The 57,671-nt window shown below is 40.0% G+C and carries 57 protein-coding genes and 8 tRNA genes (1 of these 65 running past the window's edge); 20 read left to right on the top strand and 45 right to left on the bottom strand.

The features are described 5' to 3' along the window. From WKT11_RS14185 to WKT11_RS14135, 11 genes are all read right to left on the bottom strand, one after another. On the bottom strand, positions 1–298 hold the 5' portion of the coding sequence (locus WKT11_RS14185; RefSeq protein WP_055199736.1) for an L-fucose/L-arabinose isomerase family protein. It extends 1,187 nt beyond the left edge of the window; the window shows 298 of its 1,485 coding nt (coding positions 1–298); it begins with the start codon at positions 296–298; its stop codon lies beyond the left edge, outside the window. A 177-nt stretch (positions 299–475) separates the two neighbouring features. Beyond that, positions 476–1,093, bottom strand: a complete 618-nt coding sequence (locus WKT11_RS14180) for a DUF4867 family protein (protein ID WP_117845233.1) — start codon at positions 1,091–1,093, stop codon at positions 476–478. 140 nt (positions 1,094–1,233) lie between these two features. Then, on the bottom strand, positions 1,234–2,082 hold the full coding sequence (locus WKT11_RS14175) for an AraC family transcriptional regulator (RefSeq protein WP_118137713.1): 849 nt from the start codon (positions 2,080–2,082) through the stop codon (positions 1,234–1,236). A 314-nt stretch (positions 2,083–2,396) separates the two neighbouring features. Then, positions 2,397–2,834: a GatB/YqeY domain-containing protein gene (locus WKT11_RS14170; RefSeq protein ID WP_118411528.1), complete on the bottom strand. Its 438-nt coding sequence runs from the start codon at positions 2,832–2,834 to the stop codon at positions 2,397–2,399. Positions 2,835–2,924: 90 nt separating this feature from the next. Continuing rightward, positions 2,925–4,847 (bottom strand): DUF5107 domain-containing protein, encoded by a 1,923-nt coding sequence (locus tag WKT11_RS14165; RefSeq protein ID WP_340285077.1) that lies wholly within the window; start codon positions 4,845–4,847, stop codon positions 2,925–2,927. A gap of 28 nt (positions 4,848–4,875) precedes the next feature. Beyond that, positions 4,876–6,396: an ATP-binding protein gene (locus WKT11_RS14160; protein ID WP_118591234.1), complete on the bottom strand. Its 1,521-nt coding sequence runs from the start codon at positions 6,394–6,396 to the stop codon at positions 4,876–4,878. A gap of 55 nt (positions 6,397–6,451) precedes the next feature. Next, on the bottom strand, positions 6,452–7,819 hold the full coding sequence (locus WKT11_RS14155) for a vWA domain-containing protein (RefSeq protein ID WP_118591236.1): 1,368 nt from the start codon (positions 7,817–7,819) through the stop codon (positions 6,452–6,454). A 21-nt stretch (positions 7,820–7,840) separates the two neighbouring features. Beyond that, positions 7,841–8,845, bottom strand: a complete 1,005-nt coding sequence (locus tag WKT11_RS14150; RefSeq protein ID WP_118591238.1) for a leucine-rich repeat protein — start codon at positions 8,843–8,845, stop codon at positions 7,841–7,843. A gap of 96 nt (positions 8,846–8,941) precedes the next feature. Beyond that, a complete protein-coding gene (locus WKT11_RS14145; protein ID WP_117845244.1) occupies positions 8,942–9,640 on the bottom strand; it encodes a metallophosphoesterase in 699 nt (232 codons plus the stop codon). Positions 9,641–9,671: 31 nt separating this feature from the next. Then, the gene (locus WKT11_RS14140; RefSeq protein WP_340285070.1) at positions 9,672–10,190 is read right to left on the bottom strand and encodes a GNAT family N-acetyltransferase; all 519 of its coding nucleotides are present in this window, start codon (positions 10,188–10,190) and stop codon (positions 9,672–9,674) included. Between the two features lie 76 nt (positions 10,191–10,266). Next, positions 10,267–10,503: a purine biosynthesis protein PurH gene (locus tag WKT11_RS14135; protein ID WP_118137699.1), complete on the bottom strand. Its 237-nt coding sequence runs from the start codon at positions 10,501–10,503 to the stop codon at positions 10,267–10,269. Between the two features lie 291 nt (positions 10,504–10,794). Between WKT11_RS14135 and WKT11_RS14130 the strand changes: the two genes are divergently transcribed. Continuing rightward, positions 10,795–11,826: a 3-deoxy-7-phosphoheptulonate synthase gene (locus WKT11_RS14130; protein ID WP_118137697.1), complete on the top strand. Its 1,032-nt coding sequence runs from the start codon at positions 10,795–10,797 to the stop codon at positions 11,824–11,826. Positions 11,827–11,933: 107 nt separating this feature from the next. On the opposite strand, the gene WKT11_RS14125 is transcribed toward WKT11_RS14130, so the two are convergent. The 8 genes from WKT11_RS14125 to WKT11_RS14090 all read right to left on the bottom strand — a co-directional run bounded on the left by WKT11_RS14125 (position 11,934) and on the right by WKT11_RS14090 (position 21,123). Beyond that, positions 11,934–13,130: a DVU_1553 family AMP-dependent CoA ligase gene (locus WKT11_RS14125; RefSeq protein ID WP_243098875.1), complete on the bottom strand. Its 1,197-nt coding sequence runs from the start codon at positions 13,128–13,130 to the stop codon at positions 11,934–11,936. After that, positions 13,127–14,452, bottom strand: coding sequence for a radical SAM (seleno)protein TrsS (trsS, locus tag WKT11_RS14120; RefSeq protein ID WP_118247753.1), 1,326 nt, complete (start codon positions 14,450–14,452; stop codon positions 13,127–13,129). Before trsS ends, WKT11_RS14125 begins: the two co-directional genes overlap by 4 nt. Beyond that, positions 14,449–14,859 carry a DVU_1555 family C-GCAxxG-C-C protein gene (locus WKT11_RS14115; RefSeq protein ID WP_243101747.1) on the bottom strand — a complete coding sequence of 137 codons (411 nt, stop codon included), beginning with the start codon at positions 14,857–14,859 and terminating at the stop codon, positions 14,449–14,451. The genes trsS and WKT11_RS14115 overlap by 4 nt, the downstream gene beginning before the upstream one ends. Positions 14,860–14,883: 24 nt before the next feature. Beyond that, positions 14,884–15,417 carry a class I SAM-dependent methyltransferase gene (locus tag WKT11_RS14110; protein WP_118247751.1) on the bottom strand — a complete coding sequence of 178 codons (534 nt, stop codon included), beginning with the start codon at positions 15,415–15,417 and terminating at the stop codon, positions 14,884–14,886. Continuing rightward, complete coding sequence (locus WKT11_RS14105; protein ID WP_019160623.1) at positions 15,418–15,639, bottom strand: DVU_1557 family redox protein; 222 nt, start codon at positions 15,637–15,639, stop codon at positions 15,418–15,420. It abuts the gene before it with no gap. Continuing rightward, the gene (locus tag WKT11_RS14100; RefSeq protein WP_118591244.1) at positions 15,639–17,933 is read right to left on the bottom strand and encodes a pyridine nucleotide-disulfide oxidoreductase/dicluster-binding protein; all 2,295 of its coding nucleotides are present in this window, start codon (positions 17,931–17,933) and stop codon (positions 15,639–15,641) included. Before WKT11_RS14100 ends, WKT11_RS14105 begins: the two co-directional genes overlap by 1 nt. A gap of 83 nt (positions 17,934–18,016) precedes the next feature. Further along, positions 18,017–20,779, bottom strand: coding sequence for a molybdopterin-dependent aldehyde oxidoreductase (locus WKT11_RS14095; protein ID WP_019160621.1), 2,763 nt, complete (start codon positions 20,777–20,779; stop codon positions 18,017–18,019). Positions 20,780–20,862: 83 nt separating this feature from the next. Next, entirely contained in the window at positions 20,863–21,123 is a 261-nt protein-coding gene (locus tag WKT11_RS14090) for a hypothetical protein (protein WP_055199670.1), read from the bottom strand. Positions 21,124–21,333: 210 nt separating this feature from the next. Here WKT11_RS14090 and WKT11_RS14085 point away from each other — a divergent pair, with 210 nt between their 5' ends. From WKT11_RS14085 to WKT11_RS14070, 4 genes are all read left to right on the top strand, one after another. Beyond that, entirely contained in the window at positions 21,334–22,263 is a 930-nt protein-coding gene (locus tag WKT11_RS14085; protein WP_117845252.1) for an NTP transferase domain-containing protein, read from the top strand. After that, entirely contained in the window at positions 22,256–23,329 is a 1,074-nt protein-coding gene (locus WKT11_RS14080; protein WP_117676727.1) for a histidine phosphatase family protein, read from the top strand. The genes WKT11_RS14085 and WKT11_RS14080 overlap by 8 nt, the downstream gene beginning before the upstream one ends. A gap of 65 nt (positions 23,330–23,394) precedes the next feature. Beyond that, positions 23,395–24,420, top strand: a complete 1,026-nt coding sequence (locus tag WKT11_RS14075; protein ID WP_340285059.1) for an XdhC family protein — start codon at positions 23,395–23,397, stop codon at positions 24,418–24,420. Beyond that, positions 24,417–25,277 carry a TylF/MycF/NovP-related O-methyltransferase gene (locus WKT11_RS14070; RefSeq protein ID WP_118575162.1) on the top strand — a complete coding sequence of 287 codons (861 nt, stop codon included), beginning with the start codon at positions 24,417–24,419 and terminating at the stop codon, positions 25,275–25,277. The genes WKT11_RS14075 and WKT11_RS14070 overlap by 4 nt, the downstream gene beginning before the upstream one ends. Before the next feature lie 90 nt (positions 25,278–25,367). Here WKT11_RS14070 and WKT11_RS14065 read toward each other — a convergent pair whose 3' ends face one another. Further along, the gene (locus tag WKT11_RS14065; protein WP_118575160.1) at positions 25,368–26,480 is read right to left on the bottom strand and encodes an ABC transporter substrate-binding protein; all 1,113 of its coding nucleotides are present in this window, start codon (positions 26,478–26,480) and stop codon (positions 25,368–25,370) included. A gap of 169 nt (positions 26,481–26,649) precedes the next feature. Between WKT11_RS14065 and WKT11_RS14060 the strand changes: the two genes are divergently transcribed. The 4 genes from WKT11_RS14060 to WKT11_RS14045 are packed head-to-tail and all read left to right on the top strand — an operon-like array spanning position 26,650 to position 29,934. Then, positions 26,650–27,693 (top strand): FecCD family ABC transporter permease, encoded by a 1,044-nt coding sequence (locus WKT11_RS14060; RefSeq protein WP_118575158.1) that lies wholly within the window; start codon positions 26,650–26,652, stop codon positions 27,691–27,693. A gap of 4 nt (positions 27,694–27,697) precedes the next feature. Further along, positions 27,698–28,504 carry an ABC transporter ATP-binding protein gene (locus WKT11_RS14055; RefSeq protein ID WP_118575156.1) on the top strand — a complete coding sequence of 269 codons (807 nt, stop codon included), beginning with the start codon at positions 27,698–27,700 and terminating at the stop codon, positions 28,502–28,504. 3 nt (positions 28,505–28,507) lie between these two features. After that, on the top strand, positions 28,508–29,392 hold the full coding sequence (locus WKT11_RS14050) for a class I SAM-dependent methyltransferase (protein ID WP_117676722.1): 885 nt from the start codon (positions 28,508–28,510) through the stop codon (positions 29,390–29,392). Beyond that, a complete protein-coding gene (locus WKT11_RS14045) occupies positions 29,389–29,934 on the top strand; it encodes a nucleoside-triphosphatase (protein WP_117676721.1) in 546 nt (181 codons plus the stop codon). The genes WKT11_RS14050 and WKT11_RS14045 overlap by 4 nt, the downstream gene beginning before the upstream one ends. A 31-nt stretch (positions 29,935–29,965) precedes the next feature. Here the strand turns inward: WKT11_RS14045 and WKT11_RS14040 are convergent, their stop codons facing one another. The 8 genes from WKT11_RS14040 to WKT11_RS14005 form a co-directional block, all read right to left on the bottom strand. Further along, positions 29,966–30,187 carry a diguanylate cyclase domain-containing protein gene (locus tag WKT11_RS14040; RefSeq protein WP_055199660.1) on the bottom strand — a complete coding sequence of 74 codons (222 nt, stop codon included), beginning with the start codon at positions 30,185–30,187 and terminating at the stop codon, positions 29,966–29,968. 8 nt (positions 30,188–30,195) lie between these two features. Continuing rightward, complete coding sequence (locus WKT11_RS14035) at positions 30,196–30,438, bottom strand: hypothetical protein (RefSeq protein ID WP_118591248.1); 243 nt, start codon at positions 30,436–30,438, stop codon at positions 30,196–30,198. A 322-nt stretch (positions 30,439–30,760) separates the two neighbouring features. Next, a complete protein-coding gene (locus WKT11_RS14030) occupies positions 30,761–31,279 on the bottom strand; it encodes a type III toxin-antitoxin system ToxN/AbiQ family toxin (RefSeq protein WP_118575154.1) in 519 nt (172 codons plus the stop codon). Positions 31,280–31,711: 432 nt separating this feature from the next. Then, positions 31,712–31,785 (bottom strand) — tRNA-Arg (locus WKT11_RS14025). Positions 31,786–31,920: 135 nt separating this feature from the next. Further along, positions 31,921–33,153 (bottom strand): ABC transporter permease, encoded by a 1,233-nt coding sequence (locus WKT11_RS14020; RefSeq protein WP_118137685.1) that lies wholly within the window; start codon positions 33,151–33,153, stop codon positions 31,921–31,923. Continuing rightward, entirely contained in the window at positions 33,146–34,975 is a 1,830-nt protein-coding gene (locus WKT11_RS14015; protein ID WP_340285040.1) for an efflux RND transporter periplasmic adaptor subunit, read from the bottom strand. The genes WKT11_RS14020 and WKT11_RS14015 overlap by 8 nt, the downstream gene beginning before the upstream one ends. A 140-nt stretch (positions 34,976–35,115) precedes the next feature. Further along, on the bottom strand, positions 35,116–35,847 hold the full coding sequence (locus WKT11_RS14010) for an ABC transporter ATP-binding protein (RefSeq protein WP_055199655.1): 732 nt from the start codon (positions 35,845–35,847) through the stop codon (positions 35,116–35,118). A gap of 313 nt (positions 35,848–36,160) precedes the next feature. After that, positions 36,161–37,552 (bottom strand): aminopeptidase, encoded by a 1,392-nt coding sequence (locus WKT11_RS14005; RefSeq protein WP_118591254.1) that lies wholly within the window; start codon positions 37,550–37,552, stop codon positions 36,161–36,163. Positions 37,553–37,926: 374 nt separating this feature from the next. On the opposite strand from WKT11_RS14005, the gene WKT11_RS14000 reads away from it, so the two are divergent. Next, entirely contained in the window at positions 37,927–39,657 is a 1,731-nt protein-coding gene (locus tag WKT11_RS14000; RefSeq protein ID WP_055199653.1) for an ABC-ATPase domain-containing protein, read from the top strand. A gap of 507 nt (positions 39,658–40,164) precedes the next feature. Then, positions 40,165–40,911: a FadR/GntR family transcriptional regulator gene (locus WKT11_RS13995; protein ID WP_118137675.1), complete on the top strand. Its 747-nt coding sequence runs from the start codon at positions 40,165–40,167 to the stop codon at positions 40,909–40,911. A gap of 203 nt (positions 40,912–41,114) precedes the next feature. Here the strand turns inward: WKT11_RS13995 and WKT11_RS13990 are convergent, their stop codons facing one another. Beyond that, the gene (locus WKT11_RS13990; RefSeq protein WP_118247745.1) at positions 41,115–41,441 is read right to left on the bottom strand and encodes a DUF6809 family protein; all 327 of its coding nucleotides are present in this window, start codon (positions 41,439–41,441) and stop codon (positions 41,115–41,117) included. Between the two features lie 328 nt (positions 41,442–41,769). Here WKT11_RS13990 and WKT11_RS13985 point away from each other — a divergent pair, with 328 nt between their 5' ends. Together WKT11_RS13985 and WKT11_RS13980 are read left to right on the top strand one after the other, a co-directional pair. Next, on the top strand, positions 41,770–41,964 hold the full coding sequence (locus tag WKT11_RS13985) for a ribbon-helix-helix domain-containing protein (RefSeq protein WP_055199643.1): 195 nt from the start codon (positions 41,770–41,772) through the stop codon (positions 41,962–41,964). A 360-nt stretch (positions 41,965–42,324) separates the two neighbouring features. Next, complete coding sequence (locus tag WKT11_RS13980) at positions 42,325–42,537, top strand: FeoA family protein (RefSeq protein ID WP_055199642.1); 213 nt, start codon at positions 42,325–42,327, stop codon at positions 42,535–42,537. 100 nt (positions 42,538–42,637) lie between these two features. Here WKT11_RS13980 and WKT11_RS13975 read toward each other — a convergent pair whose 3' ends face one another. The 5 genes from WKT11_RS13975 to WKT11_RS13955 form a co-directional block, all read right to left on the bottom strand. Then, positions 42,638–43,585: a DMT family transporter gene (locus WKT11_RS13975; protein WP_117676713.1), complete on the bottom strand. Its 948-nt coding sequence runs from the start codon at positions 43,583–43,585 to the stop codon at positions 42,638–42,640. Positions 43,586–43,863: 278 nt separating this feature from the next. Further along, entirely contained in the window at positions 43,864–44,280 is a 417-nt protein-coding gene (locus WKT11_RS13970; RefSeq protein ID WP_025581012.1) for a PIN domain-containing protein, read from the bottom strand. After that, positions 44,264–44,515, bottom strand: a complete 252-nt coding sequence (locus WKT11_RS13965; RefSeq protein WP_025581010.1) for a hypothetical protein — start codon at positions 44,513–44,515, stop codon at positions 44,264–44,266. Before WKT11_RS13965 ends, WKT11_RS13970 begins: the two co-directional genes overlap by 17 nt. 560 nt (positions 44,516–45,075) lie before the next feature. Further along, positions 45,076–45,489 (bottom strand): DUF6075 family protein, encoded by a 414-nt coding sequence (locus WKT11_RS13960; protein ID WP_243009631.1) that lies wholly within the window; start codon positions 45,487–45,489, stop codon positions 45,076–45,078. Positions 45,490–45,516: 27 nt separating this feature from the next. Beyond that, the gene (locus WKT11_RS13955) at positions 45,517–45,690 is read right to left on the bottom strand and encodes a hypothetical protein (RefSeq protein WP_178760851.1); all 174 of its coding nucleotides are present in this window, start codon (positions 45,688–45,690) and stop codon (positions 45,517–45,519) included. Between the two features lie 265 nt (positions 45,691–45,955). Here WKT11_RS13955 and WKT11_RS13950 point away from each other — a divergent pair, with 265 nt between their 5' ends. Beyond that, positions 45,956–46,417: a hypothetical protein gene (locus tag WKT11_RS13950; protein ID WP_117676711.1), complete on the top strand. Its 462-nt coding sequence runs from the start codon at positions 45,956–45,958 to the stop codon at positions 46,415–46,417. 352 nt (positions 46,418–46,769) lie between these two features. Here WKT11_RS13950 and WKT11_RS13945 read toward each other — a convergent pair whose 3' ends face one another. The 3 genes from WKT11_RS13945 to WKT11_RS13935 all read right to left on the bottom strand — a co-directional run bounded on the left by WKT11_RS13945 (position 46,770) and on the right by WKT11_RS13935 (position 49,049). Then, on the bottom strand, positions 46,770–47,660 hold the full coding sequence (locus tag WKT11_RS13945; protein ID WP_118138110.1) for a hypothetical protein: 891 nt from the start codon (positions 47,658–47,660) through the stop codon (positions 46,770–46,772). 66 nt (positions 47,661–47,726) lie between these two features. Next, positions 47,727–48,092 (bottom strand): hypothetical protein, encoded by a 366-nt coding sequence (locus WKT11_RS13940; RefSeq protein ID WP_118138108.1) that lies wholly within the window; start codon positions 48,090–48,092, stop codon positions 47,727–47,729. A gap of 282 nt (positions 48,093–48,374) precedes the next feature. Continuing rightward, complete coding sequence (locus tag WKT11_RS13935) at positions 48,375–49,049, bottom strand: hypothetical protein (RefSeq protein WP_147348966.1); 675 nt, start codon at positions 49,047–49,049, stop codon at positions 48,375–48,377. A gap of 141 nt (positions 49,050–49,190) precedes the next feature. On the opposite strand from WKT11_RS13935, the gene WKT11_RS13930 reads away from it, so the two are divergent. The 5 genes from WKT11_RS13930 to WKT11_RS13910 all read left to right on the top strand — a co-directional run bounded on the left by WKT11_RS13930 (position 49,191) and on the right by WKT11_RS13910 (position 53,482). After that, entirely contained in the window at positions 49,191–49,886 is a 696-nt protein-coding gene (locus tag WKT11_RS13930; RefSeq protein WP_340285023.1) for a hypothetical protein, read from the top strand. A gap of 42 nt (positions 49,887–49,928) precedes the next feature. Then, the gene (locus WKT11_RS13925; protein WP_340285021.1) at positions 49,929–50,324 is read left to right on the top strand and encodes a BlaI/MecI/CopY family transcriptional regulator; all 396 of its coding nucleotides are present in this window, start codon (positions 49,929–49,931) and stop codon (positions 50,322–50,324) included. 27 nt (positions 50,325–50,351) lie between these two features. Continuing rightward, on the top strand, positions 50,352–51,710 hold the full coding sequence (locus tag WKT11_RS13920) for a M56 family metallopeptidase (protein WP_117676706.1): 1,359 nt from the start codon (positions 50,352–50,354) through the stop codon (positions 51,708–51,710). A 438-nt stretch (positions 51,711–52,148) separates the two neighbouring features. Then, complete coding sequence (locus WKT11_RS13915) at positions 52,149–52,697, top strand: RNA polymerase sigma factor (protein WP_025581000.1); 549 nt, start codon at positions 52,149–52,151, stop codon at positions 52,695–52,697. Beyond that, positions 52,694–53,482 (top strand): hypothetical protein, encoded by a 789-nt coding sequence (locus WKT11_RS13910; RefSeq protein ID WP_117845279.1) that lies wholly within the window; start codon positions 52,694–52,696, stop codon positions 53,480–53,482. Before WKT11_RS13915 ends, WKT11_RS13910 begins: the two co-directional genes overlap by 4 nt. A gap of 722 nt (positions 53,483–54,204) precedes the next feature. Here the strand turns inward: WKT11_RS13910 and WKT11_RS13905 are convergent. After that, on the bottom strand, positions 54,205–55,317 hold the full coding sequence (locus WKT11_RS13905; RefSeq protein ID WP_118609775.1) for a hypothetical protein: 1,113 nt from the start codon (positions 55,315–55,317) through the stop codon (positions 54,205–54,207). Between the two features lie 239 nt (positions 55,318–55,556). On the opposite strand from WKT11_RS13905, the gene WKT11_RS13900 reads away from it, so the two are divergent. Beyond that, entirely contained in the window at positions 55,557–56,807 is a 1,251-nt protein-coding gene (locus WKT11_RS13900) for a tyrosine-type recombinase/integrase (RefSeq protein WP_118138100.1), read from the top strand. 126 nt (positions 56,808–56,933) lie between these two features. On the opposite strand, the gene WKT11_RS13895 is transcribed toward WKT11_RS13900, so the two are convergent. The 7 genes from WKT11_RS13895 to WKT11_RS13865 all read right to left on the bottom strand — a co-directional run bounded on the left by WKT11_RS13895 (position 56,934) and on the right by WKT11_RS13865 (position 57,603). Continuing rightward, positions 56,934–57,020 (bottom strand) — tRNA-Leu (locus WKT11_RS13895). Between the two features lie 3 nt (positions 57,021–57,023). Continuing rightward, positions 57,024–57,096, bottom strand: a tRNA-Val gene (locus WKT11_RS13890). Between the two features lie 38 nt (positions 57,097–57,134). Next, positions 57,135–57,208 (bottom strand) — tRNA-Asp (locus WKT11_RS13885). A 15-nt stretch (positions 57,209–57,223) separates the two neighbouring features. Continuing rightward, positions 57,224–57,297: transfer RNA gene (locus tag WKT11_RS13880), tRNA-Ile, on the bottom strand. Positions 57,298–57,301: 4 nt separating this feature from the next. Beyond that, a tRNA-Thr gene (locus tag WKT11_RS13875) sits at positions 57,302–57,374 on the bottom strand. 47 nt (positions 57,375–57,421) lie between these two features. Continuing rightward, positions 57,422–57,493, bottom strand: a tRNA-Glu gene (locus WKT11_RS13870). Positions 57,494–57,530: 37 nt separating this feature from the next. Beyond that, positions 57,531–57,603, bottom strand: a tRNA-Asn gene (locus tag WKT11_RS13865). Between the last annotated feature and the right edge of the window lie 68 nt (positions 57,604–57,671).

Raw genomic sequence — 57,671 nt, 5'->3', positions numbered from 1 at the left:
AGAACATCTTCGGTCCTTCGAAGTGTTTAGCAAGAAGTGTTTCGGAAATTTCCGGTCCGAAGTTTCCAAGATATACGCAAAGTGCGTTACATCCGGCTTTCTTGATATCTTCAAGAGCCTGAACCATATGGATTTCGCTCTCTACGATACAGATTGGACATTCATAAATGTCTTCTGCACCATATTTCTTTGTATAAGCCTCTACAAGTGCTTTTCTTCTGTTTACGGAAAGGCTTTCCGGGAAACAGTCACGGCTTACTGCTACGATTCCGACTTTTACTTTTGGCATGTTATCGATCATGATTAATTCTCCTTTTTTCTTTCTGAAATTCCTTATGTTAAATATTAGGTTTCGTTCTGATTATTATTTTCAAAAACCATATCATTCTGATTCTATTGCCGGTTACTGTTTACAATTGCTCTATATTCGTAACCTGCTCACTCTGTCCACAGAGTTCTGACCGGATTATTGAAATCAGTCAATTGTGATATTCTCTCCGCGAAGTCCGTTTACTGCACCTTCAATCGCTGCATCTTCATGTGCGATGAGCCATTTATTCTTAGCTGTCAGTAAGCTGTCCTCGCCTGTTTTTGCAGTTTCAAATGTGAGATCAGTATTGGTTCCTGCCGGAAGTACAACTACACACTGGAATCCGCCATCCTGTACATTGCATGGTGCATAATGAAGTGTTGTTGCATATACTTCAATACCTGTTCCTGCCGGTACAAGGAATGCTTCGATCTTAGAAGTGTCATATGTAAGCTCATCAGTAATATCCTGCTGGCTTCCAATCAGCAGAACCAGATCTGTCACTGCCACATTGATCTCTGAACTGCGATGATACTCTACCGCATTCAATTTCTTGTTATGTCCGTTGCAATATCCAATCTCAATCGGAATTCCGCCGAAACCTTTATTCTGTAATTCCTTTGCTACATCTAATGCTTCCAGTTCTTCTACAGAAGGAACATAAACGACATCATCCGGAACCGGTGTGTGTTTCATTTCTTTAAGAAGAGCACTGAAATCATACCCCTCAAGCACCTTTCCATATTTACGGAAAGAAGCGTCTGCTACATTCTGAATCTTCACCTGTAGACCTCCTTTTTTCTCTGGTGAACCGACAAGTTGATTCTCGAAATAATCTTATTGGCTCACCAAGGACTTTCACGTTATCTTTACTGTGACTTGAGTATAGCAGACAGGCTATCCCTTTTCGCCATTTTTCTTGACTATTCTATAGCGTTTTTTTGACCTTTTTGATTTTCCTGCTTACGCATCTCACTCGGCAGAATCCCGTATCTCTTCTGAAATTCCCCCGAAAAGCCGCGGCTGCTGCAAAATCCGTTATCCAGTGCAATCTGACTAATCGTACGGTCCGTATTCATCAAATCTCTGTACGCATATGCCATACGAATGTCCTGCAAATAAGTTTTATAGTTAATTTTTGCATATTTTTGAAACATTCGCGACAAATACGCATCAGAATAACCAAATGTAGCCGCCAGATCCGAAAGTTTCAGATCTTCTTTATAATGTTCACGCATATAAGTGGTGATTTTTGACAAAGTATCCAACTTACGGCTATGCCGTATCTCCTTCTCATGCGCCTCCGTCAATCGATAATTCTTGACCAGCATATACATAATCTCATAAAACAAAGACATCGTCCTGAATTCATATCCCGTATCTCTCGCTGTATAAACCTTATACAACTTCTTAATCAGCGAAGCCAGCTTTCCATCCGCATCCGCATCCTGACTGCGAAACCGAATAAAACGCTGCGCCGTAAAATAATTCTCAAACTGCTTCAGAGGAATCTGCAACACCACAGTCTTGTTTCGCTCTGCCGCATGAATCGAATGAATCTCATTAGAATTAATAATAAGTTGCTCCCCGGCCTTTAACGGATACTCCTCCTTATTCATAAAAAACTCCAGATGCCCCTCCATAACCGCAAAAATCTCAATCGAAGTATGCCAATGCTTCTCCCTCACATAATTTCCATTTCCACCCTCAAAAAGAAACACCTTAAACGGCAACCCCTCATTCGGAATAATCAGTTCATGCTGAAACTCCATACCCTTTCACCACCTCACCATTAAATCATTAAAACCACTAAATTTACACATATTAATTTACAATCTCTTTCAGCACCCTTTCATGCTGAATTCCGCCCACTATCACTACTAGTAACCAGTGCGAAAAATAGTTTATTTTGAGTGCATTTGCAGGACACTTAGATATTCTTAGTGTCCGAAACCGCACTCAAAATAAACTATTTTTTCGCACGTCCCATCTGAAACTATAAAAAAGAACCGCAGCATCTGGCACTTCACACGATACTGCGGTAAATCTCATATCTCACTCTGTTCCACTAGGAATCAGCAGCCTCTTATTTGCAAATCTCTGCAACCACCTGATTAATCACCTTACCGTCTGCTTTTCCCTTCAGATCAGCCATAACAGCCTTCATGATCTGTCCCTTATTCTTTGTTGCAAGAACCTCTGCAAACTTCTCTTCCAGATATGCTTTAATCTCTGCAGCATCCATCTGCTTTGGAGCATATTTAGCAATCACATCATATCTGGCCTGATACTCAGCCTTCAGATCCTCACGACTCTCCGGACAGGTATCCAGCTGTTCTTTTACAGTTTTCAGCTCTTTCAGGATTACTCTGTCAACCAGATCACTCTTGATCTCATCACGACATCCCTCATCAATAGCCACTTTCTTTACTGCCGCAATCAGAGAAGACACCGCTTCCTTTGTCACTTTATCCTTTGCTTTCATAGCTGCAACCATATCTTTTCTTAATGCTTCAAGTTCCATTTTATATTCCTCCTCGTTTCCTGTATGATTCTTTATCTCAAATCATCTTTCTATCCATCAGCATACCACTATTTATCTGAAAATCCAATGCTAATTTGCCTGGAAATTAAATTTATGTGGAAGTTTTCCCTCTTTTTTATAGACACTTTTATACAATTCTTTCCAGACTTTCCCCAGGGAATCCTCTCCTTCACGAATATCCTCTGGTATAAGACCGCCTTTACTTTCCAGTAGATCAAGCGCCTTTTTATCTTGTTTCAGCCCATGAAGTGCCTGGACATACCCCAGTTTCAGTCTGCTGTCTTCTTGTTCTTCTTTATCCAATTTCCGATAGAAATGACTTAATTCTTCATATTTCTCTGCCAGCAAAAGAATTCTGAATCCTTCTTTCAGATAGGACAGTTCTTTTCGCTCAAACGCCATTCCCTGAAGGATATATCTGCCAGCCTGATCCTTTTCATTCTGCATCAGTTTTACACAGCTAAGACCATGGAATGCCCATGCACTTTCTCTCAATTTGAGCGAATCCTCAAAAGCTTTCTCTGCCTTCCCGTAGTCTTCTTTTCGATAATATCCCAGCCCAAGCTGATAGTACGCATACCAGTTCTGTGCATTTTCTTCCATATGAGCTTCCAGAAAATCTACATTTGTCTCATCTATCATAAATTCATCTGGTGCTTCCAGTGGTTTCGGACAATGCAAAATTCCTGTTTCAAAAAAATGCTTCCATTTTTCCAAAACTGCCTCTTCTTTTGAATTTTCAGCTTGAGATTCATTTACAGCTTTCATAGAAAATTCCAGATGTTTTGTACTTTCTCCATGCACTGCAAGTGCCCCATATCCGCTTCCTCTATATACTGTCTGCGCTTTTTTTCTTGACATCTCTTTTGATGTTTCCAGTTTCTCTTTCAACTTTTCGTGAAGTCCTGTCTCAAGAATCTTTTCGGTTACCAGAACTGTACGTTCTCTGTATTCTTTCTCCAGCACATCTTCAGAAATCTGAACAGAACCATACTGTTCCATCCACTCCCAGGCTGTGTGAGGTGCCATCGGAATACATCCATACTGTGTCTTTCCAAGTCCTGCCTGAATCTCCAGATAACGTCCTGCCTTATCTGTGAGATACTCCTGCCAGTGATTAGACGCATCCTGATTTCCCCAGGAAAAAAGCTTTCTGCTACGTAAACGTTCTGTCGAAATCTGCAATAAACCATAACCGGTTTCATCTATATTTGCTATATATTTCGGACATCCAGCCGGAATATCAAAGAAATAATCTACGGATTTTTTTATAGCAGTATAATCAGAGATATCGATATTCTCTACCATCGGAAGATCTACCTTCGTAACCTGTGTTCCTCTTGATGTAAATGCCTGTACCGCCGGCACAACAACTCTTCCGTTTTTGTATTCCGGAACCGCCATATTACTCCACCAGTACATTGGTACTACTTCTTTTCCCTCGTTTACAATACGCATCCGGCAATTCAAAAAGCTGCTGTCTTTTTCCAGCCAGAAGTCCATCTGATAAGTCACTTTTCGAATACGCTCATATTCATACATACGCAGAACCGGTTCCCCATCTTCATTAACAATCTGTGCGGTGTAAAGCGGTTCAGTTGTAAAAGGATTATGTCCGATAATACCTATGTTCCATTCCACACCTCCGCTAAACCAGGCGTTACGTACTGCCAGATTACTAAACTGCAGAACATCATTGGTATACAACAGGTTTCTTCCTGTATATTTATCCCAGAGTTCCCATAACCTGCCTCCGAATTCCGGAAGAAATACAGCCTTTAAATATCTGTTCTCAAGAACTGCTGTATGTATTTCCATCTCCTTAAGTTCTCTTGTATAAGTGTTCCTCTGCCGATATGGATAAGCACTTTTTACGCGTCCATATCCTTCATAGATCTCATCTGTCTCGTCCAGATGAAATTCCAGTTGATTCTGCATAGTCAGTTCTCCAAGGAGATCTGGCACGCAGCTCTCCTTTCCCAGATCAGCCATTCTGATTTTTTTTGTCTCAAATCTTAATTCAGACACCATCCGTAATCCCCCGTTTCATTGTACTTTCCAATTCCTCCATCTGCCCCAGGATCAGTTTCTGTCTATCATCAAACAATAGTCCCTTATTATGACGATAATACTGATCTGAGCCATTTTCCCGGATAAACCAGATACTGTAAAAGTTTGCATTCAATTCTGTAATAAATGCTACCATTTCCTGGCTGTCTCCAAAAGCTGCCTCCATAAAATCAAAAACGTTCTGCAATGTCTGATCAACCGTTTCTGTCTGCTTTTCCAAACCATCTGCCTCTCTGGAAAAAGCTTCCTTTACTTTCTCGTAAATATCACATTCGGCCTGCGTTATCCCTTCCATCTTCAGCCAGATATTTTCCAGAAAAGTATTGACTCTGAGAAACGTTTTCTCCTCATTTCGAGTCAGCAGTTCTGCTTTTCTTGCTGACTCCAGATCATTCTCCGCTTTCTGACAAACTGCCTTCAGAGAAATATTTGCAAGGTTGTCTCTATAATATACCATATATTCATACAGTTTTGTTATATAAGAATCCGTTAAATAACATTCTGTAAATAGCTGACTTAATTTTCCATTTAAAAGTCCCACCAGACTTAGGTGTTCGTCCAAAGATGCATTTCTTATTTTCTGTATGGTAATCTGCGTCCATTTTCCCTGCAGTAATTCTTCAACTGCATAGTCTGTCTTATATTTGTTGTACAATGCCAGATATGCGGCAAAATCCTTCGCAATCATAGGGTGTTGAATATATTGACATACCACTTCCCTGTCCACATCTTTTCCCAGTGTTTCATACACCTGAATCAGCCTGGAAAGATCCTCCCATCCTCTGGCGGTGGCAAAAATACGACCATCTACTGTATTCTCCATTCTGTAGAAATTCTTTCTGCGAAGCTCCAGATAAGAAATCACTGCCGGATGGATTCCCTGCTCATAAGCATACTCTTTCCATACCTCAAAGTCCGGCTGTACATCAATTCTCTTGATTCGGTCGAGGGTTACCACGTCAAATTCGCGGACAGATTTATTATATTCCGGTGGATTTCCTGCCGTCACAATCACCCAGCCTTCCGGTACTTTCTGATTGCCAAAAGTCTTTCCCTGAAGGAACTGGAGCATCATCGGTGCTAAAGTTTCCGATACGCAGTTGATCTCATCGATAAACAGAATTCCCTCCTTCAATCCGGTCTTTTCCATCTTTTCATAGACAGATGCAATAATCTCACTCATTGTATATTCTGTGACAGAAAAACTTTCACTTCCAAAGGTTTTCTCTTTGATAAAGGGTAGTCCTACTGCACTCTGTCTGGTGTGATGAGTGATGGTATAAGATACCAGACCTACCTTACATTCCCTGGCGATCTGTTCCATGATCTGCGTCTTACCGATTCCCGGTGCCCCCATAAGGAGAATTGGTCTCTGGCGTATGGCAGGGATCAGATATTCCCCAAATTCATCCTTCGCAAGGTATGCTTCTATTGAGTCTTTTATCTCCTGTTTTGCTCGTTTTATATCCATAATGTAAATCCTTTCCTGCTGAACACTTCTTACTTTTACTCAGTTTTTTATTTCATTACCTGTCTGACTTATCAAAATCATCCTCATCCAGGATCAGTTTCATGGCCCATACCGGTACATCCACATCTCTGTAATTATCCTGCATAAACACAAACGCAGTCTTATATGGCGGCATTTTCTTCGGGTAAATTCCGAATCCGTCTGTAAAATAGATCAACCCTTTCAGGTTATAAAATTCATGCTGTTCCAGCAGTTTGTCCACCCATTCAAATGCAGGTCTGAAGTCTGTTCCGCCATCTCCATACAGTTCCAGATGTTCCATATAATCTTTCATTTCTTTCTGAGAAGTAATCTTTTTATCTGTGTGGACTTTCTCATCACACTGAATGATGTGCACATTTATTTTTGTAAAAAAGTTCTCGCTTTCACTAAGTACACCGTAGGTTTCTTCCAGAAACTTTCTCACCAGTTCTCCCGAACAGGACATGGAGGTATCGATGACGATCACGAACTCCTCTATCTTCTTAACTTCTTTGGATTCCAATGGTTCGATCAGCGGCATATTTCCATAGAGGCGCAGACCATAGGTATAGAAATTGTAATCAAAACTGTCATCATCCACTGCCAGTTCTTCGTGAAAAACTGCAAATTTTCGCAGGAATTCTCTGTAATCGTATCGCCTTCTGTTCTCTGTTTTTATCTGCTCCAGGAAATCTCCATCCCGCTCACCTGCCTCCTGTGAAAATGTTTCCAGGTCCGTCTCGATTCCATCATTGATCTCCCCCCATTTGCGGCTGAGCATGGGATTCGGTTTCTGGTCCGGTTTCTTACTTTCCCAGTATCTGTGGTCATCTGTGCGAAATTCCTGTTCCAGATTTGTAAGATCCTTTTCACTCAGATTCCATTCTGACAATATTTTATACACTCTCTGTGCATTAAGAGTTTTGCCCTCTTTTTCAAGGAGACGGTAGGTTTCCCTTCGCAGAAGACTGCGTGAGAAACGGATACTCCGATAGTTCATCCCATCTATCATATGCTCCACTGCAATGTCACAGCTCAGATCACGCATACGTTCCTGGATTGTAATTTCATCGTCTGCCCTCTTCCTGCCTTCTGCACCTCTCCATGCAAAATGCCGGAAAATACAGTGGAATACCATGTGCAGATACCCTCTGTTCACCAGAATCCTGTTCTCTCTATATAAACCTCCCAGCATCTGTGGCTGGAAATACATCACTCTTCCGTCAGTTCCAAACCCTTGGATCTGACCATCCATCTGATAAGAAAAACTGCTCAGCGCCACATCCAAAAACCGCATTCCCAGATATAATTCATCCCTCGCAGCCCTGAGAATACTGCTGCCGATCTCCTGCAGACGCTCTGCTCTTTCTGCTATTTCCTGTGTTTTATCCTCTGGCTCCATCCTTATTTTCCTCTATATCTATCACAGTTCAAACCTCTTTTTTCTCATTATATTTTTTCTATTCAAAAGTTTTTCTGTAGTTTCTGCCTGGTTATCCACCAGATTTGCTCTTTCATTCATCAGGAATGCGGATACTTCCGTTTCTTTTCTCTTAGATGCACAATCCAGCGCAGAATCGATTCCTTCCAGTGTCCAGAGTTTTTGCGAAGATATCATTTCCAATCTGTGCATATCCTCCTGCTTTACCAGATATTCTGCAATATCTCTCAGATTCTTACGGATATATTCCCTGTAATTCTCCCTGGCTTTCCCGGTCAGTCCATAGGGAAACTCCAGTCTGCCAAATGACATATCCACCAGAACCTCCAGCTTATCCATGGCCACCGCCATTTCAAAAAGCCTGTCATATTCCTGATAATTCAGCTCCTTATCATAAAAACACTGTCTGTAATTACTTCCTGATCCATGATATTCCGTATACAGAATACGCGCCGGAGTGTTCTCAACCGCCTCATCATAATGCTCCGGAAATACAAGCCTTGCTTCTTCATGCTCATAGAGAAAGTTCACATCAATCCTCTGCCACATCTCGCCCAGCATTTCCTTAACTCCTGACTTCTTTCCCTGTCTCATATGAACAGTCAGCTTCTCCAATGCATGGCAGCCTGTAAATGCACCACAGCCTATCTGCATCAGGCTGTCAGAAAACTCCAGCTTTTTCAGATTTCCGCAGCCATAAAAAATATATCGTCCAATCTCTTTTAAAGTGTGAGGAAAAACAATCTCCTCCACGTCATTTCCTGCCAGAACATGTTCTTCTCTGCCAAATCCAAGACCATCTGACACTTCCCACAGGCAGGCATTTTTCAGTTCTTCCTTCTCTTCCATATGGCTGGAAAATGCATAGGGTGCCGCACTGACCACCAATTTATCCTCTATCATTCCCGGAATCTCAACTCTGCCCTCTATTCCAAAACACCGCAAAATCTCAATCCCGCCAGATTTCTCTCTGTAGTAAATCTTCATTTTCTCATTTCTCCCCGAAGATATTTTCTCTCAAAGCACATAAAATCATCCCTGAAAAGTATAATACTTCCCAGGGATTTTTTCCAGACAATATAATTAGCGTAAAACCAGCTCCGGTTTAAAATTCAGATAATCACCTGACACCAGCTTGTACTCTATTCCATCCACATAGCCTTTAAAGCTGTCATCATACCGTTTCTCTCCATGACAGTGAGAATAGATTACCTTCTCGACGCCAAATTCCTGTGCCATCAGGGTAAACGGACTCTCCATTTCTCCAATACTGGTTGGCGGATAATGGAGAAACATGATAAACTTCTCGTATCCTGCCGCCTTTGCCCCTTCAAAAGAGCAGCGCAGCCTCCCCAGTTCCCGCTCTCGGATCTTCAGGAAGTGCTCATAACTGTCTTTTCCCTCATAGCAGTAACCCTTGGTTCCCACCAGCGCATAATCCTCATATGTATAAAAATTATTCTGCAAGAATTCCAGCTTTCCCCTGAACATCTCATTCAGATTTTCTGTTTTCTTCGCATCCCAGAACATATCGTGATTTCCCCGAAGCAGAATCTTCCTGCCCGGCAGAGCCATAATAAAATCCAGATCCGCCTGACACTCTGCAAGATCTCTCCCCCAGGAATGATCTCCGGTAATCACTACTGTATCATTCTCTGTCACTTTCTTCTTCCAGTATTTCTCAATCTTAACTACATGATTCTTCCATCTTTTATCAAATACATCCATAGGTTTATTGACTGTAAACGAAAGATGAAAATCACCGATTGCATATAGGCTCATTGTACACTCTCCTGTCTGTTCTGCTCGTTAATTATTTTCCAATCTCAATGCTCATGGCATGCCAGGTTTCTCCGCCCCAGGTGGAGTTTGCCTGACCCAGATCTGTAAAGCCGAATTTCTCATACATCTTTACCTTCTCATCCAGACAGGTGAGGAAAAGTTTCTTTCGTCCTTTTTGTGCTTCTCTCTGGCCATATCTGGATACCAATTCACGACCCAGGCCCTGCATACGATATTCCGGACGGACATCCAGACCCAAAAGCATAATATTTTTTCCTTCCGGATTACTCAGAGAAATATCTGTGAAGAATTCATCTCTGAAAGCATCCTCATCTGTAGGAACTCCATTAAGAAATGCAGCCAGCTTTCCAGTTTCCTTATCCTCAGCTACCAGAAATGTTTCTGCTGTTGCTTTTATTCTCTCTGTCAGACTCTTCGGGGAACATGCCTCATTTGGCGGGAAGCAGATCTGCTCGATTTCTATTGCCTGCGGTGTCTCCTCCGGTCTGATACTTCTGAATTCAAATCTATTCATATTGTTTGTACTCATTTTATTATCCTTCTCCTGTTATCTTTTTATTTTCTGCACATTCGGGATCTGCAAGTTTCCCATATAGTTGTTTTACTTACATCTGGCAGCTTCGCTTTTCTTCCCCGTCCAAATCTTCCCGTATATAATGTGCATTAAACTCCATGTTAATATCGCATATTTCCTTCGTGCCATCAATATATTCCTGATACATCTCAGCCAGTCCCGCCATACAGCCATCACAGCTTGCAGAAATATTTCCAAAAGATTCTTCCACAATCTGTTTTCTTTCCTCTCTGGTTGTATCCTTTATCAGAATACTCTTGACCTCCATAACATTCACCCCAGCTTTCTTTGGTATTCTTTTGATATTTCTTTCCTCATATCTTTTATTTGATTGTAACATCTGAAAGCATTTTTGTGAAGCTAGGAAACAAGCATAAAAAACAGTCTGATTACGCCCTCTGAAAATATGTCAGTTTAAAGTGTTAAAGTTCTGGAATTTTAGATAACATCATGTTATACTTGTGAAGGAAAATATGCAGGCAGTCCGGTCAAGTATAAAACATTCCTGAGTTCCGGCATTATCAAGAGCCTGTATGATATTATATGGAGGAAACAAATCATGTCTATGAAAATCAATCACGAGCTTCCTTTGCCAGAGATTCTGAAATCTCAGTACCCTCTCAGCCAGGAACTCAAAAAAGTAAAAAAACAGAGGGATGAAGAAATACGCCGCATTTTTACCGGTGAATCAGATAAATTTGTGGTTCTTGTAGGACCCTGCTCTGCAGATAACGAAGATACAGTCTGTGAATATGTACACAAATTAAAAACAGTGGCCGATAAGGTTTCTGACAAACTGATGATTATCCCACGGGTTTATACAAACAAGCCCCGTACCACCGGCGACGGCTACAAAGGAATGTTACATCAGCCAGATCCTGATAAAGCTCCTGACCTTCTTGCCGGAATCATTGCTATCCGCAAAATGCACATGAGAGTTATGCAGGAAACAGGACTCTCTTCTGCAGATGAGATGCTTTATCCTGAAAATCGCAGCTATCTGGATGATATTCTCTCCTACGAAGCTGTAGGTGCACGTTCTGTGGAGAATCAGCAGCATCGTCTCACTGCCAGCGGCATGGATATTCCGGTTGGTATGAAGAATCCTACCAGTGGTGATCTTTCTGTTATGTTGAATTCCGTCACTGCTGCACAGCATCCTCATCATTTTATCTACAGAGGAAATGATGTGGAAACTTCAGGAAACGATCTGGCACATACCATTCTCCGCGGAGGTGTAAACCAGTACGGACAGACTATTCCTAACTACCACTATGAAGATCTGATGCATCTGTCTGCTTTATATGCAAAAAAAGATCTTAAGAACCCTGCCATCATCATAGATGCCAACCACTCTAATTCCAATAAACAATACAAAGAGCAGATCCGAATTGTCTCAGAAGTACTTCACAGTCGTAATTATAATCCGGAGCTTAAAAAGCTGGTGAAAGGTGTTATGATTGAAAGCTACCTTCTCGAGGGTCGTCAGGATATCAGTGATCATATGACTCCTGGCTGTTCCATCACAGATCCTTGCCTCGGATGGGAAGATACAGAACGGCTTATCTATGATATTGCTGAGAAATGCTGATTTTTATGGATAATACAAATGTGAGCAAATAACTATTCATAAAACAAAAAACAGAACGAAATCCGGCTGACAGTCAATAGGTTTCGTTCTGTTTTCTAATAGTTTCTCTATAAAATAATACGTTTCGCAGGATACAATGCCCTATCGCTCCATTCTGCTTTTCTGCAATCCAAAGAAATAATATTTTTCTCTGCACAGACATTTCTGATCAGTTCTTCTCCGTTGTCTGATGTAAAAAATGCTGTGATTTCTTTTGTCCCTCCAACACTCCTTACACAGCAATCTACCAGTTCCGGAATCTGAAACAGTAATTCATCCATTTCTCTCATGCTTTGGGACTGGTCGATCCGTCTTACAAAATCCAGACGCCTTATCTCACTTCCACAGATACATTTTCCGGGTATGATACGTGTATGATCACCGGTCCGATATCTGATCATAGGCTGTGCCTCCATCCCAATGGTTGTGATCACCAGTTCTCCCCATTGACCGTCAGACAGAACATTTCCCTCTTTATCTATGATTTCTGTGATACAGTGATTCTCTCTCATGTGCATGCCCTCATGAGCCTGACAGCAGATTGCGCCCCCAAGTCCTATCTCTCTGGAACCATAATGAGGCCAGAGTGATGTTCCCAGAATTTTTTCTATTTCTTTCATTACTATTTCCGGACAGGCATCCCCAGATACCAGTGCTCTCTTTATACTGCCTTTTCCACACATTCTGAGCATGGAAAGCAGTGCTGTCGGCATACCTACATAAGTATCTGGCTGCTCCTCTTCCAGAATTGTTTTTAACTCACCATAGGTTTTATTGTTCCCGGTTAAAAGGGGGTGTGCTCCTATACGTCTGATTGCTTCTGCGATCAGCTCTCCCAGTCCAAAAGGACCGGAAAACGGCATGGCAACCATAGTCTTGCTTCCCGGATAAATAAACTCCCCAAGTCCGGCCATAAAAAGTTCTATAGTATGTTCACAATCTCCTTCTGTGTAAAATACACGTTTACCTGCACCGGTTGTTCCGCTTGTCTGTTCTGAAATGATCCTCTGTATTTCTCCCTGGGAGCATAGTAACATCCTGCTCCCTTTCTGGGCCAGGTCGGATTCCGTTGTAAAGGGAAGAGTTTTCAGATCAGCAAGGCTTTCCAGCCTTTCCGGCAGATCTCTGTAAAATCCCTGCCTTTTTTTTTCTCTTTTCAGAACAGCATTCAGTTTATCCAACTGTATTTTGATTATTGTTTCCCTTGTAATATCTGTAATTCTTTCCTGCTTACAGATCATTGCATCTATATTGGATCGTTTCACTTTCTGTATAAATATGTTCCTTTCAGATTAGTCAGATTATATGCACAGAATGGCACCATTCCATAATCAGGATCCACTTCACAGATATAACAGCGTTTCAGACGGTCAAGATCCAGATTCCAGGCATCCTGAAAGATCATGCCTGATACTGCAAAGGTTTCATTATGTATCCGGGTCAGAAACTCATCCAGCGCATCTGTCTGTGTCATTTCTCCTTCATCATAGTTTTTTGTACTGTAGCTCCACTGATTTTCCACATACTGTCTGGAATCATCACTGGTAGTACAGCAGCATCCTTTTCCTGATTTTTTTTCAAGAAGCTTCAGTTCCCGCTCCCCTTTTCTCAGATAACTTGCATGGAAGGAGCAGTAGGGATTCTCTGCTCCGCCGCCTGCAAAATCCTCAATTTTCATCAGTCCCTCTGTCTGTTCTTCAATAAGTCTCAGCATCTTTGGTATGGTGATGGGATTTGTGGGGCGCTTCTGGGAACATCTGCCAAAATAACTGATAGGCTGAAAATGTACGCCACGGACAAAGGGCATATGATCCAGACCAAATTTCAGGATATCCCCTACCTGCATATCATTTACTCCCGGCGCTATGACCGGCACAAGAGCAATACCAAGCTCTGCTTCTGAGCAGTTTAAGATCGCCTTTTTCTTCAGTTCCATCATAGCCTGCCCACGCAAAGTCTCATAAACCTGATCTGTCACACCGTCAAACTGAAGAAATACTGTATTCAGTCCTGCTTTTTTCAGCTTTCTGGCATATCCATCCTCCCTGGCAAGCCGGATCCCATTGGTATTTAACTGAAAAAATGTAAATCCTTTTTTTCTTCCCATATGTATGATCTCAGGCAGATCATCTCTCATGGTTGGCTCTCCTCCTGAGAGCTGTATATTAAAAGGACCTCCGTGAGCCATCAGAAAATCATACTGTTTTTCTATTTCACTGATAGGAATATCTCCGTTTTCCCCGTCTTCTCCTGCTGAAGCAAAGCAGACAGGGCAGTGCATATTACAGCGTTTTGTGACTTCCAGGATCATACAGCACCCTTTTCTTTCATGTTCCTCACAGAGTCCGCAATTATCCGGACAGGATTTTTCTTTAACCTTCGGATTTACAGGAGTTTCTGCTGAGAGATTTTCTCTTTCCCAGGAAAGATAATCTGTTACATTTCCCTCCCAGATCAGAGTCTGAAATTTCCCATGAGCATTACATTCCTTTACCAGATAAATCCCGTCTTCACCAATACACTTTTTGGCAGGAACTACCTTCATACATTCCGGACAGACACTTTTTGTTTTGCCGATGGTGATCAAAGCTCCAGTACCTCCCGTTCTATCAGTATTTCCATAACTTTTGTATAAGTATCTGCAATAAGTCCGGGACATTTCTCCATAATTATGCCCCATTCCAGATGAGTGATATCCTTACAGTAAAAAGCTCCAAATTCTTCCTCTGTCTTCTGGCGGAACCACTGATATAATTCCTGTACAGCCGGCTTCATCTGTGCATCTTCCTTCTCCTCAGGAGCCAGATTACCGAGAAAATATCCGATTGCACAGGCACTTCCTGTCAGACACCCACAGGTATCTCCACAGTAACCAATTCCTCCTCCAAGGCCTCCCATTGCCTTTACAAGCTGTGGATTTTCCTCTCCTATGGTTTCCAGAGTCATGATCATAATAATCTGTGAACAATGATATCCCATGCTGCCTAATTCCATTATTCTTTCGTAGAGATCCATACATTACTCCTTTCTGCCAACCACCATGGTATAGCCTATTTTTCTGCCTTTGTATTCATTCTGCAAAAGCTTATAATCTTCGCAGCAGAATGAATCATTCCAGATTGCTTCCAGATAATATTCTCTCCAGAGAGCAGTCTGGTCCTCCTGACAGAGAATCGTAAATCCTGTTTCTTTCACAATTTCCAAAAGATTGCCCGGATCCAGATCTGACAGTAAAAGAAATCCTCCCTTTTTCAGTACACGCCAGCATTCAGAAACTGCCTTTTTCTGATTTCTGCTGACAAAAAATGCACACTGGCTGATACAGAGATCCATACTGTCTGCTGCATACTGAAGGTCCAGAAAATCTCCCCTCTGCACCTCACTGCTTCGCGGAGCAAGATCCACCCCCTGCACATTCAGACCAAATGCTTTCATAATCCGCACTGTCTCTCCCTCTCCTGCTCCCAGATCCAGAGCTTTCATTCCTTTTTTCAGTTCTATGCTTTTCAGAAGATGAAGTGTCTGCTCTTCCCCTCCGGGATGTCTGTTCATCTATTTATCCTCCAGTGCACGTTCCACTGCCAGAACCTTTCCAAGAGCCAGTTCTTCCGGAACATAGACAAAACCACATTTGGGACAAACCGGCATCTCAACAGGAAAACCGTTCTCCAGATACATAAATTTTGCTTTTCCTTTTACAAGAGGAACCTTGCATTTCATGCAGGTCAGCTTTCCCTCAGGATCAATGGTATAATATGTTCTCTCTGCTGCCATTACTGTCCCACCCTTTTCATAATATTCATTCTGTGACTGTATGCTCTGCGTACCAGATACCCTTCTTCAGTTTCCACAAATCGCACCCAGAATGTCACATTTCCAAGTCTGCTCCTTGTCACCAGTTCTTTTGTCTCTTCATCAAAAATCGCTTCCTGGTTTTCTCTGTAATCTGATAATACACGCTCCACATCACTTTTCAGTATCATACGTTCATCCATCATACTGATAGCATCTTCTGTATATGCAACGGTATAATCTTTTTTCTCCATCATCAGTTCCTCATTCCATATATTTTTTAAAAGCTTCTCTTTTAGCACAAGCCGGTTGTAGCGTTTTTCACTGATATCCGGCATATTGACGGCATTTGTGCCATACAGAAGTTCAAGGATATGTCTGGATTCCCTGCCTTCCCTGACAAATCGGTCCCTGCATGCCATGCAGTACGTTATATATGGGGCATCGGATCGTTCCAGACACTTTTCTGTCATTTTATCTGCCATCTCTTTATTAGCGTAGGAAGTCAGTCCGCCGTATCCGCAACAGGGAGACAGATCTCTGGAATATTTTGTGTTTACAACAGTGCACCCCATATCTGCAAGAAGCTCTCTTATTGTATCCTGTGTCTGTGTATTTCCCCTGGCGCCGCAGGCATCATGTATTGCAACAGGTATCTCCAGTCCTTTTGCCTGTCCGGGAAGTCCGATCTCCTTTAAGATCTCCCAGATTCCTGTGATTCTGGCACCAAGACTCTCTTTTAACTGTTTCATACAGCTTGGACAGCCTGCTATGATCATAGGATCTCCCAGCTTTGCAAGTTCCTGCTTCAGCTGTTCATTTACCTTTTCTGTCATTTCATAGCGTCCTGCCCATTCACTGATAGCACCACAACATCCCAGCATCAGAGCAACACCGCCCTCTGTCCTCCTGCAAAGATCCTCATATGCCTCTGTGACAACATCCGGCGCTATAGCTCCTGCCTGACATCCCGGGAAAAATACATATCTGCAGGTTTCATATCCCGGCTGAGGTCTGCATAAGAAAGCCTCCGAATTGGAGAACAGCATATCCATCAATGCAAATTCATGAGGTGCCAGAGGCATCTTGTCTGTAGATACCATATTTTCTCTTGCAGATTTGCAGACCTGGCTCATATCAAACCCATTTGGACAGATTACAGTACACTGTCCGCAGAGTGAACAGGAATTCATCGGTTTATTCATCTGGTGATCTCCCATAATGATCTGGGTATTATTATAGATTTCACGTGCAAGAAGACCAGGATACTTTTTATATTCACTTAAATAGACACAGCTTTTCATACACTCATCACAGTGACACTGAATGCATCGCTTTGCTTCCTCAATAGCTTCTTCTTTTGAATATCCATCTATGTTGCAGGGAATCTTTTTAGAGCCTTTCATCCCTTCCATATTTGTATAGAGCCTGGTGGTAACTGCCCCTTCACTGCCTCTGTTACTGTGGGGTGAAATGTTCTGCACAAGGAGATCTACAGTCAGGGCAGCTCTTTTTGCAGCAAAAGCCGCATCCATCACAGACTGGGCCGGACCACTGACGATCCCTGCCTGTTCTCTCAGCATGATCTCTGCGTCTGCTGCTTCCTCAGGAGCCAGCTTTTTGGCCACCTCCTCTGAAGCACAGACCACATCTGCCTCCTTCATTTTCTCTCTGATAAGCGGAAGGTCAAGACTGCATCCGAATTCAAAGGAAAGGTCCATAGAACTGAGACGTTTTGCTTCATTTCTACAATCTGATTCCGAAAGTTCCGGTGCTGCTGCTGCAATATAGGCTTCATGATCTTTCTCCTGACAGTAAATGGTTGCAGGATACATCTTCTTTTCCAGTTCCCCTGCAAGAAATAGCGGGAATAATCCTGAGCCAAAAATCACAGCCTTTTTTTTCTTTCTGATACGAAATACACTGCTCCGTTTTCCAGGTTCTCCATATCGGACAATGGCACGTTCTACTTCACGTATAGATATGCCATCACCCAGCTCACAGAGTCTGCATTTCTCCTCACAGGGTGCAGTACATCCGTCACAGAGGATCATGGGAAATGGTGTGATCTTTTCATAGATAGCCAGAGCTTTCTTAAAGTTTCCTTTTGCAGCATAAAACAACATTTCTTTTGTATCTGCTTTGAAAGGACAGGCTGCAACACAGTACGCCGGCTGTTCATGAACACAGAGGCCGATCATATGATCCATCTCTTCCTTTGACATTCGATTTACGTGATAAACATGAGTGGAACCTCTTTCCTGTATATATGTCATAACCCGATACTCCTTTCATTTCCAAAGGGGAGACAGTCTCCCATCTCCCCTTATTATAGCACATGATAAAATTATACTAACAGTTATTTTTCAAGTTCCTTTAATGCTGCAAGAACCTTTTCAGGGCGGGCAGGAACACGTGTGATACGTGCGCCTGTAGCATTGTAGATTGCATTCAGGATTGCAGGATGAGGAGCATCCAGCGGAGCCTCACCACAGCCGGCAGCACCGTAAGGACCACTTGGACGATATGTTTCATTGAAATGAAGTTCAATATCATCCGGAGCATCATTTGGATACGGAATACCACAGTTTTTCAGAGAAGTATCATGGTTCAGATCCTCGAAATCTTCTGTAAGAGCAAGACCGATACCCTGTACAAGACCACCGTAGAAGTTGCCTTCTACAAGAAGTCTGTTCATAATCGTACCTACATCAGCCACACAGGTGAACTTCTCAACTTTAACTTTACCTGTTTCTGTATTAACAGCAACTTCCGGAAGGAAGATCGTGTACATGTAGGTTGCAAATGGATCTCCCTGTGCTGTATCCTGATCAATCGGATGATCTGCACAGAAGGTTGTTACCCAGTTACCTTCATATTTTGTTGCAAGACCTTCAGCCACCATCTCATCATAAGTACGGAAGGTTCCGTCTTCTTTCTTCATGGCTGCCACAAGGTTTTCTGCTGCCAGACGACATGCATTACCTGACATAACCTGTGAACGTGATCCACCTGCAGGACCTGCATTAGGACATGTCTTGGTATCATTCATAACAAGTTTAATCTGTTCCGGTCTGATTCCTGCCTGACGAAGTGTTTCATGAGATGATACAAGAACACCCATATCAGCGCCCTGTCCATGATCTTCCCATGCAGCATACATTGTAACTGTTCCATCCGGATTCAGCTCTGCAAATGCGTTTGATGTATCAACACCGTCAAGGCCACAGCCATATACACCGAGAGATACACCGATGCCATATTTGATCTTACCATCAGAAGCTGCATTCTTTTCAGCCACACGTTTCTTAGCTGCTTCATACAGTGGACGTGCTGTCTTGAACAGATCTTCTTCACAGTATACTTCAGGCGGATAACCTGTAGGGATCGTACTGCCTTCGGATTCTTTGTAACAGTTCATTTCACGGATATCGAACGGGTCGATTCCCATCTTTGCTGCCAGAACATCTATCGCGATCTCAGATCCCATGTAAGACTGCGGAGAACCGTAAGCACGGAATGCGGAACCCCATGCGTGGTTTGTAAATACTGTTGTAGATTTATTGCGGATAGAATTGATTCCATAACCTGCACCTGTAAACTGGGAAAGTCTCATTGTAAGCAGGTCACCGAATTCTGAGTATGGACCATGATCCACATAGTTATTGCCCCAGAGTGCAAGAAGCTTACCGTTTTCATCTGCTGCAAGCTTGATATTCATAAATGCAGGAGATCTCTTTCCTGTATATGTAATATTCTGGAACTGATTAAATACCAGAGATACTGGACGTTCAAGAATCTTAACAGCAGCACCGATCAAAGCCTCATTTGTAGGAGAAAACTTGTAACCAAAGGTTCCTCCTGCATGATTCTGAACAATTCGTAAGTTCTCCATTGGCACACCGATACCATCAGCGATCATAGGCATATGCAGATGGATACCAATGGATTTGGAATGAACAGTTATCATACCGTCTTCGTCAATATAACCATAACCGCAGTCCGGCTCAAGATGAAGATGAGGCTGACGTGAACAGTAAGATTCTATCTCAACCTGCTGTGAATCCGGAATGCTGTCCCAGTCAAAATCAGGGCCCTTGATACAGTTTGTCTCAAAGAATGCGTTCGGAGTACCGGGATGGATCTCCGCTGCATCCGGTGCGATGGCATCCATTGCATTCATGTATGCAGGAAGCTCTTCAATCTCAACTTTAACTGCTTCTGCTGCTGCACGTGCATGCTCTTCTGTATCAGCAGCTACGATGGCAATCGCATCACCAAACTGGAAGATTTTTTCATCGCAGAGTACAGGACGTTCGAATCCGTCTGTTTTGTTGTGTTTTGGAAGCATTACAAGACCATTGATCTTATTGGTTCCGCCTGCTGCCTTAATATCTTTTGCTGTGATAACACGGACAACACCAGGCATGCTCTCTGCTTCTGTTGTGTCAATGCTGAGGATATTTGCATGAGAAACCTTTGCCTGTGTAAGAGCAAGACGAAGTGTTCCTGAAGGCATCTTTAACGCATCATCTGCGCCGAAGTCCCAGGTACCTGTTACCTTCTGTGCTGCTGAAGGACGGATATAGTTTGTTCCAACAATAGAATCACCTGTCTGTTTGAACACAAGATCTTCCTTTGTCATCTCACCGCGCATAACTGCTGCTGCAGCCATAGTAGCATCAATCAGCGGCTTGTAACCTGTACAACGGCAGAGATTACGCTGTTTATTAAACCAGTCTCTTACCTCTTCACGGGTAGGGCTTGGATTATTATCCAGAAGCACTTTTGCGGAAATAATAAATCCCGGTGAACAGAAACCGCACTGTGCACATCCATATGCCATCCATGCAACCTGAATCGGGTGCATATCAGAAATTGTTCCCACACCTTCAATGGTTGTGATCTCTGCATGATCGGGAACACGGCTCATCTTGTAGATACAGGATCTTGTAACTTTTCCGTTCATAATAACATTACAGGCTCCACAGTGACCTTCACCGCAGCCGATCTTACATCCTGTAAGAAGAAGGTGATTACGGAGTACCTGCGCCAGTGTCTCATCCTTATCAAGAATAAGTATTCTCTCAACACCATTAATCTTCAATGTCTTTTTAATCATGTTCCATACCTCCTTTAAAAACACGCATTCCGTAACTGTTAGCGCCTTCACAATGACCGCTGAATAGTTACGTTATTTTAATATTACCGATCTTCAGGCTTATGCACTCCACACGGATCATGATCAGCCCCTTTGCCTGTCAGATCTTTCAGTCTCTCTATTCCTCTGGCAGAATAGAAAACAATGGAAGAGCTACTCCCGTCCAGATTCTCACCGCTGAGCTTTAAAACATTTGCATTCTCATAATAATCGATGGGAAGCGTCCGGCTGTATACAACCCCTGTACGCTCATCTTTTACCTGTACAGTAACTTCTTTTGCGGTAATCTCAAAAATCTTATCCATAAAAAAGTTCTCCTGTCCACGTTATTTTATATATCCATACTACCATGATTTTGCACAATTATACAAATTACAAATAATTAATAGTTGGCTACTTTATATATTCCAGACAATTTTATTTTGTTTTATTTAAAATTTTAACTATTTTTATTCTTTTATATGTTATAATAATATCAAATTTGTATAATATCATTGAAAGAAGGAGGTATCTGAATGCAGACAGGCGCCCTCATCGTGGCTGCGGGGAAATCATCACGAATGGGAGACTTTAAACCCATGCTTCAGCTTGGCTCCATTTCCATCGCACAGCGCGTGATCAATAATTTCCGGCAGGCCGGAATCTCCAAAGTAGTAGTGGTAACCGGATATCATGCAGATGTTCTGGAATGCCACCTGGCTTCCAATAATGTAGTCTTTCTTCGAAATGAGAACTATGCAAACACTCATATGTTTGATTCTGTCAGGATCGGACTTGAGTATCTGAAAGACAAAGTGGATACGGTACTCTTTACACCTGTTGATATTCCGCTGTTCACAGCCCAGACAGTCACGCAAATGCTCTCTCTGGGGCGTCCCCTTGTAACTCCGGTCTGTAATGGCAATCCCGGTCATCCCATTCTGATTCGTTCCACACTGATTGATTCCATTCTAAGTGATGACGGAAAATCAGGACTTAAAGGTGCTGTGGATAATTGCGGGGAACCCATGTATTATCTTAATGTAGAGGATCCCGGTATTATTCATGATGCTGATACACCAGAGGATTACGATGAACTCCTCCGCATACACAACCAGAGCCTGATCCGTTCTGAAATCCATATTCAGCTAGCCCGGGAAAAAGTTTTTTTTGATGAAAAGCTCTATTCGCTGCTTACACTGATCCATGAAACAGGATCTGTCCGTGATGCCTGTGAGCGCATGCACATTTCCTATTCTACCAGCTGGAACCTGATCCATACCCTGGAATCACAGCTTCATGAACCTCTGATCATCAGAAGCCAGGGCGGTACAAGGGGAAGCCATAGTGAACTGACACCATACGGTGAAGAATTTCTGAAACGATATGCCCGTTTTTCAGAAGAAACACGTTCCTGTTCAAAAAAAATATTTGAAGAATGTTTCGGAGGATTTTTAAATGCGTAGCCTTTATCTGGTCCGGCATGGAAAACCACAGTATCCGGATGAACATTCTTACTGTGTGGGACAGACAGATTTCTCTCTATCCATGCTTGGACACTTGCAGGCAGTCCTTCTTAATGAAGAATTGTCCGATAAAATATCAAGGATATACTGCAGTCCTTTGTTAAGAGCTGTTGAGACAGCAGGCCATATGGCACCTGAGCTTCCACATATAATTGTTTCTGATCTGTCAGAACGAAATCTGGGAGAATGGGATGGCCTTTCTTTTGATAAAATACGCCAGAGATGGCCGGACATTTATAAAGCCCGTGAAAATAACCCTGATCATCCGATCCCGGGAGCAGAAACTCCTGCTGCATCTGGTTTTCGCTTTTCGCAGGCAGTTCATAAGATTCTTTGCGCTTCTGAAGGTGATATTGCAGTGGTAGCTCATACAGATGTAATCTCTTCTTATATATATGCATTACATTCCGGTATGTACAGCAGACAGCGATTTCGTCTTCCCTGCGGCTCTTACTATCATCTGGAAGTGAATGAAAGAAATAATATTTCTTTCTCTGATCCCAGTTATATACTGCCTCATCCTGAATTAAATGACGGGCTATGCTTCAGGCTTCGCAATGCGGTTTCTCTGCCCCGTCATGTACAGGCTCACAGTGATGCTGTTACTGAACTTGCCTGTTGTTTATGCAATATGTTGGAATCCAATGGTTATATCTTTGATCAGAAGCTTGTTCGCTCCGGTGCACTTCTGCATGATATTGCCAGACTTCAGAGGCATCACACCAAAACAGGCGGTGAACTTTTCTTACAGTTAGGTTATCCTGAGATCAGCCAGATTATTTCACAGCACCATGGTCTGCTGGAAACCAAGCTGGATGAAGCAGCTATTGTATTTCTGGCTGATAAACTGATTCAGGAAACACAACGTGTAACCATAGAAAAAAGATTTGCCGACAGCATGAGTAAATGCAAAAGTCCGGAAGCCCGCAAAGCTCATGAGCAACAGTTAGAGCAAGCCCGCAAACTGCAGGACATGATACAGTCACTCTGCCATATCACGCTCTAGTCCAGGCAGACATACACAACTGGAGCAGAAAAATCACTTAATTTAGTTAGGAGGTATTTTATTATATGAGAACATTATTTCAGACAATAAAACAACAATTCCTGGATGGAAACGATCTTGTACTTGTTTCCGTTACAGCATCCTCAGGGTCTACACCAAGAGGTGCCGGTTCCCGCATGCTGGTCGGAAAAAACGGCAGAATTTCCGGAACCATCGGAGGTGGAGCTGTAGAATATCGTGCTGAATGTATGGCATTGGATATTCTTGAAAAAAAGGAATCCTGTCAGCATGAATTCCGGCTGAATCATAAAGATGTTGAAAATATTGGTATGATCTGTGGTGGTGATGTTACGGCCTTTTTCCAGTATCTTGATCATAACGATTCTATTATTATGGAAATCGCGGAAACTGCGGAAAAATTCTACGAAGAGCGAAAAGATTTCTGGCTGATCTGCGATCTTCTCACCACCTCCGGTGTGAGCCTCTATAGTCCTGCATGCGATCTCATCGGAACTGCCAATGTTCCTTCTTCTGTATTATCTTCTTTATCTGCAAAGCCACACCGATATCACAGTGAAGATTATGATCTGTTTTCTGAACAGATTGAAACCTCAGGAACTGTCTATGTATTCGGCGGCGGACATGTCTCACAAAAGCTTATTCCAATCCTTGCAAGCGTTGATTTTCGCTGTGTTGTCCTGGATGACCGGCCAGAATTTACAGATCCTGCTCTTTTCCCAGGAGCAGTTGAAACAATACTTTGTGATTTCAACCATCTGGAACAGTATGTTTCTATCACAGCTGCTGATTATTGCTGCGTCATGACACGCGGACATTCCTATGATACCATTGTACAGGCACAGCTTCTCGCTACACCTGCATGCTATATAGGCGTCATTGGAAGCCGCGCAAAAAAAGCTGCTGTATTTCGCCGTCTGATTGAAGAATACAACATTAATGAACAAGATTTAAACCGTATCATCTCACCTATAGGACTGGAGATCAAAGCAGAAACACCGGCTGAAATTGCCATCTCCATTACAGGACAGATGATCCAGGTTCGTGCTGACAGAAAGGCTACATCAAAATGATGGCAAAATCAGTATATAAAACTGTAATATTTGGTGCCGGTCAAATTGGACAAATGACAGCAAGACTTCTCAACAGTCCCTGCCAGCTCCTGTGCTTTGCTGATAATGACCCCCATAAACACGGATCATATATTGGGAATATTCCAGTCTGTTCTCCGGATGCTGCAGCAGCACTTCTCCCGGATCTGGTCATCCTGGGAGTTCTGGATGAAGAACGGCGTAATTCTATGATAAAACAGATGGAAAACCTGGGTTATCACGGGCCTTTTCGTGATCCCTCCGTCCTTCGCATGTTTGACGCACGGGTTGCTGTTATGCGTCTTTTATCTGAGCAGATCTATCAATTGGATATTCCGGGAAATGTTGCAGAACTGGGTGTTTTCCGGGGTGAATTTTCTTCCCTGATCAGTGCAGCCTTTCCAGACCGAAAAATCCATCTTTTTGATACTTTTGAGGGCTTTTCAGAAAAGGATATCACAATAGAAGCCTCCGGTAATCTGTCCCGTGCAAAAACAGGCGATTTTTCTTCTACTGATATTGACTCTGTTCTTCATGTTATGCCAGATCCTACACGTACTGTGATCCACAAAGGATGGTTTCCAGATACCTTTTCCGATGTTAGAGATGAAACTTTTTGTTTTGTATCTCTGGACGCGGATCTCTATGCTCCAACTGCTGCTGCACTTCCTCTGTTCTATGAACGCCTGGCCACCGGAGGAGTTCTCTTGGTTCACGATGTGTACAGTACACAGTTTTCCGGATGCCGAAAAGCGGTTGGGGAATTCTGTCTGAAAAACCATCTGTTTGCAGATCCTGTATGCGATCTGCATGGAAGCGCAATAATCCGAAAATTATAAAAAGGAACGCCGGAACCGGTATTTACCGGAACCAGCGTTTCTTTTTCGTTTATTTATTGTATAGCCCTTTTTCACATCCATGCCTAACCTTTATAAAGTTCCTTTCAGAACATTTTCCAACTGTTCATCAGACAGATCAACATGATAAAAAAGATCGAAAAATTTATGTATTTCTTCATTGATATCACATTTAATATATTCCGGATAAATCAATGCTGAGAACCATCGCATACCGATCAGACGATTTGGTCCTGCCGGACGATCCACCCAGCTAAACGGTGCATTCGGAGTTCCATAAACCTTTTGGTCCTGTACTGCTTTTAATGAAGCATAATCAGGATTGCTCAGGATATCTTCTGCTGCAGAACTTCCGCTTTTATCTGCCTTTGGTTCACCATTTACAACAATCACATCCGGATCCCATGCAAGAAGCTGTTCTGCTGAAATCTGAACACGAGATCCATCTCCCAATTCCAGATCTGCAACATTAACTGCATTGATGGCATCAAGAATCTGTGCATGCTGGGATCCTCTGGGTGCAGTTTCCAGTGAGTCCTCTCCATTACCAAAGTATACACTGACTTTCTTTTCTTCTGGAATATCTGAAAGTGCATTAATATCAGTAAATATCTGCTCCGCATACTGGGCAAGCTCTTCTGCATGATCTTCTACACCAAGAAGTTCGCCCATAAAACGAAAAGCTTCCGCAGAATTATTAAGTTCGTTGTCTACTGCAACAACCGGAATTCCAAGGCTTTCTGATAACGCATCGCAATCAGAAACCATTGCATCATTAATCTTTCCACTATTAATAGCAATTGTAGGATTGGCAGCAATTACTGCTTCATAATTGACAGCATCACCCATTCCAAAATTAGGAAGATCCTGATATTTGTCCAGAATAATAGATTTCTCAACATCATTCAGTTCATAATTCCACCCAAGAAGCTTATCCGGTGCAACCATGTACAGAAAAATTGCAGCTACCGGACCTGCTGAAAAAACAGATTCAATATTTTCTACTGCTGGGACAGTTACTTTTCTTCCTGCCATGTCTGTGATCTCACGGGTTTCAACAGTTTCCTGCTCCGCACTCTGCGTCGGCTCTTCAGTAGCAGCTTTCGTTTCAGAATATCCTGTTAAAAGACTGACTGACATCACCAGACATATAAGCAGAGCCAAAAGTTGTCTGTGCTTTTTCATAAACTCTCTCCTTTCTTTTCTCCGCATTACTCATAATTGACGCTTATTGAAATTGACTATACAATTTTTAAGTATTATAATGTATATGCGAATAGTTTTTAAAAACAATTCGATTTTTCTGAGTATAACACCGTAAATTTGATTAGTCAAGTTACAAGGATGAATGATTATGAATCTGACAGCTAATGAAAAAAATGCCGCCGCTGCCCGGCAAAGACGATATGTTCTGCTGTTGGCGGTTATGCTGGTACTTTTGTTTATCATTATAGTACTCTCATTCTGGGTGGGATATTATCCGCTTACACCAGTGCAGGTACTAAATGCATTTTTATCAAAATTTGGTTTTAAAGGAGATATCTTACCCCAGGCAGTTACCATATTCTGGAATATCCGTCTGCCCCGTATTCTATCTGCTTTATTTATTGGTGCTTCCCTCTCGGTAGCAGGTGCAACCTATCAGGGAATGTTTCGCAATCCACTGGTATCTCCGGATATCCTTGGAGTTTCTTCCGGTGCAAGTCTCGGAGCTGCTTTTGCAATTTTAAACGGCGCTTCCAACTGGATGATTCAGCTTTCTGCTTTTGCAGGTGGTGTGGCCGCAGTAGCCGCATCCTATCTTATCAGCCGAAAATCCGCACATTCCCAGACTCTCAGTCTTGTTCTGACCGGAACTATGATCATGTCACTCTGCAATGCCGGTGTCACAATGATCAAATATGTCGCAGACCCCAATGATGTTCTCCAGCAAATTACTTTCTGGCTTATGGGCAGCTTAACCAAAACCACAACCAAATCCTTTTCCTGGAGTGTTCTTCCAATGATCATTGGATTAAGTCTGATTTTTATTTTTCGATGGCAGATCAATCTGCTGACTTTGGATGAAGAAGAAGCCAAAAGCTTAGGAATCAATGTGCGTAAATATCGTCTGATTTTTATAGTCGCTTCCACATTACTCAGCGCCGCTGCAGTCTGTCTTGGAGGATTGATCGGATGGGTCGGGCTGATGATTCCCCATCTGGCACGTGCACTGGTTGGCGTTGATTACAGAAGGCTGATACCTGCAAGTGCGATCCTTGGCGGCGGATACCTGATACTTGTTGATGATATTTCCCGTTCCCTTTTGTCCATGGAACTTCCACTTGGCGTTGTCACAAGTATCATGGGCGCCCCCTTCTTTATCTATCTTATCATCAAACGAAAGGAGCGCGCGTAATTATATGCTTCTGGAAATTGAAAATGTTTTTGGCGGTTACGGCAATGGTGATATTTTAAAGGGTATCAGCTGCAGCGCAGACTATGGTGATGTGCTTTGTCTGCTTGGCCCTAATGGTTGTGGAAAGACCACTCTGTTCCGCATGATATTAGGTTCCCTTCCTGTTTCTAATGGAAAAATAAAGATAGCCGGAAAAAATATTAGTGACTTTACAACCAAAACACTGGCAAATATGATTGCATATATTCCCCAATATCATTCCCCAGTATTTGCCTATACAGTTCTTGATATGGTAATTATGGGGCGTGCTTCTCATTTCTCTGCATTTGAAACCCCAAAAGAGCCTGATCAGGAAGCAGCTTTTGCCGCCTTGGAGAAAGTAAATGCCCTGCCTCTTGCCAACAGGAAATATACTTCCTTAAGCGGAGGACAAAGGCAATTGGTTTTAATTGCCCGTGCAATCTGTCAGTCTGCAAAAATCTTCATCATGGACGAGCCAGCCGCCAATCTGGATTATGCCAATCATCAGCTTCTCATGGAAGTAATTTCAGGGCTGGCCAATCAGGGCTATTGCATTATTATGTCAACACATAGTCCAGAGCATCCCTTTTCCGTGGGAAACAAAGTTCTTCTCATGAAATTCGGAAAGGTTATGGGATTTGGCTCTCCCAAAGAAATCATTACATCTGAAACCTTACAATCTGTTTACGATATTGAAATGGATGTGATAACTACACACGACCGCTATGGCCGTGAACGAACTATCTGTTTACCGGTAAATAGCTCAGCAAAAACATTTCAGGAGGAATGATGCATGGACTCTATATTGGATTATTTTATTTCTCTACAGGAATCTCAGCCTGCAGAATTACCTGAGCGGGCTATAGAAAGATGGAATAAACGTGCAGACTTTTGGGAAGACGCACGCAAAAAGAAAGAAAAAGGTGACGAACGTGTCATCAGCGCTATAAACTACCTGGATTCCAAAGGACTTCTTGAAAAAAATTATGACGTCGCAGATATTGGATGCGGTCCCGGACGGTTTGCTGCTGCATTTGCCAAATATGTACACAAAGTAGTGGGGCTGGATATTTCTGATAAAATGGTTAAACACGGAATGGAACATATCCAAAATGAAGGCTTAAATAACGCTATACTCTATACATGTAATTTTCAGACATTAGATATTGATAAATCGGGGTATAAGCATGCATTTGATTTGGTATTCAGTTCCATGACACCTGCAATCCACAATATGGACGGACTGATAAAATCTATGGAAATGAGCAGGGCATGGTGCTGTAATATCACGCATCTTGACAGACGAAATTCACTCAGGGAACAGATTTTACAGGAAGTATTTGGCAAACAAACAGCATCCCAATGGAATGGGCGATGGTTTTTCTCTCTTTTCAATATATTATTTCTGCTTGGATATAATCCTGAAACAAGCTATGAAAAACTCCATCGTGAAACCTGGGTAACTCCAGATGAACAATATATTGATTTCCTCATGGAGCACATGCTTCCTTCTGAAGAACATACACAGGAAAACGCAAATAAAATCATGCAACGAATTCAATCTCACTTAAACAAAGATGGGAAGATTAAGGAAATAACTGATTCCACTTATGGAAGAATTCTCTGGGATGTTCGAAACAAAACAATGCGACCTGACTATAGAACTATTATAAAATGAAATGGAACCTTACTATGACTCAACATATATTTTTAACTGGTAAAAAGCACATTGGAAAATCTACATTGATCCAAAAGATATTAGACGATTATAAGAAAAACGCTGATGGATTCCTGACTGTCCGCACAAAAGAATATCTGAAGGATCAGTATTCAGTTCATATGTACCATCTAAAAGAGAAGGAACTCCCAAACGAATCTAATCTTTTGTTTTTATGCGGAAAAACAGATGAACACACTGCCGATACCTTTGATCGCCTTGGATGCAATATTCTTTCCATGTGTTCTGACTGCTCTTTCATTGTTATGGATGAGCTTGGTCCACATGAAGCAGACGCAGCTTTATTTCGGAAAAAAATCCTAAACCTTTTGGATGGGCAGACTCCCATTTTAGGGGTATTGCAGGAACCTGCAGAATCTTTCTGGCCTGAAATCGTAAATCACCCAAAGGTAGAAATCATTACAATTTCTGAAGACAATCGAAATGATTGCTCTTTACTTAATCATATCACCTCGATTTTCAGCGATTTGTATGTGCGTTAGAGGCTGCTGTGCCCGACAGCCCCTTTACAACTTAACATATTTCTATACTATATCCATCTCTGCCCTTTTCCTTAGTCTGGTACAGCGCCTTATCAGCCAGGTTCATAAGAGAAGATAATTCCCTTCCCTCATCCTGGCAAAGTACTGCACCTGCACTGATACTCACTTGTGCGCTGGCATCTTCTTCTCTGTACACCGCACGCATTTCCCTGACCAGAAGTTCCAGCCTGATCCGAAGTTCTTTCTCTGTCACATCTTTGATCAGAAGACAGAATTCATCGCCTCCAAAACGGGAAACGATATCTTCTTCCCCAGAAATTTCCCTTTCATGCGCTCATTTGGGATAAACGCAGAAATCTGGGCGATCAGCATATCTACATCCGGCGCATCCTTCAGGTTTTCTACGTTTCTTGATACTCTATTTGAACTGATCCAGGTGTCCTTCGTCAGATTCAGATGAAAGATTCCCTGTGCTTCCGGAATGGATTTAAACAGAAGCTGCATCTGAGACTCGAAAACTTCCTGCGCACATTTTCCAATTATTTTCTTTATTAACTATTCAGCAGTCTGCTATTTGGGAACATACAAGTCAAAATCTCACAGTTTTCAATAAGTTGAATCTTGTATGTCATTTTTTATCACACACAGTATATCATATTTGGGGAAGATTTCTCGTTATGAGTTTGTGAAAATTGCATTTTTTGCAATCCATAAATTGCGTCTGCGCAGAAAGTATGGCAAGATAGTTTCACTAAAAGAGGGTGCCGCAAAATCATCAAACACAACTGATGAAGCGACACCCTCTATCTTTAAAGTCAACTCTTTTCTATTTTTCTTCCTGTCTGATTTCAAATTGATCCAATGCTTTTTCCAATTTTTTAAAATCGCAACATGTTTTTTTCAAAAAATTAAAATTATGTGATTCTATATCATACCTCTGATTAAAAATCTTTTCCGCTTTTTTCTTAATAGTTTCCCAGTTTTTTCTTAAATATCGTATCTCATTAGATTCATATGTGTCCGTTTCCGGATCAATTTCTAATGCCGTAATAAGCTGTTCATTAACTGGAATCATATTATTGTATAAAAGATTTGAAATCTCTTTTCCGGAAGTTTCTGTCACAAATGTAGTTATAAGGGAACTTCTTTTATTTTTTCCTGCATTTTTTCTTTCTTCTGTTGTCTGAGATGTAAGCGGAATAATATATTTCCTGTCTCCTACTAATGTAACAATTCCTGCAAATGGTCTATTATTAAATTTAACACTTACTCTATAATCTTCCTTATGTAGATATTTTAAATATTCCTTGTCTACATAATAAAGAATTGGGCTTTCATTTTCCATATTTCTCCTTTGAAAAAAGCTGTTTGCATTAAACAAACAGCTTTCTGTCCACTAAAGCAGGACCTCTCTCATTTTGAATCGTCCACTAAAGCAGGACCTCTCTCATTTTGAATCGTCCACTAAAGCAGGACCTCTCTCATTTTGAATCGTCCACTAAAGCAGGACCTCTCTCAAAACAAGTTTCCTTGTTTATCTACATTATATGCTGTATCGCAAAAATCAATACAATTCCCAAAAATATATACAAAAATACTTATTGTTTAAGTATCTTTTTTTCTTTTCTTTAATTTTACTCTGACTATACACTGATGTCAACACAATTTCCATGAAGTTTAATTAAATTGGGAAATAAATATACCATCGAAAACAGCCAAAGAGTCAATAAATTGCCAAGAAAAAAACCTCTGGAAATCTTAATCTCCAGAGGTTTAGCGTGCGTTAGAGGATTCGAACCCCCGGCCTTTTGGTCCGTAGCCAAACGCTCTATCCAGCTGAGCTAAACGCACATCCTTGTGAAGTTCTTATCTCGTGTCCCTCACAACAATGAGTATTCTACTCTATACTGGATGATTTGTCAACACTTTTTTTGAATTTTTTTATTTTTTTCTTTTGAACAGTACAATTATGGCAATTGCAACAACTTAATTACGTCTAAGTGCCTCAATCGGGCTGAGTTTTGCAGCTTTTTTGGCAGGATAGATTCCAAAGAAAACACCCACCGCACAAGAAAATAGTGTTGCCGCCAAAATCGTCTTCAGACTGATTCCAGGTGTGATCGTCATCTCCATACTACTGCTTATGATTGAGCAGATCGCATACCCTCCGATCACGCCCAGTACAATGCCTATCAGACCACCAATTACAGTCAGAATCGCAGCCTCCGCCAGAAACTGCATCATAATAGAAGAAGTCTTCGCTCCCAACGATTTACGGATACCAATTTCCCTGGTACGTTCTGTTACAGAAACCAGCATGATATTCATAACGCCGATTCCTCCAACCAGCAGTGAAATTCCTGCGACAAAGGAAATAAATGCAGTTACCATATCCAGCATCTGATTCATGGAACTCATAATATCCTGGAAACTCTGCACCTGAAAATAATCCTCACCAGCACACTGGTGTCTTTTTTCAAGCAGACTCACTACCTTATCCGCAACTTTCTGACTGTCCAGACTCTTATCTCCCTGTATCGTCGCAGAGTAAAAATAATCCGATACACCGGTAAACTCATTCATTGTAGTGTATGGAACATTAACCGTAACCGGCATTCCTTCATATGTATAGCTTACAAAAGTTCCATTCTCCTTCTGCGTTGTCACACCGCAGATACGTAAGCTCTTAGTCAGACCATAGCAGTTAACATCTATGCTCATTCCCACAACATCATCTGTACCAAAGAGTCTTTTCGCATCTGAATCAGAAATTACACAAACGTTTTTCCCTTCCTGGACCTCATTTTCCCCAAAATAGACTCCATGCTTCATTGTTGCATTATTTAACAACTTCGCATCAGGTCCTTCTCCGGTCACCATAAGTGTGAAGTTTCCCTTACCGGTAGTTGTTTCTCCGTCAAAAGAATCAGAAACATTTACACCTTCCACTTCGTCCAGCTCTCTGATCGCCTCCACATCATCAGCAGTAATCCACTCTTCCGCTGTCTGGGCATCACTGCTGACGCTGATGGCAATCTGTCCTCCACCGATGTCATCAATCTCACTGTTCATCTGATTCTTAGTTCCCTCACCGATAGACACGATTGCGATTACGGATGCAATACCAATGATAATACCAAGCATAGTCAGAAAAGAACGGCCTTTATTTGCCATAATATTATGGACCGCCATTTTGATATATTCATACAGATTACTCATCGGCATCCTCTCCCGTCTGTTCAGAAACTGCCTGTACTTCCATTCCTTCTGTATAATCTCCCAGATCAGAAATTACCTCTTCGCCTTCCTTGATTCCATCTATAACTTCCACATAGTCCTCTGAGCTGATTCCTGTTGTGATATCTCTTTTCGTCACCAGACCATCCTCTATCACATAACAGAAAGATCCATCTTTTCCGATATTCACCACTTCCACCGGAAGAGTTACAACGTTCTTTGCAGATGCTGCATGAATCTTGACCTTTGCATCTACTCCCAGAAAAATATCATCATCCGGATCATTGATGCTTACCGTCGCAGAAATAACAGGTGTGCCTTTCTCATTCTGCACTGCAATATGACTCATCTTAGTCACCGTACCCTGATAAGTATTATCACCAAGTGTGATTTCTGCAGACTGTCCCTCTTTTACCGTATCATAATCATATTTGGAAAGAGTCACATCCACACTCGCTTTATCTGTATTCTGGATGGTAAAAAGCTCCATTCCCTGGGTAACTGCCGCTCCCTGTTTGATATCTGCCTTGGAAACGATTCCGTTAAATTCCGCTGTGATTCCTTTCTTTCCTTCCTCCACCAGCTCTTTAGCTGATTTTGCATCCAATTCAGAAAGGTTATCGGTTACTTTTAACTTCTCTTTTTCCTCTTTTGTCAGACTCGTGGAATCTGCTTCTGCGATTGCTTTCTCAGAAGCCAGATCCGACTGAAGCTCGGCAAGTTCATCGCTGGCTGATTCCAATGCACTCTCCAACGCAGAAGTATCGGCAGTTACTGCGCTGCTGTCACCTCCACTATAGGCATAATCTCCCGACGCTGTATCATCCTCTGATGAATCATCTTCTGTACCATCTGTAAACTCTTCTAAAGATCCGGAACTATTTTGAGTAAAATCAGACAGGTCCGGCATCTGAGGTGTCTGCTGTTTATAATCCTCATATGCCTGTTTTGCCTGCTGCATTGCAATCTGTGCCTGAGTTCTGGAAGTTTCTGCAGCATTCAGGGTCTGTATATTTTCATCAGAAGGATCTGCCTGCCATGTGGCAAATGCCATCTGATATGCAGTGTCTGCCTGATTATAGGTACTCTGTGCCTGGTTATACTGCGAATTCAGCTCGGAAAGTTTCTGCTGGTATTGTGGCAGGGTTTCTGTCTTATATGTATTAAGCGCCGCCTGATATTTGCGCTGAATTTCCTGCTGTTTCTTCGCCTCGGCCTGGGCTTTTGCCTGCGCTTCCTGCTGCTGTGCCTGGGCCTGGGCTGCTGCCTGTGCAGACGCCTGAGCTGCTGCTTCCCGCTGAGCCGCAGCTGTTGCCGCCGAAATCTGAGACTTCAAAGACGCCACATAAGCTTTCTTATCCTTTATCTTCTTCTCAAGTTCCTGAACATTCTTTTTCGCATCTTTCTGCTTCTTCTCTGCTTTATCAGATTTATTCCGGGTGTCTTTCGTATCATATTTCGTTGATTTTAAATTCAGTTCAGCTTTCTGATTATCTTTCTCCAGATCCTCTGTGTTAAATTCAATCAGCTTCGTTCCTTTTTTTATCACATCTCCCTGGGAAAAAGAAACTGTTTTTAACTCTGCGTTTACCGGAGAATAATATGTCTTTTCCTCTTCACTTCCTACTGTTCCTGTAGCATCTACGATTTCTTCAACGTCTCCCATCTCAGCCGTTACTACCGGCACCTGCGGAATCTGCGTTTCCTTTGAATTTCTCTGTCCTGCTACCGTAACACCGCCTGCAACAACTAAAACAGCAGCTGCACCTATGATAATTTTCTTTTTACTCTTCTTTTTTTTCATAATTTTACCTGATTCCTCCTCGCATCTATAGCAATTTCAGAAAATAATGCAGTTAATGCAATCATTCTGTTATTTATCTCACTCCAATAATATAGCTTTCCGTATGCAACTTAATACATCTGCTATTTACAAAACATCATTCAGGCATCCAGCTGGTTTTTCACGTATTCTTCTTTTCCATAATTCTCATTAACGAAATCTGACTCGATCTTGCCATCTATAATCCTGACCACACGTCTCGCCTGTGCAGCAATCCCGTTATCATGAGTGATCAGTATGACTGTTTTCCCCTGCTCATGCATATTTTTCAAAATCTGCAAAATCTCCTTACTGGACGCAGAATCCAGATTTCCAGTCGGCTCATCCGCCAGGATTACCGGTGGCTGCGCTGCTATCGCCCTGGCAATGGCAACCCTCTGCTGCTGTCCGCCTGACATTTCATTTGGTTTGTGATCCATTCGTTTCTCAAGCCCGACCATGGTCAGGGATTCCACGGCGAGTTTATGTCTGGTTTTTCTGTCTACACCCCTATATACCAGGGGAAGTTCTACATTCTCTATGGCAGTCAGATTGGAAATCAGATTAAATCCCTGAAAAATAAATCCAATCTCTCGATTTCTCACTTCTGAAAGTTCATTGTCTTCCATCGTAGATACATCTGTACCATTCAGAAAATATTCACCGGAAGTAGGAACGTCCAGGCACCCCAGCATATTCATAAACGTAGATTTCCCGGATCCCGACTGTCCGATGATCGCAACAAATTCACCTTTATCGATTTCCAGATTAATATGATCCAGTGCCCGCACTTCATTCTCACCGGGATTATATATCTTACACAAATCTTTTACTCTGATCAGCGCTTCTCCCATTTTTTCCTCCATTTATCCCGCAATTCCAATATACAATATATTATCCGCCATAATTCATTCATCCCGACGGATCTTATTATATCCCGAAAAAATTACAAAGTAATTTCCTATAACAATTCCAGAAAATAATGCAAGTAAGACACTCCAGCAGGGTTTCACTCTCTGATGGGCTGGATTAATTACAGTATTTTCTGAAATTGCTATAAAGCAAAGGACAGATCCTTAATTTTCCAAAAAGTTCTGTCCTTTTCTGTGGAATCAGCAAGTCTCTGTTAACTATAAACGAAACAAAAACTGCATTTTCTTCATATTTTTATGCATCCAGTAAAAATGCCTTATACGCTTTCTTCGCTTCATAAACATCTGCTTTGCTCGTTACTTCCCAAGGCGCATGCATGCTCAGTACCGCAACACCGCTGTCGATTACTTCCATTCCATATAAAGCTGCGATATATGCGATTGTTCCGCCACCACCTACATCTACTTTACCAAGCTCAGCAGTCTGGAATGCGATTTCATGAGTATCAAAAATGTTTCTTACTCTTGCCACATATTCTGCATTTGCATCATTTGATCCGGATTTACCTCTTGCTCCGGTAAATTTATTCAGTACGATACCTCTTCCCAGATAAGCAGCATTCTTTTTCTCAAATGCTTCTCCATAAGAAGGATCATAACCCGCGCTTACATCGGAGGAAAGCATGCTGGAATTCTTCAGCGCTCTTCTTAGTTTCAGCTCACTGTAGCAGCCCATTGCATCCAGAAGTTCTGCCACTGCATTCTCAAAGAAACGGGACTGCATTCCTGTTGCACCTACGCTTCCGATTTCTTCTTTGTCTACGAGCAGACAGCATGAGGTGCGTTTCGGTGCTTCCATTTCAAGCATTGCAAGCAGAGAAGTATACGCGCAGACTCTGTCGTCCTGGCCGTAAGCCGCGATCATACTTCTGTCAAGGCCACACTCTCTTGCCTTACCTGCCGGTACGATTTCAAGTTCAGCAGAAAGGAAATCCTCTTCTTCTATGGCATATTTCTCTTTGAGGATATTCAGTACATTCTGTTTCACTGCCTCTTTCTTCTTATCATCCGGAAGATCCTTTAATGGTCTGCTTCCGATCAGAATATCAAGATTCTCTCCCTCAATTACTTCGGCAGCTTTTTTCTGCATCTGCTTTCCTGCCAGATGGATCAGAAGGTCTGTAATATATACGATTGGATCTTCTTCATCTTCACCAATATTTACCTCTGCTACACTTCCGTCTTTCTTTACTACTACTCCATGGATTGCAAGTGGAAGTGTTACCCACTGGTATTTCTTAACACCTCCATAGTAATGAGTATCCAGATATGCGAGGTCTGTATCTTCATAGAGAGGATTCTGTTTTACATCAAGACGCGGAGAATCGATATGTGCACCCAGAATGTTCATTCCCTCTTCAATATCATCCTGACCGATATGGAAAAGCGCAACGATTTTCTTCATTCCTACTGTATAAATTTTATCTCCGGCTTTCAGTTTCTCACCCTTTGCAGTCTTTTCTTCCAGAGATTCATAACCTGCTTCGCGGGCTTCTTTCACGATCTGTGTCACGCATTCGCGTTCTGTCTTACCTGCATTAAGAAAGTTTCGATATGCTTTCGCAGTCTTTTCTAATTCTTTTTCTTCTGCTTCTGTATAAGAAAGCCATGCATTTCTACGTTCCATTTATGATTCCGCCTTTCTATCTGACGTTGCCGCCGTTTATTTTTTCGGCAACTATCTGACTCTAGTATTGCTTTTTCTATTATAAAACATCCTTCTTAATTTTTCCATACAATGATGTTAAGCTCAAAAAGTTTTTTATTCCTAACTTCCTGTGTCTGGACAATCTTCTTAGCTTCTATTATAGTTATATTTAGATTCTACATAGCTGTTCACTTCGTTTCTCAATAATGTATCCCTAATTCCAGATCGCTTGCAGCAACAATGGAATTGAGGCTTGTATGTCTTGGAATTTTGGCATATACATGTCAAAACACTCCGCAGAATAACAGCGTGTAAAAAATAACAATCTATCAATTAATTCAGGAGGTTTCCACATGAATAATTCAGAAGAGCTGCGTCAGCAGCTTCATTCCATAAACAGAAAAAGTTATCCAGCCTACAAAGCTCTGAAAGGTGTCTATCATTTCGGAAATTATCTTCTTTCCATCGACCATGTACAGGGTGATCCTTTTGCATCCCCTTCTCACGTAAGCGTCCAGATTTCCCACACAGATGCCCGCTTTCCGAAAGAATATTATAAAAATTTTCTCTCCAGAACAACTCTTTGTGACTACCTCACCCGCCAGTTTGAAAAACAGGTCAGCCACTTTAGTTTCCGTGCAAAAGGCTCCGGTAAAAGCGGTCTTATCACAGTAAGCCACTGCGATCAGGAAATTCTTTCCCGAACAGCGTGTGAAATCAATGAAAAGGGCATAACCGTCCGTTTCTTTGTAGGCTTTCCTGCCAATGGACGTACCATTAACGCCACAGAACTGGAAAAAATTCTTTTTGATTTCCTGCCTGTATGTGTTCGCAAATCTTTCTTCTATTGCAGTCTTGATGCACAGAACCTGTTAAATTATATGCAGCTTGCCGAAGATCAGGAATTCATCCGTCATGAACTGTCCTGCCGAAATCTTTGCGCATTTGTAGCTGATGGTGCTATTCTTCCCAGAGAAAGCGGCATTTCTTCCCGCCCTATGAAGGATTCCATCCCTTTCAATTCTCCTGAAAGTCTACGTATTTCCATGGAGCTTCCACACCAAGGAACAATCACAGGAATGGGAATTCCAAAGGGAATCACTTTGATCGTAGGCGGTGGTTATCATGGCAAATCTACTCTTCTGAATGCGCTTGAACTTGGCGTATATAATCATATCCCAGGAGATGGACGCGAATATGTAATCACAGATAACACAGCTGTTAAGCTTCGTTCTGAGGAAGGCCGTTTTATCAAAGATGTCGATATTTCTCTCTTCATCAATGACCTTCCAAATAAAAAAGATACCCATTGTTTTTCCACACTGGACGCCAGCGGAAGTACTTCCCAGGCGGCCGGAATCGTAGAAAGTATGGAAGCAAAAAGCCAGCTTTTCCTTCTTGATGAAGATACTTCTGCCACTAATTTTATGGTACGGGACGCCTTTATGCAGCAAGTCATTCAACGGGATAAAGAGCCAATCACGCCTTTCCTTGAGCGTGCACGTGACCTTTATGAAAAAGCAGGTATTTCTACCATACTGGTAGCTGGAAGTTCCGGAGCATTCTTTCATATTGCAGACACAGTCATTCAGATGGACAATTATATACCCAAGGACATTACCGCTTCTGTCAAATCATTATGCGGCCAATATCCTCTGGCGAATGTTCCGGTCCCGGAATTTCGCATTCCAGAAAGTCACCGTATAATGACGAAAGCAGTGCAATCTTCTGGTTCTTCACAGCGTAACAGACACCAGCACAATAATGACAGACCTGAACGTTTAAAAACCAAAGTCTCCAAAACAGACGGATTCTCTCTTGGCCGGCAGGAAATCGATCTTCGCTATATCGAGCAGCTGATCGATACAGAACAAACTGCCGCTTTAAGTCTCCTTCTGAAATATGCGGTAGAACACCTGATTGATGGAAAAAGAACACTTCCTGAAATCGTAGAATTCCTGCAAAAAAATCTGACTCAAAACGGTTTGGCTTTCTTCGCAGACAATCATAAAATTTCCTGTGGCTATGCCGTCCCACGTTCTCAGGAAATCTACGCCTGCTTCAACCGTTACAGACGTTCATAAGAACTCAGCACAGGGTTCTTATAAAATAAAATCACCGCCCCTCCGGCGATCTTGTCGGTTGAGCGGTGATCTACTGTTCATTTTACACTTTTTAGGGAAAGGAAAGATTTTTTCTTAAGGTCTGTCATCTCCTTAAGATGTAAATATCATAACGTATAAATGTGAGAGAAATTTGTCTAATTTCTAATAAAATCATAAAATTTATAAACAAGTTATAACTTTTTGCAAGTTTATGTCAAAATCCTTTGTCTTAGAGTGTGTTTGAAAAAGGCTTTCTGCAAAATATACCGCAAAGTTTCCATGCATCCGTAAGGAGCTGACAGTGGCAGGTCCTGTAGGTGACCTTCGCTCACAAAAAACACCTCGCGGGATATTACCAGTGAACAGTAACTAAACAGACACAATAAATTCAAAAAGAATCAGTTGCATCTGTGTTTTTATAAGTTATAATAATAAATATACGTGCATTCCGCTATATGACAAAAGGATAAAGAAAGAGGAAAATAGATGTTTAGAAAAATAGATAAAACCAGCACATTCAATGATGTTCTCAAACAGATCATCGAAAAAATCCAGACCGGAGAACTGAAACCGGGAGATGCTCTTCCGGCGGAACGTATCCTGGCTGAAGAATTCGGAATTTCCAGACCTGCTTTACGTGAAGTTCTGAAAGCACTTTCCCTGCTGGGGATTACTGTCAGCGTACATGGCGGCGCTAATTATATTGCAGCAGATCTCCGCAACTGTCTTACTGAGCCATTATCTATCCTGTTTCAGATGTATAACAGTAAAATTCAGGATGCCCTGCAGCTTCGAGGTGCACTGGAAAGTAAAGCTGCATTTCTCGCAGCCCAAAACTGTACACCATTAGATGCAGCTGAACTCCAGCTTATTATTGCCAAACTGGACAGCACCCAGGATGAAAAAGTCCGCGGTGATCTGGATCGTGATCTGCATATGAAAATTGCACAGATTTCTGCAAATCCATTAATCCTGAGCGTGTTGAATGCTTCTGCCCAGCTTACAGAAAACATGATTACCGGAATACGTTCTTATTTTATGAAAAAGAACAACGATGCACCTGAAATTGATTCTCAGCACACACGACTTGTTCATGCAATAACTGACAAAGATGCACCTCTTGCAGAAAAAATTATGAATGAGCATATGCATACGATTGAGCGGCTTTTAAATGAGATTCCATTTAATACTCTTGCAACTGCTGATAAGAATGAACCTCACGTGACTGTCTAAAGTAACGAAAATGCAATCACAGTTTATTGAATAGCTGTAACTATTCAGCAGTCTACTATCCCGAGACATACAAGTCAAAATCCTATCATCAAAGGCGATTTTTAATGAATTTTGACTCGTAACTGATGTTATTCCTCAGACAAATGCCCGCGGATCTCTCCACGGGCATCTGTCTGCAAATCTATAAGCTTTTGTCTTTCTTGTCATTGGTCACGGAACGAACCGTATCTCTTTATTGTCTCTGCTTCTTCTGAAAAAATTTCACACATCAATTTTGCTCCTGTTTTAAATCCTGCCTCAAAACTGTTTTCCAATTCCTGTGGAAATATTTCCAGATGTTTATCCATCAGTATGTCCAGTTCCTCTGCCAGTTCTCCTGTCAGCCTGGAGCGTAGTTTCTGGTATGACTGATAGGCATCCTCTCTTTTCTTTTTACACAGATCATCGCCCTGTGTTCTCAGCCTCTCAATGTCTGTCCTGTCATTTTCTTCCATGCACAGATTGTACAATTTCTGAATTATACTTTTCATTATTCTTCTAACTCTCTAAAAATTAATCTCAGCTAATCATCAGTGTACTAACAAGTTGATTCTTGAAATAATCTTTCCGGATAAATTTTTATTTCAAGACGTAGTGGTAGCTATAACAACCAATGGTAATGCGGAAATAAGAAATTTAAACGTAAAATTATTCCGGAAATCTACTACTACACTAATTATAATATTCCCCTCTTTTGTAGCATATAAACCTATGGCAATGCTTTTTCTTTTGTATCGTGTTACATATATGTATTATAGTTTTGTGATATATCAATGTCAATGCCTTGTAATTATACTTTATATTATAGGAGGTATAATCATGACAAAAGATTTTATTGTCCGGCCAAAATATACTGATAAAAAAGAGGATAAATCTATTACTATGACCATCCGACTTGAACGTGAACTTCAGGAAGAATATGATAAATTATCTGCAAAAAGCGGACGTTCGAGAAATGAACTGATGTGCATGGCACTCCGCTATGCTCTGGAAAATCTGAAATTCGTAGAATAACTTTCGAGTAATCGGATATCCGGAATTGAATCCAGGGACTTACCTGATCTATCGAAATAACTATATCATCCACTTGTCTGCGAATCTGATTGCACAGATAAAAAAGCCTCAGTCAGCCTGAAATATCTGAATAAATGAAGGATTATTCAGATATTGCATAGAATAATGTTATAATTGACGAACTGGCACTTACAGTTATACAATTATTAAAACTTAAGAAACAAATTATCTGATATTAACTTTTAGTAATTTTATGGTAATCCGTTTCCATGTGTCTCTGTCAATTTCAGGTATGACAAATACCTGACACCAGGTAAATTTTAATTACCCGCCTTATTTCTATGCAAGGAGGTTGTTTTTATGCATTCATTATCAAAATCCAGTCAGGGAAGCACTTATACGATCAAATGGATGTTCGGACTGCCAGAAGTTATGAAAGCTATGAACGATATGGACATTCATGAAGGCAGTACGATCCGCGTCCTTCAGAAATTCCACGACTCTCTGATCATTTCTTCCGCTAATCGAAAAATCGTTCTGGGAAACGAAGTTGCAGACAGAATACAAGTATAAAAAAATGAAGCAGATGTTTTGTCTGCTTCATTTTTTTATACTTGTTTATGGGATATCGCTGAATTACATCTTCAAAACAACCCCTTTTGCTTACATGGTTTTATATTTCCCTTTTCGAGTCTTTTACCTTCGCATTGACAATATAAATTCCGGCACAAACCAGGATCAGAGCCACCAGACTTCCGATATTGAATGCCTGCTTTACCTCTCCAAGTATCAATGCGGACAATATCACACTGCACAACGGATTGACAAATCCAAAAATAGCAACTTTCGAGACATCGTTCCATGCAAGCAGAACCGACCAGAGTGTATAAGCCACCGCAGAAACCATTGCCAGATAAAAGATGATAGCCACACCTCCCACTGTAACATTTCCCAAATGACCTCCCATTCCGATACCAATCAATGTCAGGACAATCCCTCCCATCGTAAACTGGGTTCCGCTCAATACCACCGGAGAGACTTTTCTGGAAAAAAGATTGATCAGTACCGTAGAGATTCCATAGGAAAGCTGTGCAATCAGAATGAATCCTTCTCCTGTCAGCTTAAATCCCATATCAAGAGAATTTCCCATAAGATTAATTACTACAACTCCTGCAAATCCCAGTACACAGCCTGCAATTTTTCTCCCCGTCATACGTTCTTTTCGAAAAACCAGACAGGACAATAAAATTGCGATAAAATTTCCAAGCCCGGTAATGATAGCACCTTTAACTCCGGACGTATGCGCAACGCCTATATAAAAGAAAAAATACTGTCCTACTGTCTGAGCCAGACATACCGGCACAGCATATTTCAGGATTTCCCTGTCCGGGATCATAATCTTTTTCTCACGAACAGATGCAAAAATCAGAACCAGAATTCCCGCCAATGTAAATCTAATTCCGGCAAATACGATCTGACTGGCAGTGTCTGCGGAATCTACATTCATCAAGCTATATCCCGTCTTGATCACCGGAATTGCACTTCCCCATAAAATGCAGCATACACAGGCAAGAAGTGCTACGATTCCTGTTCTTGTTAACGTGTTTTGTTTTTGTGACATTACTTCGTTTCTCTCTTTCTGTTTATCTCTTATTATCTTTATTCTAACACAGATTCTCAGATAATTGTTGCCCTTTTATCGAAGCATGGAATTCACTTGATTCAAGTGTGTTCAAAACCTATAAGAAAAAAAATAAGAGAAACGTTGATTTTACAACGTTTCTCTCACTTAAAATCATGCCGCAGACCGGAATCGAACCGGAATTCAGGTCTGCAAACCTAGAAAAACAGGAGGGTTCAGCACACCTTCTTTTGAGTGTAATCAAAAGTGTAAGCAAATCAGCACTTTGTTTTTTCAAGAAACTGAGCCGGTTCCCATACCTGCATTTCTGCTGATGAATAATCCTTTACATTTCGAGTAATTATTCCATCCATCTCATTTAGTGCTGCTACTGAATACTGTACAGAATCCTCAAAATCGTTCCATTCCAATTCCAGTGCTTTTTGGATTTCTTCCTCCGAAACACCTGCCACGGACACAATCAAAAGCAGTTTTTTCAGAAGCTCTCTTACTGCTGCCTTATCTCTTAAATTCTTATATGCAATGTAGTAAATATCTGTAATTGCTGAAGCTGAAACAAATTCCTGAATATCATCTCTTGCCGATAACTTTAAAACTTCTATCGCTGTTTCGTAAAATGGAGATCGTTTCAACAACACATCCAATATTACATTTGTATCAATCAAGATTCTCATACTTTCCCAGCCTTTCAGCGCGATAATCCTCCAGTGTCATACCCGTGTCCCGAATAACTCCTACTAATGAATCCACTAAAGATTCTATATTGCCACTCTTCTTTAAATTCTCAGAAACTTTCTGTTCCTCAGCAGGTAATACAATGACTTCCACTCGCCTGTTACGCATAGTCTCTGGCAATGGAATCACAGACATCAATTTTTTTGCATCTACAATTTTACGAACAACTTCCATTATATATTACCCCTTTCATTACATATTATATTTCTTTCCTATTACTACTTACAGTATAGCATTCTCACAAAAAATATTCTATAAAATTTGTATAAAGAAAACTATGCGGTGCGTATATATCATATTATCTCTCTATTTATTTAGACTATATTAAGCTAATCTTGAACTAAATAATATTTCTAATATTTTTTACTCTTTCATCTTTCATAATTAATAAAAAGGAGCATGGTTTCTACCCACACTCCTCTGAAAATCCATTTATAAAGAGTTTTCTGCTGGTTGTCAGCCTCGGCATCCAGTTAAGATACCCATAACGACGTGGAAATCATTAAGTCCCCCACGTGGACTACAGCTTTATCCAAGCTGCCAGGCTCGATGTCCAGATAAAACATCTAATGAAATGGAAAGTTACCCTGCTCCATCTGCAACCCAACTTTTAACGATGCTCTTACATCGAGAACATTTCTATTCCTGCTTATAAGTATATTCAATTCAGCGAAAAAAGCAACTCTTTTATACCTCTTTGTGACAATACTCACATTTTATCCACGACCAAATAATCATAAGCAATATTCCGGATATCTTAATTTAATCGCTTCCAAAAAATATTTAGCATATTCGCAGCAGAAAATCTGTCCTACTGTGTATTCTCTACATTCTGCCAACTTAGAATCCACATCCTCCATATCATTTACACTCGGTGTTCCTTCACAATATAGACAAAATGCTAATCTTACAATTCTAATACTCCCGCTCGTCTGCCAGTCTTCACAAAGACATTCTGTTTTAATGCATCCTGTTGCAAAATCATAAATACTGTCTATATTCCTTCGCGTAGTCTCGCTAATTCCCAGACAATATATCAGGGCATGATGATACACCTCCTCATATCTGCATCTTACAATATTATCCAAGAAAAATTTTTCATGTTCGTCATCCACAAATTGTACTTCTTTTAACATTTTGCCTTTCATTCCTATACCCTTCCTTTCCATATAACATTACACAGCATCTTTTTTCTCCACTTCCATATAGATTCTTCCATAATCACTTGCCCCTCCTCTATTGGCATAGAAATCTGACAGGGACAAAATTCTAACATCATTAATATGACTAATGTTTTCAATTATGATCTTTATATCTTCTCTTTCCCCCATTAATCTGATTTTAATCATTTCCACATTTCTCAACTTTCTTTTTAAAAAGCTGCATCATCAAAGATACAGCTTTCTTTCAATCTACAATACATTTTCTACAGATACATTTGCTCTAACTGCTTTTTTTCAGAATTATATTTATATACATATTTGCTCAAGAGCCCCTCTGTCATCATACTTCTGGTACACTTTAATCGCCATAACAAATCCCTTGGTTGAATACCGTCTACCGAATGTATCATTGCACCATTACATGCAGCTACTTCATCAAGGCGTTGATTTAATGTTTATAAAAGAGCCACATATCAACACCGAATATTATAAACGCATGCAAAATCGAAAATATGAGATAGCTCATACTGGTAAAAAATCTATAGATAATCTAATCCAATCTGTATTAGATGCCATCACCGTATTTCAAGACGAAGAAACTCTCGAAAAAATACGCATCGCATTTCAACAATCCGAAAAGGAAGTTACAGATCTGCACCAACGTATTTCAGAAGGAATTAAGATTGTCCAACGTGATAATCCGTTTCTTCCCCCTGCCAAGCAAAAACAGATTGGTCAGGTCAAAGGTAGCCGATTGACCACAAAAAAATCCAAAGCGATGAAACCACTTATCAAAAAAATGTCCAAAGCCTTTGACGGAAATATGTGTGACCGAGAAATTATAGATATCCTCGCAATTTCGCGAAACACATTTTATAAATATAAAAATGAATTATTTTCCGAACTCTCATAACACCAAAAAAGAGACTGCATTTAAAAATTAATGAAGCCGTCTCTTTCTACATTATGTAAATATACAGTCGCCTACCAAAAAGTGAATTCGAATTCACTTTTTTGGCTTATATTTTATTTTCCGGGGGCTAATCCACGGGACCATCATATTTTTTCGCGTAATGCAAAAATCTTAAAACTCTCCTGGTGTCTGGAAGAAAAATACACCAGGAGATAAAACGAAAGGATTGACACCTCGAAGTGAGTACAAGAGCGCATTACTCTAAGTGAGTTTCTCTCGATGCACTCCCATGTGTCATAATTATTATATCCTGTTATATACATTCCCAGTTCTGACACGGAAAAATCAATGCCTAACGTTCCGGTTCCCATTCCGCAAAATTTTCCGCCCGATCTGAAACATCATAACTAATCTGTTCCGTTATGTCTGCATTCCTCTGTCGTTCCTGCTCCTGATGATAATCATTATAATCATCTAACAATCCAACCATATTAAGATATCTATTAACCTCTAACAATTTTTCTCTCAAATACAAATGTTCATCCTGGTATATATCACGACTTTCTGCTAATTTCTGATTTTTCTCTGCCAGCCTCTCTATCTGCTGCTGGTATTTTGCCAATTCTCTACGGTATGTATCAGCAATCTGATGGTCAGACAACAACAACTTGTACTCATCTTCCGGAACACTATAATTACCACTCACAATAGAACGACGATGAGGTACCTCTTCTCTACTCGTACCCTTGATTATAGTAGTTGCCTGTATAAGTTGATTATGTTGATTTTGCAGTTCTCTGTAAGAATCCTGTAGACTCCCATACTCCTGTTTCAACTTTTCATAAACATCTATCGCTCTTCTGGCATTACTAAGCTGCTGCCGGAGCATGGTATATTCCTGTCTATCTGCAGATAATGCATTTTGGACATCATCAAGGGCCTGTTTTCCTGTCTTAAGGTCATTCGCATTTTGGTCTAATTCTATATGCTGACGCGAAATTTCCTGCGTAAGCTTGTATATCTCCGTATCCAGGTGATGTCTCTTCTCACCATCCGGATGATAGATATCAATGCCATGATCCCGGGCAATACGTTCCAGTTCTTGTCGTTCGCGCTTCTCCCATAAAATTTGAGCAGTCTGTCTGCCTTCTTTGAAGAATCCCTGTTCGCCCAACGCCCGTACCAGTCCGTTTTGGATACACATCCCTCTGGTATATCCATGTGCCACTGGGATATAGTCCATATGCAGGTGGACTGTAGACTCATCCCGATGCAGATATGCCCCACACAGAAAAAGATTAGGATTACGCTACTGCCAATTATTATAATATTCTCGGAGACAGGCAATCTCATTGTCTGCCGACAAGCCGGTGTCATTCTTATCTCCAATCTGGATAATCAGCTCATAGGCGGTATGTTTCTTAGCTGATTTCCTAATCTGATTGTAATAATCTCTAATCTTCCTCTCTGGTCTTGACTGACGACGATTGTAATCATCGACTGCAGTCTGGAAAATCTGCTTATAGGCTTCTCGGACAGGAATATCTATCCATGTCTCATTATGATGAACAAGATCCTGCTGTATATGTGGCATCTGACCGGTTGTTCTGGGATTACGCCGGTTATGCTCTCGATTTGCTGCGCTGCCATTATGCACACTCACAGTCTTAGGCATATAGTCACTCTCTCCTTCCCTGCTTCCTCCCGACCGTATCCTCTCTCCAGAGTTCGGTCTCCCAATTCAATGTTTTCTCTGTCAAAAGTAGTAACCCAATACGACTAATGGCAAGCCATTAGTCGCTCAAATCCGGCAGTTACAATCCAAAGAGTCCACTACTTTTCACGCTTAACAATATGCCAAGAATTTACCCAAAAGAAAAAAGCCCTGAAACTGTAAAAGTTCCAAGACCTTTTTCATATATTTTACTCTATTAATGTGTGTTCTTTTCCTAATATATTATTCAACCTTATAATATCCATACTGCTTTGCAAGCTTAACCTTTCCATCTTTCGTTTTCGTTAAGCCGAACACTTTAATTTCATCACCTGGATGCCACCGCTCATCCTTCTTGATTTTTACTTTAATATCATCATTATTTTGATCTGTAAAAATCAAGTAGGATTTTGATACTTTATTTACCTTACCTTCTAACAAGTTTACTTTTTCCTGACTTACAACAGTCCATGGATCGTCTGGTTGTTCTTTGTTATATTTGTATACAGTTGGCATACTTCCACTGAAAAGAAGAATTGTATATGGATTATCAACGTCTTCTTTTATTGACTGATTATCCACATAAATATTTCCCGGATTTACTCCCTCCATCTCATCTGGAGCATCAGCAATATCAGCAGTTCCATCACTGGCTGTACGATCAGGTTCAACATAATCATCTACTTCGTAAAATTCATGATTTTCTTTGTCGTAACCATAATAAGTAGTTTCCTGAGTTTCAAAGTCATAGTGAATAACATATCCATCATTCGGATCATCCTGAGCATAGCATGCAGATGAAATCATCAAGGCACTTATAGTCAACCCTACAACTGCTGTAATTTTTTTATGTTGTCTCAACATAAAATCACCTCTTTCTAAATTTGGCAGTTTGTTAAAATATTCCTTTCGCTGCAAAAAAACTGATAGTACTACTTTTATACTTGTTTCTGTTTGGTTATAGAATATCATTATTCTACAATGATGTCAATAAAATTATTCTACATTCATGTAATATATTTATTGACATTTCATGTACATTTATATACTATACTATAAATGGGTAAATCGAAATTTAGCTATAAGAAGGTGATTGTTATAAAACTTAATCGTTTTGAAGTTGTGTCAGGAAAATATATCGAAGAAATTTCAGGTCAATCTCGTATCGGATATTCAATGAGTAATACAACAGACTTTTATGATATGATTGAATGGTCAAAAAAAGGTGGGTATCAAGGTTCAATTATTTCTTTTTATGATTACAATAATGGTAAAATTTATGAACCATTTCAAAAACAGAGGAATGTATTATATGGCCCACCTGTTTATTTAAAGAATTTTTTTTGGTTTTTACAAGGAGATTATAATAGTGGGAAAATTACTCTCTTCAGATATCTTCCAGATAAAATTCCAGAGTTGATTATACAATTTAATATAGCGGATGTAGACCTTTATAATCTGCGTATTATCGGAGAGGATATTTACATTACAAGTGAAGATGATGAGTTTGTCAGCTACTATCCAGAAAGTTTTAGATTTCCCACAACTCTTAATGAGAGTGTACGTATGATAGTAGACGGAAAAGTGTATCTCTCTGCCTGGGTAGAAGAAGGCTGGGACGATGATAACAATTGTGTAACCGAAGAATATAAATATTATGAAAAAATGATTGTAAGAGATTTTAAGGGAAATGTATTATCAGAAACGATTGGTTCCTTACAGCAACACCCAGATGGAACATGGTGGATATCATAGAAATATAATGAAAATAAAATATTAATTGATTGGAGGAATCTTATGAGTGATACATACTATGATTTATCGAAAATGGAATATAATCTAATGAAATATTTTTGGAACACCAATGCTCCTGTTTCTTTTTCTGAAGTGGAAAAATATTGTAATACGGAATTACATTATGGTTGGGCTCAACCAACTTTACACACTTATTTAACTCGTCTTGTGAAAAAAGGGATTCTTCATTCGGAAGGAAAGGGCTATAAGTGTAAACGTTCCTATTATCCTGAACTTACGGAACAGGAATTAGCACATAAATATGCTACAGATTTTGTAGATAATACTTTCAATGGTTCTATTTCAGATCTGCTGGTTTCATTAACGTACAACACAAAATTGTCAGAGTCAGATATTGAAGAACTGAAAAATATTATTAACAATAATACTTGCGATTAATACTCTGCCAAGAATGAGGTGTGGATTATGAAGAGCCTGATTTTATTATTAATTGCCATGTCTGCCGCCGGAACCTTTCCTTTTATTATTTATATAGCATTATCTACCATTTTTGATAATTATATTTCAGCCAGGTTTCGATATAGATGTTTAAAATATTGTCTGCTTCTTTGTTTAGTTCCTTTTCCACTGTTGAAGTATTTTATTTATCATCGGTATTTTAGTACTCCAAAGCCTTTAAATGGAAATGTTGTAATTTCTTTAACCGGAAAAATCGTTCAGACATCTACTGGATTTTATTTAAATTCCGTGGGATCTTTACAGAAAATATTTATAGGATTATGGATTTGTTCCTTAAGTATAATAATTTTTTATAAGGCAATCAATTTTTCCAGATTTCACCGAAAAATTTCACAAAATGTGTTGTCAGATCCTGAAATCATAAAAATCGTAGAAATGTTATCACAGGAAATGCAGTTACAGCACAAAGTTACAGTATATGAGAATAGTTTAGCATCTTCTCCATTTACATATGGTACTTTTCATCCATCTATTGTTTTAACCTCATTATCGGATAAAAATAACTTACCTTTAATCATTCGACATGAGTTGCAACACATAAAATCACACGATTTTCTTTTTCGGCAGTTGGCTTTTCTGGTACTGATGCTACATTGCTATAACCCTTTTGTATACTTTTTCTTTCGCGAGGTAATAGAGGTACAGGAACTTGCTTGTGATGAAAATGTAATGAAATATCTTTCCAGAGAAGAACAAAGATGTTATGGATATCTGTTAATTATGACCGCCGCAAAGGAACGTTCAGAAGTGAAATCCAGAATCACATTAATGTTTTCAAAAAACAACCGTATTTTTCTTAAAAGAAGAGTAAAAAGAATCGGTATTTTTGTTAAACCTAAAATTGCTTTAAATGTATCAATTATTATCTTTATGATAAGTATTTCCTGTATTCCAGTGTTTGCGTACAATCCTCCTACTGCAGATTTACGTTCTGTTCCATGGACCGGTTTTTTTGATCCTGCCGAAGGAGCTCAGGTATCTGTTTTTGATAATGGGAATGAAATAGAATGTATTACGTTTGAAGACGAAAGCAGTATGATTCTTTCTGACGAAATATATTTCAAAGATACAGAGAACTATTTTATTACAGATAATGGGGATATTATAATTATTGAACCAGGAGATATTCAAACTTATGCTGGCTGTTCTCATATCTTTGTAAACGGTAAGCATAAAAATCATTCTCGTAATAAAAATGGAGGGTGTACTGTAAAAACATATAAAGGAAAAATTTGTACAAAGTGTAATTACACTAAAGATTTTTCACTTGACAGCACCGTAACATATTCACCTTGTCCACATTAACCAATATATTAGCTATAGATTTTCCATTCCACAAAGGACACATAGACGAATTTTCTTAGCATTAATTATAGAATATTTCTGACATGGACTATGTAATATCCGCGGAAAGCCCAAGCTGCAGTATTGCTTCCCAACAGGACGAAACAGGAGAACTGAACCGCACAAGTAATTCTTTTTTTACGGTCAAGTACTCTGCCTATAAACATACAGAGTACTATCGACAGACAGAAAATTCACCCATATTCTATTTTACTAAAGGGGCTGTCGGTTAATTGAACTGCTCCCTCCTAAGTGACAAGTTTTTATTATTTCACTTGTTTACCTAGAAGGGTACATATTCATTAACCGATAGCCCCTTTCCTTTAATAAAAAAAATTTTAAAGTATTTGCAAGAATCCAAACTGAAATCCGTACTTATATAGTGAAAGGAGGAAATGAATGGAAGACAGAAAAATCATTGAGCTATATAATTATAGATCTGAAAATGCATTGATAGAAACAGATAAAAAGTATGGAAAAATTGTAACTTTTTTAATCTGTAAATTAATAAAGAATACTTTAGATGTTGAAGAATGTAGAAATGATACATATTTAGGAGCCTGGATGACAATTCCGCCTATAATACCGGATAATTTGAAAGCTTATCTTTTAAAGATTGCAAGGAATCAAGCATTAAAAAAATATGAATATATTCATGCTGCCAAAAGAGATATAGATAAGTGTGTGCCGTATGAGGAGCTAAGTAATTATTTAGCAAAAGAGTATATGGATGATTGGAGGGAGAATGAATTAAAAGAACAAATTGATATTTTCATGACATCTTTATCAAAATCTCACCGTCAGATTTTTATATTGAGATATTGGTATTTCATGCCGGTAAAAGAAATTGCAAAATGCACTAATATGAGCATAAGTAAAGTGGAATCCATTTTATTTAGAACAAGGAAAAAGTTAAAAAAACAATTAACGGAAAGGAAATATTTATGAAGACAAATATTTTTTATGCAATGAATGAGATAGATGATAAATACATCTTGGAAGCAGCACAATGTTTGGAACATAAAAACACAGGTAGAAATTATCGGTTAAATAGGGACAAATGTCTCAATAATAAATGGATGACTCATATTGTGGCTGCAATACTGATTATTGTATTTGTTTTTACAACGGGCAGTATTATTAATGCGACTACACATGGAAAAATAGTTCAATGGATCACTCAGTTGTTTGGAGCTGAAATAGTTACAAGAGAAAATAGATCATTAATCGGAAAAGAAATAAATGATAATTCTGTTCCGGAAGTTACTTATAGTGGAGAAAGATGTATAAAACAAATAGATAAAAACCCTATAGATAACAGTAACATTATAAAAGGTGTTGCAAATGAAAATATTGTTTTACCTTCATCTATTTCTGAATTTGAAGTAAAAAATGAAGTGACGCCTGAAATTATTATGACTAATGGAAGCATGGCAGTATTTTATGTGAATAATTACAAAGGATGGAATTGCAAAGAAGGCGATACTTTAACATTTTCTTTTGAAAAATATAAATCAGAAACAGTTCAAAAACAGACATTTGTTATAGGTTATATCCGTGATGGAATTATGTATGAAGGGGAGAGCATGAGAAATATAGTCGGAAGTTACACATTAACTATCAAAGAGGATGGTGAATACAATTTATATATTATTAGTTCAACTTCTGATTATTTGACAATAAAACAAGGCATTATTAATCATGAAAGAAAGAAAGAAGGAAGATTGAAGTGAAGAAAAAAAAGATTCGTAGATGCATATTTGCACTATGGTGTATATTAGCCATTATTTTTCTTATAGCTGTAAATATATATAATGGAAATGAAAAAGCGGAGAATGTTATTTCGGATCTGGTACGAATATACATAGGTGCATCATTTATAATAATAGGAATAATATATAAATTAGGTAAAAATAAATAATGGAAATTTTCAAAAGGGCCGCCCTGAAAACTCGTTTGTAAAAAATAGCGACTGTCTTATCACTTTTGGAGCACTACAACATATACCCCTTGTTCACATTAACAAATATATTAGCTATAGATTTCCCATTCCATACAGAACACATAGACGAATTTTCTTAGCACTAATTATGGAATATTTCTGACATGAACTATGTAGTTTCCCAGTTCTCCTGTATGTCCGCGGAAAGCCCAAACTGCAGTATTGCTTTCCAACAGAATGGCACAGGAGAACTGGAGCCACACAAGTATTTCTATTTACAAGGTCGAGTGCTCTGTTTATAAATATACAGAGTACTATCGACAAGCAAAAATACATCCTCTATATTCAATTCTGTCAAAAAAAGTGAATTCGATTCACTTTTTTATCCACACTTTGTATGCCGGTACAATATTATCTCTTACCTCGATCATCTCTTAAAGCTCTTGTATCTCCTATGTTTCAATCCACTTTTTTAGAAAAAACACTATGCAGAATCTACCCTTTGTTATATAGCTATTTTGTCAGTAATTTATTTTCAATCTCAGATAATTTTTCACTGTCTCCATCATCTAATGTGGGACATTTTTCTCTGCAAACTGTCTGAAATTGTTTTTTCGCGTTATATTTGCACTGTTTACTTAACAATTTTAAGCAATCCAGTTGAGAGATAATCTCATCAACATCCAATACCAATGGTATTCCATTAGACAACTCAGTATCACACACCTCTAACAAAACATCCCTAACCCAAGTATGACTACCTGGCTTATAATGTTGTCTCAAAATCTTGCGAATCTCTCTATCCCTTTTTTCACGATATTTCTCGTATTCTAAAATAAAATTTTGCTCTATGAAACTATTAAAATAATTATTTATCACGCTATCTGTAACATTATATACACCATTATCTCCTAACACTTCTTGTATTTTAGATCCATTTAAAGTTATTTCGCATCTTAGGAAATTATGGCATACTGTTATCTTGTACCGCTCTAATTGCTTGGTTTTATCATATATTTTTATTTCTAACCGTTTTTCCTTGCCCCTTGATATTTTCGCATATGTCTCCGGAAACATCTTATAATCTGATGCCTTATATGGATGCAAACTCTCACTCATATATTCTACCTCTCTAAGCCGTAACCTGTTTGGCAATAGATACATCATTAATCTTATCGTTCGTACATATTCAGAGAATTTGTGATTAATGACAATTGTTTTATTAATTTCTATGCTTTTATACTTGCACTCACCCATATTAACAATGATGCCATACTCATCCTTTAAATAAATTTTTGCTTCTTTCAATTTTTCTACATATTCTATTGTTGTAAAGCAATTAAGGTTGTGATAGACTGCGTCATCAACTGACATCTCCATTCTGCCATATGGATGTCCATCTTTTCCCACCTCATATAGAAAGCTATCAAAATACTTTGTCTTTTTTATCCTGATACTGCTGATATACTGTCCTGGTCCTGCAATCTCAATATAATTTTTCTGTTTTTCTTTGACAATTATAATTCCTGCTTCCAACAGATAATCATAATTTTCTACTTTACTTATCTGAAAATTATATACACATATCTTATCCAGCAATGCTACATTGTCTCTTTTCAGCTCCATATTTTATCACTCCTATCTTCAGAATCTGAAGATAAAATGAAAAATTCTTATATTTTTGTAGCTGGATTAAGATGAGGACACTTTTATTTATTTTTCACTATACACATTGCTCACACTCTTTCATTTTTTTCTAAATTCATCATATTACCTCCATCAAAATAAGAATGGAGGTATCCAAATTGAATTCACAATCTTACTCCCCATAAAATACAATAACTGCTCAAAGCGCATTAACACTATTGGCAGAAGCCAGCAAGTATGGTATAGTCGATATCGAAGGTGTGCTGAAAGAAATTGAAATGAAAAAAAATAAAGAAATTATTGAGCAACATCCCTATGCCATCACACAGGGTGCTAATGGACGGTGGTATACATACGTAGCAGACCCCAATGCCAAGCATGGACGCAGACAGATTGCAAAATCGACCAAACAAAAAGTTCTGGATGCTATTATTTCAGACTATCATCAACACCATAACGAAGATGACGTAAAAGAAATTACATTAGAAGAACTTTATAAAAATTGGATGATCTGGCGTCGTAATACAGGCACTGCCGCCAAAACGATTAAAGAAAATTATAATGACTGGCACCGATTCCTGGAATCAAATGTAATAGCCCAGAAAAAAGTAGCAAAAATTGATATGTTTGATCTGGAAAATTTTTTCCTCGAAATCACCAAGAATCATGCCATTACGTACAAGTGTTTAACAAATGTCAAAAGTCTGCTTAATGGCATTTTTAAGTATGGTATCCGATTAAGAGTAATTAATGATTCTCCGATGCATACAGTTGACTTCAAACAGTTTCAAACTCGCTGCAAGCCTCAGAAACCACCCAAAGGCAATTATACACTTGTAGAGCGAAAAGAAATTTTAGATTTTCTAAATAAAAAAAATGATATAGATATATACGATCTAGCTATCGAATTGTGCTTCTATTTGTGCTTACGCATCGGCGAATTAATTGGCATTAAGAAGTGTGATATCAAAGATAATAGAATCTATATTTCAAGATCTATTAGAAAAGAGCAAATTATGAATGATGATTTGACCTTTAGCCCTGTTCAATACAGCACTGAAGAGAGAATTAAAGGTAACAAAACACAAGGATTTCGGAGTATTCCTCTTACTCCGCAGGCACAGGAAATTATCACTAAAACATTGAAATTAAATCCTGATGGTGATTTTCTTTTTATGAAAGATGGACAGCCCATTTATGCTGATTCTTTTAACGAACATCTTAAAAATAAAGTATGCAAACCATTGAATATTCCTTATCGTTCCAGTCATCAGATCAGATTTACGATTACAACTATGCTTTACGAAGCTGGCGTTCCACTCAATCAGTTATCTACCATGCTAGGACATTCTGAAACGCGCACTACGTTACATTATATTCGGCAGCAGTCTGTTGATCCAAAATCAAGCACAATTATGATTAATACTTTGGACACAGATCTTTCAGACAGCAATCCGGCTAATCCATAATAAAAAATCCCCTGCTCAAATTGCGACAAACAATGAGCAGGGGAAAATAAAAGTGTAATCAAAATATTTAATAACGAAAAATGCGAGAAACATTGAAAAATCAACATTTCTCGCATCTCATAATCATGCCGCAGACCGGAATCGAACCGGTACGGGAGTATAAGTCCCGCAGGATTTTAAGTCCTGTGCGTCTGCCAGTTCCGCCACTGCGGCATATGGAACCTATAGGGCTCGAACCTATGACCCTCTGCTTGTAAGGCAGATGCTCTCCCAGCTGAGCTAAGATTCCATGACGCAATTAGTAAATATTCGTCAGCCAATTGCTAACGACCCAGAAGAGACTCGAACTCTCGACCTCCGCCGTGACAGGGCGGCGCTCTAACCAACTGAGCCACTGGGCCAAAATAATTGAAAAGTGGACCTTCGGGGACTCGAACCCAGGACCGACCGGTTATGAGCCGGTTGCTCTAACCAACTGAGCTAAAGGTCCAAAAAGCCGATGATCGGACTCGAACCGATAACCTGCTGATTACAAATCAGCTGCTCTGCCAATTGAGCCACATCGGCATGTTGTAACAGAATCAAGCCTCAAAAATCACATTTCATTATTTAAATGACTCCAAGGGGATTTGAACCCCTGTTACCGCCGTGAAAGGGCGGTGTCTTAACCGCTTGACCATGGAGCCAATTATTAAATTTAATCGGAACACTCGTTTCCGAGAGCTCCCCCTGTTGGACTCGAACCAACGACACTGCGGTTAACAGCCGCATGCTCTACCGACTGAGCTAAGGAGGAATAAAGGTTTGCACCTTCAAAACTACATACATGTTGACATTTCCCTGAGATCATTCTTCCTGCGATTC

The sequence above is a fragment of the Blautia sp. HCN-1074 genome, assembly GCF_037890165.1.
Lineage (GTDB): Bacteria > Bacillota > Clostridia > Lachnospirales > Lachnospiraceae > Blautia_A.
Note: the sequence above shows the minus strand (reverse complement) of the source record. Positions and strands in the feature narration are given on the sequence as shown.

What these genes read in the sequence shown, in the direction of transcription:
- WKT11_RS14175 (WP_118137713.1), bottom strand. Translation starts at nt 2,082, where the DNA reads ATGGAGTTTCAGCATGAACTGATTATTCCGAATGAGGGGTTGCCGTTT.
- WKT11_RS14170 (WP_118411528.1), bottom strand. Translation starts at nt 2,834, where the DNA reads ATGGAACTTGAAGCATTAAGAAAAGATATGGTTGCAGCTATGAAAGCA.
- WKT11_RS14165 (WP_340285077.1), bottom strand. Translation starts at nt 4,847, where the DNA reads ATGGCTGATCTGGGAAAGGAGAGCTGCGTGCCAGATCTCCTTGGAGAA.
- WKT11_RS14160 (WP_118591234.1), bottom strand. Translation starts at nt 6,396, where the DNA reads ATGGATATAAAACGAGCAAAACAGGAGATAAAAGACTCAATAGAAGCA.
- WKT11_RS14155 (WP_118591236.1), bottom strand. Translation starts at nt 7,819, where the DNA reads ATGGAGCCAGAGGATAAAACACAGGAAATAGCAGAAAGAGCAGAGCGT.
- WKT11_RS14150 (WP_118591238.1), bottom strand. Translation starts at nt 8,845, where the DNA reads ATGAAGATTTACTACAGAGAGAAATCTGGCGGGATTGAGATTTTGCGG.
- WKT11_RS14145 (WP_117845244.1), bottom strand. Translation starts at nt 9,640, where the DNA reads ATGAGCCTATATGCAATCGGTGATTTTCATCTTTCGTTTACAGTCAAT.
- WKT11_RS14140 (WP_340285070.1), bottom strand. Translation starts at nt 10,190, where the DNA reads ATGAGTACAAACAATATGAATAGATTTGAATTCAGAAGTATCAGACCG.
- WKT11_RS14135 (WP_118137699.1), bottom strand. Translation starts at nt 10,503, where the DNA reads ATGGAGGTCAAGAGTATTCTGATAAAGGATACAACCAGAGAGGAAAGA.
- WKT11_RS14130 (WP_118137697.1), top strand. Translation starts at nt 10,795, where the DNA reads ATGTCTATGAAAATCAATCACGAGCTTCCTTTGCCAGAGATTCTGAAA.
- WKT11_RS14115 (WP_243101747.1), bottom strand. Translation starts at nt 14,859, where the DNA reads ATGGAATTAGGCAGCATGGGATATCATTGTTCACAGATTATTATGATC.
- WKT11_RS14110 (WP_118247751.1), bottom strand. Translation starts at nt 15,417, where the DNA reads ATGAACAGACATCCCGGAGGGGAAGAGCAGACACTTCATCTTCTGAAA.
- WKT11_RS14105 (WP_019160623.1), bottom strand. Translation starts at nt 15,639, where the DNA reads ATGGCAGCAGAGAGAACATATTATACCATTGATCCTGAGGGAAAGCTG.
- WKT11_RS14100 (WP_118591244.1), bottom strand. Translation starts at nt 17,933, where the DNA reads ATGACATATATACAGGAAAGAGGTTCCACTCATGTTTATCACGTAAAT.
- WKT11_RS14095 (WP_019160621.1), bottom strand. Translation starts at nt 20,779, where the DNA reads ATGATTAAAAAGACATTGAAGATTAATGGTGTTGAGAGAATACTTATT.
- WKT11_RS14090 (WP_055199670.1), bottom strand. Translation starts at nt 21,123, where the DNA reads ATGGATAAGATTTTTGAGATTACCGCAAAAGAAGTTACTGTACAGGTA.
- WKT11_RS14085 (WP_117845252.1), top strand. Translation starts at nt 21,334, where the DNA reads ATGCAGACAGGCGCCCTCATCGTGGCTGCGGGGAAATCATCACGAATG.
- WKT11_RS14080 (WP_117676727.1), top strand. Translation starts at nt 22,256, where the DNA reads ATGCGTAGCCTTTATCTGGTCCGGCATGGAAAACCACAGTATCCGGAT.
- WKT11_RS14075 (WP_340285059.1), top strand. Translation starts at nt 23,395, where the DNA reads ATGAGAACATTATTTCAGACAATAAAACAACAATTCCTGGATGGAAAC.
- WKT11_RS14070 (WP_118575162.1), top strand. Translation starts at nt 24,417, where the DNA reads ATGATGGCAAAATCAGTATATAAAACTGTAATATTTGGTGCCGGTCAA.
- WKT11_RS14065 (WP_118575160.1), bottom strand. Translation starts at nt 26,480, where the DNA reads ATGAAAAAGCACAGACAACTTTTGGCTCTGCTTATATGTCTGGTGATG.
- WKT11_RS14060 (WP_118575158.1), top strand. Translation starts at nt 26,650, where the DNA reads ATGAATCTGACAGCTAATGAAAAAAATGCCGCCGCTGCCCGGCAAAGA.
- WKT11_RS14055 (WP_118575156.1), top strand. Translation starts at nt 27,698, where the DNA reads ATGCTTCTGGAAATTGAAAATGTTTTTGGCGGTTACGGCAATGGTGAT.
- WKT11_RS14050 (WP_117676722.1), top strand. Translation starts at nt 28,508, where the DNA reads ATGGACTCTATATTGGATTATTTTATTTCTCTACAGGAATCTCAGCCT.
- WKT11_RS14045 (WP_117676721.1), top strand. Translation starts at nt 29,389, where the DNA reads ATGAAATGGAACCTTACTATGACTCAACATATATTTTTAACTGGTAAA.
- WKT11_RS14035 (WP_118591248.1), bottom strand. Translation starts at nt 30,438, where the DNA reads ATGCAGCTTCTGTTTAAATCCATTCCGGAAGCACAGGGAATCTTTCAT.
- WKT11_RS14030 (WP_118575154.1), bottom strand. Translation starts at nt 31,279, where the DNA reads ATGGAAAATGAAAGCCCAATTCTTTATTATGTAGACAAGGAATATTTA.
- WKT11_RS14020 (WP_118137685.1), bottom strand. Translation starts at nt 33,153, where the DNA reads ATGAGTAATCTGTATGAATATATCAAAATGGCGGTCCATAATATTATG.
- WKT11_RS14015 (WP_340285040.1), bottom strand. Translation starts at nt 34,975, where the DNA reads ATGAAAAAAAAGAAGAGTAAAAAGAAAATTATCATAGGTGCAGCTGCT.
- WKT11_RS14010 (WP_055199655.1), bottom strand. Translation starts at nt 35,847, where the DNA reads ATGGGAGAAGCGCTGATCAGAGTAAAAGATTTGTGTAAGATATATAAT.
- WKT11_RS14005 (WP_118591254.1), bottom strand. Translation starts at nt 37,552, where the DNA reads ATGGAACGTAGAAATGCATGGCTTTCTTATACAGAAGCAGAAGAAAAA.
- WKT11_RS14000 (WP_055199653.1), top strand. Translation starts at nt 37,927, where the DNA reads ATGAATAATTCAGAAGAGCTGCGTCAGCAGCTTCATTCCATAAACAGA.
- WKT11_RS13995 (WP_118137675.1), top strand. Translation starts at nt 40,165, where the DNA reads ATGTTTAGAAAAATAGATAAAACCAGCACATTCAATGATGTTCTCAAA.
- WKT11_RS13990 (WP_118247745.1), bottom strand. Translation starts at nt 41,441, where the DNA reads ATGAAAAGTATAATTCAGAAATTGTACAATCTGTGCATGGAAGAAAAT.
- WKT11_RS13985 (WP_055199643.1), top strand. Translation starts at nt 41,770, where the DNA reads ATGACAAAAGATTTTATTGTCCGGCCAAAATATACTGATAAAAAAGAG.
- WKT11_RS13980 (WP_055199642.1), top strand. Translation starts at nt 42,325, where the DNA reads ATGCATTCATTATCAAAATCCAGTCAGGGAAGCACTTATACGATCAAA.
- WKT11_RS13975 (WP_117676713.1), bottom strand. Translation starts at nt 43,585, where the DNA reads ATGTCACAAAAACAAAACACGTTAACAAGAACAGGAATCGTAGCACTT.
- WKT11_RS13970 (WP_025581012.1), bottom strand. Translation starts at nt 44,280, where the DNA reads ATGAGAATCTTGATTGATACAAATGTAATATTGGATGTGTTGTTGAAA.
- WKT11_RS13965 (WP_025581010.1), bottom strand. Translation starts at nt 44,515, where the DNA reads ATGGAAGTTGTTCGTAAAATTGTAGATGCAAAAAAATTGATGTCTGTG.
- WKT11_RS13960 (WP_243009631.1), bottom strand. Translation starts at nt 45,489, where the DNA reads ATGAAAGGCAAAATGTTAAAAGAAGTACAATTTGTGGATGACGAACAT.
- WKT11_RS13955 (WP_178760851.1), bottom strand. Translation starts at nt 45,690, where the DNA reads ATGATTAAAATCAGATTAATGGGGGAAAGAGAAGATATAAAGATCATA.
- WKT11_RS13950 (WP_117676711.1), top strand. Translation starts at nt 45,956, where the DNA reads ATGTTTATAAAAGAGCCACATATCAACACCGAATATTATAAACGCATG.
- WKT11_RS13945 (WP_118138110.1), bottom strand. Translation starts at nt 47,660, where the DNA reads ATGGACTATATCCCAGTGGCACATGGATATACCAGAGGGATGTGTATC.
- WKT11_RS13940 (WP_118138108.1), bottom strand. Translation starts at nt 48,092, where the DNA reads ATGCCTAAGACTGTGAGTGTGCATAATGGCAGCGCAGCAAATCGAGAG.
- WKT11_RS13930 (WP_340285023.1), top strand. Translation starts at nt 49,191, where the DNA reads ATGGGTAAATCGAAATTTAGCTATAAGAAGGTGATTGTTATAAAACTT.
- WKT11_RS13925 (WP_340285021.1), top strand. Translation starts at nt 49,929, where the DNA reads ATGAGTGATACATACTATGATTTATCGAAAATGGAATATAATCTAATG.
- WKT11_RS13920 (WP_117676706.1), top strand. Translation starts at nt 50,352, where the DNA reads ATGAAGAGCCTGATTTTATTATTAATTGCCATGTCTGCCGCCGGAACC.
- WKT11_RS13915 (WP_025581000.1), top strand. Translation starts at nt 52,149, where the DNA reads ATGGAAGACAGAAAAATCATTGAGCTATATAATTATAGATCTGAAAAT.
- WKT11_RS13910 (WP_117845279.1), top strand. Translation starts at nt 52,694, where the DNA reads ATGAAGACAAATATTTTTTATGCAATGAATGAGATAGATGATAAATAC.
- WKT11_RS13905 (WP_118609775.1), bottom strand. Translation starts at nt 55,317, where the DNA reads ATGGAGCTGAAAAGAGACAATGTAGCATTGCTGGATAAGATATGTGTA.